General features: G+C 68.2%; 49 protein-coding genes and 1 tRNA gene (2 of these 50 cut by a window edge). 26 read left to right on the top strand and 24 right to left on the bottom strand.

Annotated features, from left to right (window positions below; all coding sequences use genetic code 11):
• The 3 genes in view from KB201_RS15150 to KB201_RS15140 are tightly spaced (at most 1 nt apart) and all read right to left on the bottom strand, a layout consistent with a single transcriptional unit that may run on beyond the window.
• Positions 1-375 carry the beginning of a D-2-hydroxyacid dehydrogenase gene (locus tag KB201_RS15150; RefSeq protein WP_165629632.1) on the bottom strand. Its footprint begins 627 nt before the window's first position, so 375 of the gene's 1,002 nt are visible here — the first part of the coding sequence; its start codon is at positions 373-375; its stop codon lies beyond the left edge, outside the window.
• Entirely contained in the window at positions 372-1,049 is a 678-nt protein-coding gene (locus KB201_RS15145; protein WP_165629631.1) for a YoaK family protein, read from the bottom strand. Before KB201_RS15145 ends, KB201_RS15150 begins: the two co-directional genes overlap by 4 nt.
• Position 1,050: 1 nt before the next feature.
• Positions 1,051-2,037, bottom strand: a complete 987-nt coding sequence (locus KB201_RS15140; RefSeq protein ID WP_165629630.1) for an Lrp/AsnC family transcriptional regulator — start codon at positions 2,035-2,037, stop codon at positions 1,051-1,053.
• 134 nt (positions 2,038-2,171) lie between these two features.
• Here KB201_RS15140 and KB201_RS25185 point away from each other — a divergent pair, with 134 nt between their 5' ends.
• The 11 genes from KB201_RS25185 to KB201_RS15085 all read left to right on the top strand — a co-directional run bounded on the left by KB201_RS25185 (position 2,172) and on the right by KB201_RS15085 (position 16,797).
• A complete protein-coding gene (locus KB201_RS25185) occupies positions 2,172-3,281 on the top strand; it encodes an NAD/NADP-dependent octopine/nopaline dehydrogenase family protein (RefSeq protein WP_165629629.1) in 1,110 nt (369 codons plus the stop codon).
• Complete coding sequence (locus tag KB201_RS15130) at positions 3,278-4,267, top strand: 3-hydroxybutyryl-CoA dehydrogenase (RefSeq protein WP_165629628.1); 990 nt, start codon at positions 3,278-3,280, stop codon at positions 4,265-4,267. Before KB201_RS25185 ends, KB201_RS15130 begins: the two co-directional genes overlap by 4 nt.
• Positions 4,268-4,471: 204 nt before the next feature.
• On the top strand, positions 4,472-5,833 hold the full coding sequence (locus KB201_RS15125) for an MFS transporter (protein ID WP_211539617.1): 1,362 nt from the start codon (positions 4,472-4,474) through the stop codon (positions 5,831-5,833).
• A 74-nt stretch (positions 5,834-5,907) separates the two neighbouring features.
• The gene (locus KB201_RS15120) at positions 5,908-6,513 is read left to right on the top strand and encodes a DJ-1/PfpI family protein (protein WP_165629626.1); all 606 of its coding nucleotides are present in this window, start codon (positions 5,908-5,910) and stop codon (positions 6,511-6,513) included.
• On the top strand, positions 6,510-6,956 hold the full coding sequence (locus KB201_RS15115; protein ID WP_165629625.1) for a MarR family winged helix-turn-helix transcriptional regulator: 447 nt from the start codon (positions 6,510-6,512) through the stop codon (positions 6,954-6,956). Before KB201_RS15120 ends, KB201_RS15115 begins: the two co-directional genes overlap by 4 nt.
• A gap of 45 nt (positions 6,957-7,001) precedes the next feature.
• The gene (locus KB201_RS15110; RefSeq protein ID WP_165629624.1) at positions 7,002-8,324 is read left to right on the top strand and encodes an aspartate aminotransferase family protein; all 1,323 of its coding nucleotides are present in this window, start codon (positions 7,002-7,004) and stop codon (positions 8,322-8,324) included.
• A 20-nt stretch (positions 8,325-8,344) separates the two neighbouring features.
• The gene (locus KB201_RS15105) at positions 8,345-11,335 is read left to right on the top strand and encodes an FAD-binding and (Fe-S)-binding domain-containing protein (protein ID WP_211539616.1); all 2,991 of its coding nucleotides are present in this window, start codon (positions 8,345-8,347) and stop codon (positions 11,333-11,335) included.
• Positions 11,332-12,840, top strand: coding sequence for an NAD-dependent succinate-semialdehyde dehydrogenase (locus KB201_RS15100; protein ID WP_211539615.1), 1,509 nt, complete (start codon positions 11,332-11,334; stop codon positions 12,838-12,840). The genes KB201_RS15105 and KB201_RS15100 overlap by 4 nt, the downstream gene beginning before the upstream one ends.
• 48 nt (positions 12,841-12,888) lie before the next feature.
• Positions 12,889-14,082 carry a M24 family metallopeptidase gene (locus KB201_RS15095; protein WP_211539614.1) on the top strand — a complete coding sequence of 398 codons (1,194 nt, stop codon included), beginning with the start codon at positions 12,889-12,891 and terminating at the stop codon, positions 14,080-14,082.
• A 271-nt stretch (positions 14,083-14,353) separates the two neighbouring features.
• Entirely contained in the window at positions 14,354-15,592 is a 1,239-nt protein-coding gene (locus KB201_RS15090; RefSeq protein ID WP_058249960.1) for a PLP-dependent aminotransferase family protein, read from the top strand.
• A complete protein-coding gene (locus tag KB201_RS15085; protein WP_211539613.1) occupies positions 15,589-16,797 on the top strand; it encodes a M20 family metallopeptidase in 1,209 nt (402 codons plus the stop codon). The genes KB201_RS15090 and KB201_RS15085 overlap by 4 nt, the downstream gene beginning before the upstream one ends.
• On the opposite strand, the gene KB201_RS15080 is transcribed toward KB201_RS15085, so the two are convergent.
• The 4 genes from KB201_RS15080 to KB201_RS15065 all read right to left on the bottom strand — a co-directional run bounded on the left by KB201_RS15080 (position 16,794) and on the right by KB201_RS15065 (position 20,993).
• Positions 16,794-18,179 (bottom strand): MFS transporter, encoded by a 1,386-nt coding sequence (locus tag KB201_RS15080; RefSeq protein ID WP_211539611.1) that lies wholly within the window; start codon positions 18,177-18,179, stop codon positions 16,794-16,796. The two genes, KB201_RS15085 and KB201_RS15080, sit on opposite strands and share 4 nt — an antisense overlap.
• Positions 18,180-18,254: 75 nt before the next feature.
• Positions 18,255-19,043: a GntR family transcriptional regulator gene (locus KB201_RS15075; protein ID WP_249145642.1), complete on the bottom strand. Its 789-nt coding sequence runs from the start codon at positions 19,041-19,043 to the stop codon at positions 18,255-18,257.
• A 10-nt stretch (positions 19,044-19,053) separates the two neighbouring features.
• Positions 19,054-19,590 (bottom strand): DUF3830 family protein, encoded by a 537-nt coding sequence (locus tag KB201_RS15070; protein ID WP_058249836.1) that lies wholly within the window; start codon positions 19,588-19,590, stop codon positions 19,054-19,056.
• Positions 19,587-20,993, bottom strand: a complete 1,407-nt coding sequence (locus KB201_RS15065; RefSeq protein WP_211539609.1) for an amidase — start codon at positions 20,991-20,993, stop codon at positions 19,587-19,589. Before KB201_RS15065 ends, KB201_RS15070 begins: the two co-directional genes overlap by 4 nt.
• A 54-nt stretch (positions 20,994-21,047) precedes the next feature.
• Here KB201_RS15065 and KB201_RS15060 point away from each other — a divergent pair, with 54 nt between their 5' ends.
• Positions 21,048-21,800 carry a maleate cis-trans isomerase gene (locus KB201_RS15060; protein ID WP_211539607.1) on the top strand — a complete coding sequence of 251 codons (753 nt, stop codon included), beginning with the start codon at positions 21,048-21,050 and terminating at the stop codon, positions 21,798-21,800.
• 862 nt (positions 21,801-22,662) lie between these two features.
• Here KB201_RS15060 and KB201_RS15055 read toward each other — a convergent pair.
• The 7 genes from KB201_RS15055 to KB201_RS15025 are packed head-to-tail and all read right to left on the bottom strand — an operon-like array spanning position 22,663 to position 31,532.
• Positions 22,663-23,592, bottom strand: a complete 930-nt coding sequence (locus KB201_RS15055; RefSeq protein ID WP_211539605.1) for an aminoglycoside phosphotransferase family protein — start codon at positions 23,590-23,592, stop codon at positions 22,663-22,665.
• The gene (locus tag KB201_RS15050) at positions 23,589-24,293 is read right to left on the bottom strand and encodes a response regulator (RefSeq protein ID WP_058249833.1); all 705 of its coding nucleotides are present in this window, start codon (positions 24,291-24,293) and stop codon (positions 23,589-23,591) included. The genes KB201_RS15055 and KB201_RS15050 overlap by 4 nt, the downstream gene beginning before the upstream one ends.
• Positions 24,290-26,839, bottom strand: a complete 2,550-nt coding sequence (locus KB201_RS15045) for a sensor histidine kinase KdpD (RefSeq protein WP_211539603.1) — start codon at positions 26,837-26,839, stop codon at positions 24,290-24,292. Before KB201_RS15045 ends, KB201_RS15050 begins: the two co-directional genes overlap by 4 nt.
• A 19-nt stretch (positions 26,840-26,858) precedes the next feature.
• Positions 26,859-27,494: a potassium-transporting ATPase subunit C gene (locus KB201_RS15040; RefSeq protein WP_058249831.1), complete on the bottom strand. Its 636-nt coding sequence runs from the start codon at positions 27,492-27,494 to the stop codon at positions 26,859-26,861.
• A gap of 4 nt (positions 27,495-27,498) precedes the next feature.
• The gene (gene kdpB / locus KB201_RS15035) at positions 27,499-29,625 is read right to left on the bottom strand and encodes a potassium-transporting ATPase subunit KdpB (RefSeq protein ID WP_211539601.1); all 2,127 of its coding nucleotides are present in this window, start codon (positions 29,623-29,625) and stop codon (positions 27,499-27,501) included.
• A complete protein-coding gene (kdpA, locus tag KB201_RS15030) occupies positions 29,622-31,427 on the bottom strand; it encodes a potassium-transporting ATPase subunit KdpA (RefSeq protein WP_211539600.1) in 1,806 nt (601 codons plus the stop codon). Before kdpA ends, kdpB begins: the two co-directional genes overlap by 4 nt.
• Before the next feature lie 6 nt (positions 31,428-31,433).
• Positions 31,434-31,532 (bottom strand): potassium-transporting ATPase subunit F, encoded by a 99-nt coding sequence (locus KB201_RS15025; protein ID WP_211539599.1) that lies wholly within the window; start codon positions 31,530-31,532, stop codon positions 31,434-31,436.
• A 363-nt stretch (positions 31,533-31,895) separates the two neighbouring features.
• On the opposite strand from KB201_RS15025, the gene KB201_RS15020 reads away from it, so the two are divergent.
• Entirely contained in the window at positions 31,896-32,423 is a 528-nt protein-coding gene (locus KB201_RS15020; protein WP_211539598.1) for a DUF6611 family protein, read from the top strand.
• Here the strand turns inward: KB201_RS15020 and KB201_RS15015 are convergent.
• The 3 genes from KB201_RS15015 to KB201_RS15005 are packed head-to-tail and all read right to left on the bottom strand — an operon-like array spanning position 32,407 to position 34,180.
• Positions 32,407-32,802, bottom strand: a complete 396-nt coding sequence (locus tag KB201_RS15015; protein ID WP_211539597.1) for a PPOX class F420-dependent oxidoreductase — start codon at positions 32,800-32,802, stop codon at positions 32,407-32,409. The genes KB201_RS15020 and KB201_RS15015 overlap by 17 nt on opposite strands.
• On the bottom strand, positions 32,799-33,545 hold the full coding sequence (locus KB201_RS15010; RefSeq protein WP_211539596.1) for an Asp/Glu/hydantoin racemase: 747 nt from the start codon (positions 33,543-33,545) through the stop codon (positions 32,799-32,801). The genes KB201_RS15015 and KB201_RS15010 overlap by 4 nt, the downstream gene beginning before the upstream one ends.
• A 29-nt stretch (positions 33,546-33,574) precedes the next feature.
• Positions 33,575-34,180 carry a DNA-3-methyladenine glycosylase I gene (locus tag KB201_RS15005; protein WP_211539595.1) on the bottom strand — a complete coding sequence of 202 codons (606 nt, stop codon included), beginning with the start codon at positions 34,178-34,180 and terminating at the stop codon, positions 33,575-33,577.
• Positions 34,181-34,435: 255 nt separating this feature from the next.
• Here KB201_RS15005 and sigK point away from each other — a divergent pair, with 255 nt between their 5' ends.
• The gene (gene sigK, locus KB201_RS15000) at positions 34,436-34,990 is read left to right on the top strand and encodes an ECF RNA polymerase sigma factor SigK (protein ID WP_058249824.1); all 555 of its coding nucleotides are present in this window, start codon (positions 34,436-34,438) and stop codon (positions 34,988-34,990) included.
• Positions 34,991-35,317: 327 nt separating this feature from the next.
• Complete coding sequence (locus KB201_RS14995; RefSeq protein ID WP_211539593.1) at positions 35,318-37,555, top strand: NADP-dependent isocitrate dehydrogenase; 2,238 nt, start codon at positions 35,318-35,320, stop codon at positions 37,553-37,555.
• Between the two features lie 324 nt (positions 37,556-37,879).
• Here KB201_RS14995 and KB201_RS14990 read toward each other — a convergent pair whose 3' ends face one another.
• The 3 genes from KB201_RS14990 to KB201_RS14980 form a co-directional block, all read right to left on the bottom strand.
• Positions 37,880-38,818, bottom strand: a complete 939-nt coding sequence (locus KB201_RS14990; RefSeq protein ID WP_211539591.1) for an adenylate/guanylate cyclase domain-containing protein — start codon at positions 38,816-38,818, stop codon at positions 37,880-37,882.
• Between the two features lie 472 nt (positions 38,819-39,290).
• Positions 39,291-39,827 (bottom strand): hypothetical protein, encoded by a 537-nt coding sequence (locus KB201_RS14985; RefSeq protein ID WP_307848077.1) that lies wholly within the window; start codon positions 39,825-39,827, stop codon positions 39,291-39,293.
• A gap of 18 nt (positions 39,828-39,845) precedes the next feature.
• A complete protein-coding gene (locus KB201_RS14980) occupies positions 39,846-40,379 on the bottom strand; it encodes a hypothetical protein (RefSeq protein WP_211539588.1) in 534 nt (177 codons plus the stop codon).
• A gap of 431 nt (positions 40,380-40,810) precedes the next feature.
• Between KB201_RS14980 and KB201_RS14975 the strand changes: the two genes are divergently transcribed.
• Positions 40,811-41,485 (top strand): hypothetical protein, encoded by a 675-nt coding sequence (locus KB201_RS14975; RefSeq protein ID WP_211539648.1) that lies wholly within the window; start codon positions 40,811-40,813, stop codon positions 41,483-41,485.
• Between the two features lie 13 nt (positions 41,486-41,498).
• Here KB201_RS14975 and KB201_RS14970 read toward each other — a convergent pair whose 3' ends face one another.
• Complete coding sequence (locus tag KB201_RS14970) at positions 41,499-42,314, bottom strand: SDR family oxidoreductase (RefSeq protein ID WP_211539586.1); 816 nt, start codon at positions 42,312-42,314, stop codon at positions 41,499-41,501.
• A gap of 95 nt (positions 42,315-42,409) precedes the next feature.
• Positions 42,410-43,507, bottom strand: coding sequence for a GIY-YIG nuclease family protein (locus KB201_RS14965; RefSeq protein WP_211539647.1), 1,098 nt, complete (start codon positions 43,505-43,507; stop codon positions 42,410-42,412).
• A 108-nt stretch (positions 43,508-43,615) separates the two neighbouring features.
• Between KB201_RS14965 and KB201_RS14960 the strand changes: the two genes are divergently transcribed.
• Both KB201_RS14960 and KB201_RS14955 read left to right on the top strand, forming a co-directional pair.
• Complete coding sequence (locus KB201_RS14960; RefSeq protein ID WP_211539584.1) at positions 43,616-44,200, top strand: TetR/AcrR family transcriptional regulator; 585 nt, start codon at positions 43,616-43,618, stop codon at positions 44,198-44,200.
• The gene (locus tag KB201_RS14955) at positions 44,197-45,744 is read left to right on the top strand and encodes an MFS transporter (protein WP_211539583.1); all 1,548 of its coding nucleotides are present in this window, start codon (positions 44,197-44,199) and stop codon (positions 45,742-45,744) included. The genes KB201_RS14960 and KB201_RS14955 overlap by 4 nt, the downstream gene beginning before the upstream one ends.
• Positions 45,745-45,758: 14 nt before the next feature.
• Here KB201_RS14955 and KB201_RS14950 read toward each other — a convergent pair whose 3' ends face one another.
• Entirely contained in the window at positions 45,759-46,646 is an 888-nt protein-coding gene (locus tag KB201_RS14950) for an alpha/beta fold hydrolase (RefSeq protein WP_068971115.1), read from the bottom strand.
• Between the two features lie 165 nt (positions 46,647-46,811).
• On the opposite strand from KB201_RS14950, the gene fdh reads away from it, so the two are divergent.
• Genes fdh through nrfD form a run of 3 tightly spaced genes read left to right on the top strand, consistent with a single transcriptional unit; the run spans position 46,812 to position 52,312 of the window.
• A complete protein-coding gene (fdh, locus tag KB201_RS14945) occupies positions 46,812-50,141 on the top strand; it encodes a formate dehydrogenase (RefSeq protein WP_211539582.1) in 3,330 nt (1,109 codons plus the stop codon).
• Positions 50,142-51,191 (top strand): 4Fe-4S dicluster domain-containing protein, encoded by a 1,050-nt coding sequence (locus tag KB201_RS14940; RefSeq protein ID WP_065629531.1) that lies wholly within the window; start codon positions 50,142-50,144, stop codon positions 51,189-51,191. It abuts the gene before it with no gap.
• The gene (gene nrfD, locus KB201_RS14935) at positions 51,188-52,312 is read left to right on the top strand and encodes an NrfD/PsrC family molybdoenzyme membrane anchor subunit (protein ID WP_211539581.1); all 1,125 of its coding nucleotides are present in this window, start codon (positions 51,188-51,190) and stop codon (positions 52,310-52,312) included. Before KB201_RS14940 ends, nrfD begins: the two co-directional genes overlap by 4 nt.
• Positions 52,313-52,613: 301 nt before the next feature.
• On the opposite strand, the gene selD is transcribed toward nrfD, so the two are convergent.
• Positions 52,614-53,609 (bottom strand): selenide, water dikinase SelD, encoded by a 996-nt coding sequence (gene selD / locus KB201_RS14930; RefSeq protein WP_211539580.1) that lies wholly within the window; start codon positions 53,607-53,609, stop codon positions 52,614-52,616.
• Positions 53,610-53,674: 65 nt separating this feature from the next.
• On the opposite strand from selD, the gene KB201_RS14925 reads away from it, so the two are divergent.
• The 5 genes from KB201_RS14925 to KB201_RS14905 all read left to right on the top strand — a co-directional run.
• The gene (locus KB201_RS14925; RefSeq protein WP_078112696.1) at positions 53,675-53,965 is read left to right on the top strand and encodes a hypothetical protein; all 291 of its coding nucleotides are present in this window, start codon (positions 53,675-53,677) and stop codon (positions 53,963-53,965) included.
• Positions 53,966-53,998: 33 nt separating this feature from the next.
• A tRNA-Sec gene (locus KB201_RS14920) sits at positions 53,999-54,093 on the top strand.
• Positions 54,094-54,229: 136 nt separating this feature from the next.
• A complete protein-coding gene (gene selA, locus KB201_RS14915) occupies positions 54,230-55,546 on the top strand; it encodes an L-seryl-tRNA(Sec) selenium transferase (RefSeq protein WP_211539579.1) in 1,317 nt (438 codons plus the stop codon).
• 10 nt (positions 55,547-55,556) lie between these two features.
• The gene (gene selB, locus KB201_RS14910) at positions 55,557-57,350 is read left to right on the top strand and encodes a selenocysteine-specific translation elongation factor (protein WP_211539578.1); all 1,794 of its coding nucleotides are present in this window, start codon (positions 55,557-55,559) and stop codon (positions 57,348-57,350) included.
• Between the two features lie 202 nt (positions 57,351-57,552).
• Positions 57,553-57,671, top strand: the beginning of a protein-coding gene (locus KB201_RS14905; RefSeq protein WP_211539576.1) for an HNH endonuclease signature motif containing protein. The gene runs 1,504 nt beyond the window's last position; the window shows 119 of its 1,623 coding nt (coding positions 1-119); the start codon lies at positions 57,553-57,555; its stop codon lies beyond the right edge, outside the window.

Here is a 57,671-nt window from a genome sequence, read left to right as displayed (position 1 = left end):
CATCGATTCGTGTAAACCCTTGTGCCGCGCGAGGACTGCGGCGAGGACGAACTCCGCGATCGGCCGGTCGAAGACGCCGTGGGCGTTGGTCACCACGACGTCGGAGGCCCGTAGCCCGTCGAAGAGCAACGAGTCGACGCCCGCCGCACACACATGAACCCAGCGCAACGATGCCGTGGCCTCGCCCCAGTGGTCGGCGAGGCCACGGGAGAAGAAGTCCCACAACACGAGAACGTCCGCACCCGGCAGGGCCGCGCCGAGATCGTCGGCCGTGCAGAGCCGTACCGTCGCGAGCTCCTCGAGCTCGGCGAGGTTGCCCGGCGGGGGATCGTCGGGCGAGATCAGCAGGGCGACCACGGGCGCGTGTGGGGTCATGACCCCACCGTAGGTGACGGGTCGGTGCGTTCGTCGATGACGAAGAGCAACAGCGTCACCGCGAGGAAACCCGCCGGCACCCAGGCGGCGCGGCCACCCATCACCTGGGTGCAGACCGCCCCGACGAGTGCGCCGCCGGCGAACACCCCGACCACGCGGCCGTAGACCGTCAGGGCCTTGCGCGCGTCCGGGGCCCGGTCGACGGTGACGCCGTACCCGGCCTCCACGAGGCGCATCAGATTCCCGGTCGTGGCCACCGCGATGTAGTTGAGATCGCCGATGTTGCGGAACAACTCGATCTGCATGGCGGTGATGAACGAGATGGGGATGGTGACGAACGAGTGCGGGACGGAGGTGGGGACGAAGCCGATCACGACGAGGATGCTCACCTGCAGCGCCATCGTCACGCGGATCGGGTACACGAGGAGATGGTCGAAGCGGCCGGCCTTCACGTGCACCGCCAGCACGACGCCGACGAGGAACGCGAGGATCGGCCAGAGATGACCCGAGGCCTGATACCAGTGCTGCTCCGACAGATTCAACGCGAGCAGGATGACGTTCCCGGTCTGGGCGTTGGCGAACACCCCGCCCCGGGACAGATACGTGTAGCTGTCGAGGAAGCCACAGGCCACGGTGATCAGCAGGGCGAAGCGCAGCGAGGTCGACGTGGTCATCTCACAGCACCACCGGAACCGAGCCCGTGCGACAGCCCGACCGGTCCAGCAGTGAGCCGAGGCGCTTCGGGGTCTCCAGGGTGACCGACCGGTCGGCGACGACGAGTCCCGGCACCCGGCTCTCGAGCTGCTGCTCGAACTCGGACAGTTCGCCGACGGTGTGCAACCAGACAGCCATCACGATGTTCGCGGTACCGGTGACCTCACAGCAGACCCGTACCTGGGGCAGTTCGTCGAGCGCGTCGACGAGCGCCGCGATCGACCTCGACGACGCCCGCGCCCACACGTTCGCCGTGACGGGCCATCCGCTGATCACGTGCGACACCTCGCATCTGATCGACAGGACGCGTTCGGCGACGAGTGCGGTCAGCCGACGCCGAACGGTCGGCGCGCTCAGACCACTCGCGGTCGCCAGATCGACCGCCGAACGCCGGCCGTCCTGCGCCAGGGCGGCGATGAGTCGCAGATCCATCTCATCGGGTTCGTGCGCCAGCGGGCGGTGCTCGGGTCGGTGCTCGGCGAGTACCGACTCGTCGGCGTCGGACAGTGTGTGCACCCGCCAGCGTTCGCTCTCGCCGAAGACTCGCATCACCACCCTCGTCCGGGTCCGGGCGACCCCCTCGACGTCGGCGAGTCGCTGCACCCAGTCGCCGAGGAAGCCGAGATCCGGGACCATCACGGTCAGCAGCAGGTCGCCGTCGCCCGCGGTGCGCTGGATGGTGGCCACGTGCCGGTCCGCCGACAACCGCTCGACGAGCGCCGCACGCCGTGACGAGGTCTGGACCTCGACGAACGCGCTGCAGCGGGTGTTCAGGTACGCGGCCCCGGGATAGGTCACGATCCAGGCGAGACCGCTGTCGACGAGCCGCTCCCAGCGTCGGGCCGCGGTCGCCGCGCTCACGCCCACGACGTCGCCGACGACGCCCCACGGCGCCCTCGGCGCGACCTGCAGAGCGTGAACGATCTGATAATCGAGGTCGTCCGGCACGCAACAATCCTGCATCACGAGGTGAACTTTTTTCGGTTTCGGCAGACGCCGGGACAGTCCGCGGCAGCGCTCCTACGTTTCCTCCCAACACCCCAGTGGCCGCTCGAGCGGCCCGAGATCGAGGAGGACGGTTCGTGAAGGTCTGCGTCATCGGCGGAGGTCACGGCTCTTATGCGGCCGCGGCCGAGCTCAGCGAGAAGGACCACCATGTCACCTGGTGGCGACGGGACGGCGCAGCGTTCTCGTCCCTGGTCGAGCGCGGCACGCTCGAGATCGACGACCACCGCGGCCGGCGGCAGATCGGCGTCGACGGCGGAGCGGGCGGCGGGATCTCGATCGTCGCCGACCTCGCCGAGGCGGTGTCCAACGCCGAGGTCATCGTCGCGCCGGTCCCGGCGTTCGCCCACGAGTCGCTCGCGCGGCAGGTCGCCCCGCACCTGCGCGACGGCCAGGTCGTCTACCTGCCGCCGGGCAGCTTCGGGTCGTTCGTGTTCGCGCGGGCGGTGCGCGTGGCCGGCAATCCCGCGGACGTCGCGTTCGCCGAGACCGGGACCCTGCCCTACCTCGCACGCAAGCACGGCGACACCCGGGTCGTCGTCAGCGGGTACGCCACCCGTCTGCCCACCGGAGTGTTCCCGGCCCGGCACACCGATCGGGCGCTGGCGGTCCTCGGTGAGGTCTATCCCGCCGTCGAACGCAGCGAGGACGCCCTCAGCGGCGCGCTCATGAACGCCGGCCCGATCATCCACCCGCCGCTGATCCTGATGAATGCCGGTCCGCTGGAACACTTCCCGTCGTGGGACATCCACAACGAGGGCACCCAGGACGCCATCCGGCGGGTCACCTCCGCGCTCGACGCCGAGCGCATCGCGGTCCGGGAGGCGCTCGGCTACGGCGCACCGCACTTCCCGCTCGCCGACCACTACACCGCCGACGGCGACGAGTGGATGTACGGCAACGCCGCCCACGAGAAGCTCACCGACAGCGGCGACTGGCGCGAGAACATCGACCTGCACACCCACCGCTACATGACCGAGGACGTCGAGATCGGGCTGGCGCTGCTGAGCTCGGTGGGGCGGTGGGCGGCGGTACCGACGCCGGTGGCCGACGGCCTGCTCGCCCTCGCCGGCGCGGTCACCGGCCGTCCGGCCGCAACCGGCGGCCGGACCCTGGAGAATCTGGGACTGGCCGACCTCGACCGGTCCGGCATGCAGGCACTGCTCCACGACGGACCGGCGCAGTGACGGGTCGCCACGTCGCCGTCGTCGGCGCCGGCCGGATGGGTCAGGGCATCGCCGCCGCGCTGGCCTTCGGGAACGTGTCGGTGACGGTCGTCGACCTCCGCGACCGCGGTGCCGACGCCGCGGCCTACCTCGACGGGGTTCGCACCGCGGTCCGTCAGGCACTGGCGCACAAGGTCACGCTCGGCCTGCTGGCGGTCGAGGACCTCGACGACGTCGCGGCGCTGGTCACCGTCGTCGGCGAGGTCGACGCCCTGGGTCCGATGGCCGGCGCCGATCTGGTGTTCGAGGCGGTACCCGAGGTCGCCGAGATCAAGCGCGACGCGCTCACGTGGATCGAGGCGATGGTCGGCGACACCGTCCCCATCGCGTCGACCACCTCGAGCTTCCTCGTCGACGAGCTCGCCGGGGCGTTGTCGGCCCCGGAGCGATTCCTCAACGCGCACTGGCTGAATCCGGCTGACCTCATGCCGCTCGTCGAGGTCGCGCCGGGCACCGCCACCGGCCGCGGGGTCGTCGACGCCACCCGCGACCTGCTCGTCGCGGTCGGCAAAGTACCCGTGGTGTGCGCCCCGTCGCCCGGGTACATCGTGCCCCGGCTGCAGGCGCTCGTGATGAACGAGGCGGCCCGGATGGTCGACGAGGGGGTGGCCAGCGCCGAGGACATCGACACCGCGGTGCGCATCGGATTCGGCTCGCGCTTCGCGGTTCTCGGCCTGCTCGAGTTCATCGACTGGGGCGGCTGCGACACCTTGTTCCACGCATCGAATTACCTGCGTGGTGAACTCGGCGAGCGGTTCGCGCCCGCCCCGCTGGTCGAGTCCAACATGACCTCCGGACGTCGTGGGATATCCGACGGCGCAGGCTTTTACGAGTTCGACCCGGCCACCGTGGCCGACTACCGCGCCCAGCGGATCGCCGACTTCGCCCGCGTACTCGACGCGGTCGGGCGTCTCGCCCGCCACGAGGAGTTCAGCACGGCCGACTGACGGATCGGGCGACGACCTCACCCGCCACCGGACCCGGTTCCGGTGGCGCGGTGAAGCGTGCCCGAACGCGGCCAATAGCTCGGCGCGGTAAAGCTTTTCCCGATTCCCCCCGCCTCGCGGGTTCGACACAATCGATCCATCCACGAGTACAGCCAACGAACGACGGCCTCGAGGGTCCGTTCGCCCACCGATGAGGAGTGATCCGTGGTAACTCTCGACAATTCTGCACCACCCGACCCCGCGGCCACCGGCACCGGCCGGCCGCGCCGGGAACGGACCACCCGCGTCGCCGTCGCGTCCGGTGTCGGCACGATCATGGAGTTCTACGACTTCGCGATCTACGGCACCGCGACGGCACTGGTCTTCAACAAGATCTTCTTCAACGTCGACGATCCCTGGTTCGGCACCTTCCTGGGCTTCGCGACCTTCGCGGTCGGTTTCGTGATGGCGCCGATCGGCGCCCTGATCTTCGGACACTTCGGGGACAAATTCGGTCGACGCAAGGCGCTGACCGCCGCCTTCCTGCTCATGGGCGGATCGACCCTGGCCATGGGCGTCCTCCCCGACTACCAGGCCATCGGGATCGTGGCACCGATCATCCTGGTCTTCCTGCGCATGGTGCACGGCATCTCGCGCGGCGGTGAGATCGGCGGCGCCGCCCTGCTCGCCGCCGAACACGCGCCGACGCACCGGCGCGGTCTGTACGGCTGCTTCGTCACCCTCGGTTCGCCGGTCGGCGGCATCTTGGCCAACCTGTCGTTCGCCCTCGTCCTGCTGATGCCGATGGAACAGGTCCTGGCCTGGGGCTGGCGGATCCCGTTCCTCATCGGCGGTGTCGTGCTGGCGATCGGGGTGTGGACCCGGTCCCGCGTCAGCGAGACTCCGGACTTCGTCGAGTCCAAGCAGGCCGAGGAGAAGTCGCCGCCGGCCTTCGCCGTGCTCCGCCAGAACTGGCGTCGCGTCGCGCTGGCCGCCGGTATCAACGTCGGACAGAACTGTTACGCCTTCCTGCTGTTCACGTTCATGCTCTCCTTCCTGACCGAGACCGATCCGGGACGCGGCTTCGACCGGTCCCCGGTGGTCTTCGGCAGCACGCTGGCGCTCGCCTGCCACGCCGCGACGGTCGTGCTGGGTAGCTACCTGTCCGACCGACTGGGCCGCAAGACGGTGATCGGCTTCGGGATGATCACGTCGCTGCTGTTCGCTCCGATCGTGTTCTCCGTCACCGCATCCGGGTCGTTGGCCGCCTGCATCACGGTCATCTCCATCGGCTTCGCACTGACCGGGTTCGTCTATGGTCCGATGCTCACCACCTTCGCCGAGCTGTTCCCGATCACGCAGCGCTACAGCGGCATCGGGATCGGTTTCCAGGTCGGCGCGGTGCTGGGCGGCGGCCTGGCGCCGATGATCGCGAACCGGATCGTCAGCGCCACCGGCAGCGTGATCCCCGTCGGCTTCTATGCGGCGGCCCTGATGGCGATCAGCCTCTGCTGCCTGATGGTCATCCGCGAGACGGCTCCCGCGCTCGCCGGGCGACCCACGTTGCGACAACGTCTGCGCAGCTGACCTCGCGGGCCAACCATTGACAGCATCCTGTCATTAATGACAGGATGCTGTCATAGTCGTCCGAAGGAGGCACCATGAAGACCGTCCATCTCGCCCTGTACCCGACGCTCGCCGATTGGGAGTTCGGGTACGTCGCGTCCGGCATCAACAATCCCGAGTACCAGGCCGAGCCGGGAACGTTCCGGATCGTGACCGTCGGCGCGACGACCGAGCCGGTCCGCACCATCGGCGGGGTCACGATGGTGCCCGACACGACGCTCGACGCGATCACGCCTGAGGACAGCGCGATGCTCGTCCTGCCCGGCGCCCAGATCTGGGAGACCAACGACGCCTTCGTCGACGCCGCGCGGCGCTGGTCCGAAGCCGGCACCCCGGTTGCCGGGATCTGTGGCGCGACAATGGGTCTCGCGCGGGCCGGACTACTCGACGACCGACGCCACACCAGCAACGCGCCGGAGCAGTTGTCGCCCACCGGTTATGCCGGGGCCGCCCACTACGTCGACGCCCCCGCCGTCACCGATCGCGGTGTCATCACCGCAGCGGCGATCGCCCCGGTCGACTTCGCACGGGAGGTCTTCGCGTTGCTCGGCGTCTACACGCCGCCGGTGCTCGACGCCTGGTATCAGCTCTACGGCCACCAGGATCCCAGCGGCTTCTACGCGCTGGCCGGCGAGCAGTGAGAGACCCGCAGGACCTGCTGTCAGCCTCCGCGCTGACAGCGTTCCGGCTGAACGGGCAGTTCCTCAGCCTCGCCGAGCGTCTCGCCGAACCCGCCGGGCTGACCGCCACGCGGTGGCAGGTGCTCGGCGCGGTGCTCGACGAACCGCTGCCGGTCGCGGGCATCGCACGGGCGATGGGGATCACGCGCCAGAGCGTGCAGCGCACCGCCGACCTCCTCGTCGCCGACGGACTGGCCGAGTACCGCGACAATCCGGCCCACCGTCGCGCCAAGCTCGTCGCCCCCACCGCGGCCGGCCTCGCGGCCGTCCGGGCGATCAACCCGGGCCATCGCACGGCGGCCATCCGGTTGGCGGCCGCACTCGACCCGGCCCGGTGGGAGCACGCCTTGACCGCACTCCGCGATCTCAGCGCCGCCCTCGACGAACTCGACGACCAGCGTTGATGTCTAATTGTTGACAATCGTACGATCGAGCGTCACCGTGTAGCCATGACTGCCGGCGTCGAGTCCCAGATCCACAGTTCCCAGGTCCGCACCGACCGGACCGCGTCGTTGAGCCCCGCCCTGAAACAGGCGACTCCCGTCGTCGTCGACACTGCGGCCGGTTCGTGGATTCGGGGCACCGACGGTCGCGACTACCTCGACTTCACCACCGGTATCGGCGTGACCAGTACCGGCCATTGCCACCCGCACGTCGTCGCGGCCGCGCAGGCGCAGTGCGCCAGGATCATCCACGCGCAGTACACCACCGTGATGCACACCCCGCTCCTCGAGCTCACCGCCCGACTCGGGGCGGTACTGCCCACGGGCCTCGACTCCGTCTTCTACGCGAACTCCGGTTCCGAAGCCGTGGAGGCCGCCGTCCGTCTCGCCCGGATGGCCACCGCGAAGCCCAACATCATCGTGTTCCAGGGCGGCTTCCACGGCCGGACCGTCGCCGCGGCCAGCCTGACGACGGCCGGCACCCGCTTCTCCGCCGGCTTCTCGCCCCTGATGAGCGGCGTGCACATGGCTCCGTTCCCCTATGCCTACCGCTACGGCTGGGACACCGACACCGCGGTCGACTTCGCACTCCGTGAACTCGACTACCTGCTGCAGTCGCGCGTCGCCCCCAACGACACCGCGGCCTTCCTCATCGAGCCGGTCCTGGGCGACGGCGGATACCTACCCACCCCGCCGCGCTTCCTGCATGGTCTGCGCGAGCGCGCCGACCGCCACGGCATCCTCCTCGTCCTCGACGAGGTACAGGCGGGATTCGGTCGCACCGGCAGGTTCTGGGGTCACCAGCACGCGGCGGACCTGACCCCCGACATCCTCATCACCGCCAAGGGCCTGGCGTCGGGATTCCCGATCTCGGCGATCGCGGCGCCGACGGAACTGATGAGCAAGGCGTGGCCGGGGTCGCAGGGGGGCACGTACGGCGGCAACGCCGTCGCGGCCGCCGCCGCGATCGCGACCCTCGATGTGATCGAGTCAGAGGGCCTCGTCGAGAACGCGCGCGTCCGCGGTGAGCAGCTGCTCGCCGGTCTGCGGCAGGTGTGTGCACCGTTCCCGGGCGTCGGCGACGTCCGCGGGCTGGGGCTGATGGCCGGCATCGAGTTCATCACGACCGATGCCGCCGGGAACACGACGCCCGACGCGGCGGCCGCGCTCGCCGTTCAGCAGGCCAGCACCACCCAGGGGTTGCTCTCGCTCACGTGCGGGCCGTCGGCCAACGTCGTGCGCCTCATCCCCGCCCTGGTCGTCACCGCCGAGGAGATCGACCTCGGCGTCGCCCGCTTCGGTGCCGCGCTCGCCGCGGCCCTGGGCTAGACCTGACAGCCCGGTCTCACATGCCACGGGTGGACATCGCAGCCGAACTCACCGCTCTCGGTGTCGATGCGGACGCCTCGACACGTCGCCTGGCCGAATACTCCTACGACGCCTCCAATTACCGTGTCCCGCCCCTGGCGGTCACCTTCCCGCGCAGCGCCCGCGACGTCGCGACGGTGGTCGGGTGGTGTCATGACCACCGCGTCCCGGTGGTTCCCCGCGGCGGTGGGACCTCCATGGGCGGCAACGCGATCGGGCCCGGCGTCGTGCTCGACCTGTCCCGGCATCTCGACCACGTCCTGTCCGTCGACGCCGAATCCGCGACCGCGGTCGCGGGCGCCGGGATCGTCCTGACCACACTGGCCGCCGACGCACGAGCCGCCACCGGCGGCAGGCTCACCTTTGCGCCGGACCCGTCCTCGGCCTCGCGCGCGACCCTCGGCGGCGCGATCGGCAACGACGCCTGCGGCAATCACTCGGTTCGGTACGGCCGTACCAGCGACCACATCGTCGAACTGCACCTCGTCACCGCCGACGGCCTGATGCTCACCGCAACGCGTGACGGGCTCCGCGCCACCGAGGCCGCCGATGCCGCGGCAGCGGAGCGCGCGGCCGAGATCACCGCGTCGCTGCGGGAGCTGACCACCGCGAACCTCGCGATCCTGCGCACCCAGCTCGAGACCATCCCGCGGCAGGTCTCCGGCTACCATCTCGCGAAGCTGCTGCCGGAGAACGGTTTCGACGTGGCTCGCGCACTCGTCGGCAGCGAGGGGACCTGCGCGATCGTCGTGTCGGCACGCGTCACGCTGGTACCGGTCCCGACGTCTCAGCTCCTGCTGTGCGTCGGCTACCACTCCCCCGCCGACGCCGCCCGGGACGTACCGGCGATCCTTCCGTTCGCACCGTCGGCCATCGAGGGCATCGACCGCAAGATCGTCTCCACGATGGCGGCGCGGCGTGGCCACGACGCCGTCGCCGGCCTGCCCGACGGATCCGCGTGGTTGTTCATCGACGTCGACGAGGACAGCGCTGCCGCGCAATCCGAGTCGGATGTGCCGGCGACCGCCAAGCGGTTGCTCGACCACCTGCGCGCACAGGGACGGATGACCGACGCCACGGTGGTCGACGACCCCGCCCGCCGCCGGGCGCTGTGGCGGGTCCGCGAGGACGGCGCCGGTCTGTCGTCGCGCCTCGCCGACCCCGACGACGAGAGCATCGGCGCGGGCTACGAGTCGTGGCCCGGATGGGAGGACGCGGCCGTCGCACCCGAGCGCCTCGCCGACTACCTCGACGACTTCGCCGACCTACTCGACCGGCACGGCCTCACCGGCGTCATGTACGGCCACTTCGGCGCCGGGTGCATGCACGTGCGCATCACGTTCGACCTGCGCTCTCCCGAGGGGCGCGCGGTGATGGCACGCTTCTGCACCGAGGCCGCCGAACTCGTGGTGCGACACGGCGGTTCACTGTCCGGTGAACACGGCGACGGGCGGGCCCGGTCGGCGCTGCTGCCGCTCATGTACAGCCCGGCGATGATGTCGGCCTTCACCCGCTTCAAGGCGATCTGGGACCCACGCGGAATCCTCAACCCGGGCAGCATCGTCGATCCGCCCCCGATCACCGCCGACCTCGCCCTCGCCGACGTGCCGCGTCGCCACTGGCCCACCACCTTCGATCTGGGGCACGAACTCCCGCTCGTCGACCCGTTCGTCCACGCGGTGCAGGGATGCATCGGCGTCGGACGGTGCCGGGCGGATTCCGGCGGGGTGATGTGTCCGAGCTACAAGGCCACCCGCGACGAGAAGGACTCCACCCGCGGGCGGGCCCGTGTGCTGCAGGACATGGTCCGCACCGCGCCGAGCGTCGACGTGGGGTGGCGGTCCACCGACGTCGCGGAGGCGCTCGAACTCTGCCTGTCGTGCAAGGCGTGTTCCACCGACTGCCCGACCGGCGTCGACATGGCCACCTACAAGTCGGAGTTCCTCGGCCACCACTATCGACGTCGGCTCCGCCCGCTGTCGCACTACTCCCTCGGCTGGATGCCCGCGTGGCTGTCGGCGGCGGGGCTCGCGGCACCGGTCCTCAACCGCGCACTGCGATCCAGGCTGAGCGGTCTCGCCGCGCGCGCCGGCGGACTCGACCCCCGGCGCACGATGCCCGCCTTTGCGACACAGCGTGCGCGGCGCACCCATCTCGGGCCACTCTCCCCGGTCGACGCGTCGTCCACGGTCGTGCTGTTCGTCGACTCCTTCACCCGCGCCTTCCGGCCGCAGGTGGCCACCGCGGTCGCCGAGATCCTCCGAGCCGCCCACTCCGTCGACCGAGCGTCAGATCCCGTCGACCGTGCATCAGCTTCCGTCGGCTGTGCGGCCGACAACTGCTGCGGTCTCACGTGGATCTCGACGGGACAGCTCGATCGTGCCCGAAAGGTGCTGCGCCGTACCGTCGCCGACCTCGACGACGGTACGGACCGGCCGATCGTCGTTGTCGAACCCAGTTGCGCCGCGGCGCTCGCGAAGGACCTGCCCGAACTCGTGCCGACCGACGCCGCCCGTCGCGTGGCTGCACGCGTGCGAAGTTTCGCCGCATATGTGCCCACTCTGCTCGATGCCGGCTGGCGACCACCACCACTGCCCGACGAGGTGACGTTGCAGACCCATTGCCACGAGTACGCGGTGTTCGGCGCCCGGGTCGGCATCACCGCCCTGGAGGCCCTGGGGGTCACCGTGCACACCGCGGACGGTTGTTGTGGCGTGGCAGGCAACTTCGGTTTCGAGAAGGGTCACTACGAGGTGAGCATGGCCGTCGCCGAGAACGGACTCGCACCGGCGCTGCGGAACGCGCCGCAGCGGGCCGTCGTCACCGACGGGTTCAGCTGCGCGATGGCCGTCGAACACCTCGCCGCCGTCGACGACGCCCTCGCCCCCGCGCGGGTACGCGGACTCCATCTCGCCGAACTGCTCAGGGCATCACCCGATACCGATACCGATACTCCAGGAGTACAACCATGACGACCATCGCGCCCCAGACCGCTCCCGAAGCAGTGTCCCGCGTCCACACCGACCTGTTCGTCGACGGCGAGTGGGCTCCGGCCGCGTCGGGCAAGCGCTTCGACGTCGTGAACCCGGCCACGGAAGAGGTACTCGCCCAGGTGGCCGACGCCGACGCCGTCGACGCTCGGCGCGCGCTCGAGACCGCGGCCGCGCACCAGGCCGAGTGGGCCACGACCTCACCGCGGTTCCGCAGTGAGATCCTCTATCGCGCACATCAACTCATCATGACGCGCGCGGACGAGATCGCCGCGGTGATGACCGCGGAGATGGGCAAGCCCCTCGCTGAGGCCAAGGGCGAGGTCGCCTACGGCGCCGAGTTCTTCCGCTGGTTCGCCGAGGAAGCCGTGCGCATCGGTGGCGACTCCACCACCACCGGCGACGGATCGCACCGGGTCGTGGTGACCAGGCAGCCCGTCGGCCCGTGCATCCTCATCACGCCGTGGAACTTCCCGCTGGCCATGGCGACCCGCAAGATCGGGCCGGCCGTCGCAGCCGGTTGCACCATGGTCTTCAAGCCCGCCGAACTCACCCCGCTCACCTCCCTGCTGCTGGCCGACATCCTCGTCGAGGCCGGTCTGCCCGCGGGGGTGCTGAACATCGTCACGACCAGCGACCCGTCGACCGTCGTCACCGAGTGGATGGAGAGCGGACTCGCCCGCAAGGTCAGCTTCACCGGGTCGACCGAGGTCGGGAAACTACTCCTGCGTCAGGCGGCGGGCACGGTCATGCGGACGTCGATGGAGCTGGGCGGCAACGCGCCGTTCATCGTCTGCGCCGACGCGGACATCCCGCGGGCCGTCGACGGCCTGATGTTCGCCAAGATGCGCAACATCGGTCAGGCCTGCACGGCCGCCAATCGAGTCTTCGTGCACCGCAGCGTGATCGACGAATTCACCGACGCCTTCGCCGCGAGAATGTCCAGTTTGCGCGTCGGTGACGGTGCGGCCGAGGGCGTCCAGGTCGGGCCCCTCGTCGAACGCAAGGCCGTCGAGAAGGTCTCGGCGCTCGTCTCCGACGCCGTGGCCAAAGGCGCGACGGTGATCTGCGGCGGCGAGAAGACCAGCGGCCCAGGCTTTTTCTACCCGCCGACAGTGTTGTCCGGCGTCGGGCTCGACGCAGACCTCATGCGCACCGAGATATTCGGGCCCGTCGCCGCGATCATCCCGTTCGGGAATGCTGACAGGCCAGACGATCCTGCCGCCGACGACGAAGTGCTCGCGCTGGCCAACGACACTCCCTGGGGCCTGGTCGGTTACCTCTTCAGTCAGGATGTCGACCGCTGCGCCAGGCTGTCGGCCGCGCTGGAAACCGGTATGGTCGGGGTCAACACCGGCGCCGTGTCCAATCCGGCGGCTCCCTTCGGGGGTGTCAAGGAATCCGGGCTCGGCCGCGAGGGTGGACGCGTGGGCATCGAGGAGTTCCTCGACATGAAGTACACGGCGACGCCGATTCATCGTCGCTGACAGCGGTTTTCCGGAACACATCAGCGTTCAGACAGGAGCGAGGAGACCATGTACCTGGGTGCTCAGCTGTTCAGTGACAGCGAGTACGAGCAGCGCCTGAGACGTGTCCGTGAGCTCATGGACCGTCAGGGTCTGTCGGCGATCATCGTCACCGATCCGGCCAACATCTTCTATCTGATCGGTTACAACGCCTGGTCGTTCTACACCCCGCAGATGCTGTTCGTGCCGATCGACGGAGAGATGGTCTTCTACGCTCGCGAGATGGATGCGCATGGCGCACATCGCACGACGTGGTTGCCCGCCGATCAGATCGTCGGTTACCCGGAGAGTTATGTGCACCGCCCGCACCTCCATCCGTTCGACTGGGTCGCGTGGTCGCTGCGTCAGCGCCACCTCATCGCCCCGGCGTCGAACACCGGGTCCGTGGGCCTGGAGATGGACTCGCACTTCTTCTCGCCGAAGGCGTATCGCGCGCTGTTCAACGCGATCCCGGAGTGGAAGCTCGTCGACAGCTTCGAGCTCGTCAACTGGGTGCGCTCGGTCAAGTCCGACGCCGAGGTGCAACTGATGCGCCAGGCCGGCATGGTGTGCTCGAAGGCGATGCGCGCCGCGATCGACACCATCGACATCGGGGTGCGGCAATGCGATGCGGCCGCGGCCATCTCGCAGGCGCAGATCACCGGCACCCCGGAGTACGGCGGCGACTACCCGGCGATCGTCCCGATGATGCCCACCGGCGCGGCAGCCGACACCCCGCACCTCACGTGGCACCAGGGCACTTTCGTCGAGGACGAGGCGGTCGTCATCGAATTGACCGGGGCACACAACCGATATCACTCTCCGCTTGCCCGGACGGTGTCCCTCGGCACCCCGAGCAAGGACCTCGACTACGTCGCCAAGGCAACCGCCGAGGGCCTGAACAACGTGCTGGAGGCCATCAAGCCGGGCGTGGCCACGCGCGAACTCGCCTCGACGTGGAACTGGACACTAGCGAAGTACGGACTCGAGAAGCCCTCGCGCCTGGGCTATTCGATCGGCATCGGCTACCCGCCCGACTGGGGCGAGCGCACGATCAGCATCCGCAGCGAGGACGAGTCGGTGCTGGAGACCAACATGACCTTCCACATCGTCTGCGGCATGTGGATGGACAACTACGGTTTCGAGCTGTCCGAGTCGGTCCGGGTCAGCCCGACCGGCGTCGAGTGCTTCACGTCGTTTCCGCGGGAACTGATCCAGAAGTAGCCACACAACCTGATCGACACCAGCACGACGACCACACAATCTGATCCCTGAGGTCCGAAACCAGCACGACGACCACACCACCTGATCCCTGAGGTCCGAAACCAACACGACGACCACACCACCTGATCCCTGAGGTCCGAAACCAACACGACGACCACACCACCTGATCCCTGAGGTGCGAAACCAACACGACGACCACACGATCTGATCCCTGAGGTGCGAGGAGCGCAAGCGACGAGCCACGAAGGGCTGCCGAGACGAGGTGAAGAAAGTGACCACAACCGAAACCGCCTACCAGAACCGACATTCGGCACCAACACTGCCGTTGGCGGGCCGCGCCAAGGACCTCGTCGGTTCGATGATCGACTCGTCGACCTCGCTGCTCGCCGCGCAGTCCCACGACATCGTGCGGTTCGCGATGGGCTCCCCCGCGGACGAGGCCGTACCGGCCGACGAGTTCCGTCAGATCGCCGGTGAGATCCTCGATCACACCTCGTTCACCTACGGGGCCACGGAAGGCGAGCCCCGGCTGCTGCAACTGCTCGTCGACTATCTCGCCACGACCCCCGACCCGTCGTCCCTCGACCGGTTGGTCATCACCACCGGCGGGATGCAGGGACTCGACCTCGCCTGCAAGCTGTTCGTCGATCCCGGGGATCTGGTCATCGTCGAGTCCCCCACGTACACCAATGGCAGTGCGACCGCACTGTCCTACGGCGCGCAGTTGCTCGAGGTTCCCGTCGACGACGACGGCATGCAGGTCGATCAGCTCGAGGCACTCGTCGCACGCACCCGTCAGACGCCGAAGGCGATCTACACGATCCCGACATTCCAGAATCCCTCCGGCGTCACCATGTCCGAGGAGCGCCGCCGCGAACTGCTGCGGCTGGCGCACACCTGGGGGTCGGTCATCATCGACGACGACCCGTACGGGCTGTTGCGGTTCGCCGGCACCGACATCCCGACCTTCCAGACGCTCAGCCCCGGCGACCCGCTGATCTTCTCAGTCCGTACGTTCTCCAAGATCCTCGCGCCGGGCTGGCGTGTCGGCTGGGTCGACGCCGATCCCTCCCTACGCCAGCTGCTGATCAACGGCAAGCAGGCGATGGACACCTGCACCAACGTGCCCAACCAGCACATTGTCGCCGAGTACATCGCCCGCGGCGGACTCGAGGACCATCTCGCCGGGATTCGCCTGCTGTACCGCGAGCGCAAAGAGGCCATGCTCGACGCCATCAGACGTCATCTCGGCGATCGGGTGGTGACCACGGACCCCGAGGGCGGCTTCTTCCTGTGGGTCACGTTGCGCGACGAGTTCGCCGAGATCGACACGCGAGAACTCTTCGAGGTCGCGCTCGCGGACGGGGTGGCGTTCATTCCCGGCCCCGCGCTGTCGCCCGGTGGACGCTTCCGCAACTCGATGCGTCTCTGCTTCGCGTCGAGCACCCCGGAACGGATCGACGAGGGTGTCCGACGTCTCACGGCCAGTCTTGAGAAGATGGCCGGGTGAGTCGTGAACCAGACCTGACCGCCGCCGAGACCGCGGTGCTCGGCTTCATCGACGAGGCCGCGATCATCTCGCTCACCTCGGCACTGGTCGAGGCGCCCAGCGAGAACCCGGGCGGTACCGAGGAAGCCGCGGTCGAAGTGCTCGAGAGTGCCTGCCGCGCGCTCGGTTTCGACGTCGTGACCCACGAAGTGGCACCGGGGCGGCCCAATCTCGTCGCCACCGTGCCTGCCGGCACCGGACCGGGACTGATGTTCCTCGGACATTCGGACGTGGTCCCGGCCGGTCCCGGCTGGTCAGCGGACCCGTACACGGTCCGCATCCGCGACGGCCGCATCTACGGCCGCGGTGCCACCGACATGAAAGGCGGCCTCGCCGCCGTCGTCGCGGCGATGACCGCGCTACGCCGGGCCGCCGAGGTCGGGGTCGAACTCTCCGGACCGGTCCGCCTGGTGTGCACCGTCGACGAGGAGGAACACGGGACCGGGGTGCGGGACTTCGTGGGCCGCCCCGCCGACCTCGAGTTCCGCGGCTGCGTGGTCGCCGAACCCACCGACATGCAGGTGGTCCGGGGTTGCCGCGGTGCGTCGTACATCGAGGTCGAGGTGACCGGTCGCGCGGCTCATTCCGGACGTCCCACCGATGGTCGCAGCGCCATCGACGCCGCGGCGGCCATCGTCGACATCATCCGCGCCGACGGTGAACGGCTGGCCGAGACGGCCGACGACCTGCTCGGTCACGGCACCTGGAATGTCGGCACCATCACAGGCGGACAGGGCATCTCGGTGGTGGCACCGGGTTGTTCGCTCGGCATCGACCGGCGCCTGATGCCCGATGAGGACCCGCACCGGATCGCCGACGATCTGCGAAGAGCGATCAGCGACAGAGGAATCGACACCGACGGCATCAGCGTCGACGTCCGGGTGACCATGGAGATGCCCGGTTTCGCGACGGAAGCCACGCACCCGCTCGTCACCACAGCGGTCGGTGCGGTCACCGATGCCGGGGCGGACACCTCGGTCGGCGGCTGGACTGCCGCCTGCGACGGTGGCTTCGTCAGCCGCGACCTCGGTGTCCCGTCGATCGTCCTCGGTCCGGGAAACATCAACACCGACGCCCACCAACCGGACGAGTCGGTGGCCATCGCCGACCTGGCCACCGCGGCGAGAGCCTACGCCCTCGCCGCGATGCGGCTGCTGGGCCCCTAGTTCACCTTCTGCTTCTGCAGACTCGTGAAATCGTTTTCCAGACTCGGGATCTCGGTACCGCGCAGCGAGGCGCCCGCGGTCTCCTTCAGGAAGACCAGGGCGACCATGCCGATGGCGCAGGCACCCATCATGTAGACCGCGGGGAACAGGTTCCAGTCGGTGCTCTCGACCACTGCATCGTTGACCAGCGGCGCGGTTCCGCCGAATGCCGCGGTCGCGACGTTGTAGGAGATCGCGAAACCGGCATAGCGGACCTGGGTCGGGAACATCGCTGGGAAGGTGGCCGAGATGGTCGCCAGCTGAGGGATGTACAGCACACCCAGGATGACGAATGCCACGATGGCCCAGGCGAATCCCTGACCCATCAGCCAGTAGAGCGGCAGCGCGAGGACGAACAGGCCGATCAGCGAACCCCACCACATGGGTTTGCGGCCCGTCGAGTCCGACCACCATCCGAAGAACGGGATCAGCAGCATCATCACGAGCTGGCCGATGAGGTTGACGACGCTGGCCGAGGTCTCGGACAGATCGATGGTGTTCTGTAGGTAGGTCGGCTGGTAGGCCAGCAGGGTGTAGTTGGCCACGTTGAGCGCGATCACCAGACCGAACATGGTGATGATCGGACGCCGGTAGTTGACCAGCAGATCCTTGAACCGGGTCCAGGCCGAGCCCTTGATCTCGTTGTCCTGCTCCAGTTCCTGGAACACCGGCGTGTCCTCCATCTGCGACCGCAGGTACAGCCCGATCAGGCCCATCGGCAGTGCGAGCAGGAACGGGATGCGCCAACCCCACTGATCCATCTGGCTGTCAGACAACGCCAATTGCAGCAGGAGGACGAAGAGTGTCCCGCCGCAGAAACCGGCCAGGGTGCCGAATTCGAGGAACGAACCGTACTTTCCGCGCTTGTTGTCGGGCGCGTACTCGGCCATGAACGTTGCGGCACCGCCGTATTCGCCGCCGGTCGAGAATCCCTGGATGACACGGAGCAGGATGAGCAGGACGGGCGCCCAGAACCCGATCGACGCATGCGTGGGCAGCAGACCGATCAGTGCGGTCGCGCCGGAGATGAGCAGGATCGTCATCGCCAGAACCGATTTGCGGCCGATGCGGTCGCCGATCGGTCCCCAGACCATACCGCCGAGGGGCCTCAGGACGAAGGAGATCGCGAAACCCAGCATGGTGCCGACGGTTCCGAACTCCCCCGGGAAGAACGCCTGCGTCAGGTAGACCGAGGCCGCGGCGTAGACGCCGTAGTCATACCACTCGGTCGCGTTGCCGATCGCCGAGGCGCCGATGGCCTTGCGGAGAAGTCTCTTGCCCTCTGGTGAGTTCGGGTCTGGTGCGAGCTGCTCGTAACTGTCTGCTGTCGTCGTGTCGCTCATCTGCGCTTCCTGAGTCGTGGGGCCGCTGAGGGTCGATCTCGTAGCTGCGATCGGTGGACCCGGGGCCGCGGGCAATCAGCCCCTCGCCACCTGCAGGTTCGCGGCGTCCTCGCCGTCCCCGAGCAGGCGACGCAACCCGTCGGCCATGTGCTCGATCATCAGAGCATCGGCCGCCGCGGCGTCTCCCGCGGCAATGGCGTCCACCAACGCCTGGTGTTCGTCGATCCGGTCCTTTCCCGAGGAGTACGTCCCTCGCATGGCTCGCAGACACATTCGCGTCTCCACGAGGATCGTCTCGTGCAACCGCGAAAGTCGTTGACTTCCAGCATATTCCACCAAGGTCTGGTGAAAGGCCATGTCGGCCTCGGCCATCCCCGCACCGTTCGGCTCGTCGACGAAGACGCGCATCGCGTCGACCGCGCCGCCCAGTGCCTCCACCGCCTCCCGCTCGCGGTGCGCGATCACCTGTTGCACAGCAGCGCGTTCCACCGCAGTGCGCGCGACGTACATGTCCCGGATGTCGTCCTCTTCCATCGAGACGACGAACAAGCCGCGGTTACGGTGGCTGACCAGCAGTCCTTCCGCGGTCAGGCGCTGCATGGCCTCGCGCAGCGGACCACGACTGACGCCCAGATCGGCCGCCAGCCCCGACTCCGTCAACTGCGAGCCGGGCGCGAAGTCCCCGTTTGCGATCGCATCGTGCAACTTACGCGCGATGATCGCCGGTGTCGATTCCTGAACCAGCGGCGACAGCACCCGCCGACGTGGCGATTTGTCCTGTTTCGCCTGGTCGACGACGGTTCGATTCGTCCCCGGGTCCTGTGGACCCGGCGTCTTCGCCCCCACCTTCATGGTCACCGTCATTCCCTCTTTCTTACCGTGAATGGCGCGCGTAAGTCAGTGTTTCCCCGCGCGCGCCGCCCATCCAGACGTCATTGCAGGCTGCGGCGAAGTCGTCCAGACCCTCGATGATCGTGGCGAACACATTGCCCGGCACCCATCCGACGTCACCGTTGACCAGCAGATTGTTGCGGCCGTAGAACACTGCGAGGTCGATGAGGAGCCGGTGCTCGGCGGGGGCCGAGCCGAGCTCGTAGCCATACGCCGGGTTCTCGAGCACCCCGTCGAAGGTGAAGTAACACAGGTCGCCCGGGATGGGCGTGATGGTGGTGTTCTCCATGCCCGGCTCGGTCGCGGAGAAGGCCGGCAGTAGGGTGTAGATCTCGTTGCGGGCGAACTTTCCGTGAAACACCTGACCGCCCAGCGGCAATGCGTCCCAGACCGCAGCCGCGGTGCGAGGCGCCTCGGCATCGAGCATCCGGGCGACCGCCGTGACCCCGCGCTTTTCCAATGTCACGGTGATGAACCGGTCAAGTCGGGCCGCGGGGCCGGTTCGCTGTTCGTCGGTCACGCGCGGTCTCCCAACATCGTGAAGCCGGCGGCCGCCTCGTACGCTGCCGCGACGCGCAACACCGTCGCGTCGTGATGCCGAGCACCGACGAACTGCGCGCCGGTCGGCAGACCATCGGCGAATCCACTCGGCACGGTGATCGCCGGCTGACCGGTGAGATTGAACGGGTAGCTGTAGGGAGTCCAGGATGTCCAGTCGGGCGACCCCGCCCCGTCCGGGACGATACGACCGGCCTCGAATGCCACCGTCGGCATCGACGGCGTCAGCAGGACGTCGAATTCCTCATGGAGCAGGCTCATCTGGGTACCCATCTCCATCCGTAGCGCGGTTGCGCTGACGAAATCGGTCGCAGTGAAACCGGAATGCCGTTCCACCGCGTCGATCAGCAGCGGGTCCACGTGTTCGGCCGCGTGCGGTCCGAGCCCGCGGACGACGACGTCGGCACCCGCGAACCAGATGACGTGGTAGGCCCAGGCCGGGTCCTCCCATCCGAGATCGACCTTCTCCACGGTCGCCCCGAGCTGTTCCAGTACCGACGCCACCCGGTCGGTGTTGGCCTGTACGCCTGGGTCGTTGGTGCCGAAGCCGAGATCGGCGCTGTAGCCGACACGCAGATCGGCGAGGTCGCGAACGTCGGCGACCGCGGTGACCGCACTGGTTGTCGGCGACGGCAGTGCGGACCAGTCACGGGGATCGAACCCGCTCAGGACATCCAGCAGCGCAGCGCAATCCGACACCGTCCGCGTCATCGGACCGACGTGGGCCACCGGCGCGAACGGGCTCGGCGGATACATGGGCACCCGGCCGAGTGTCGGCTTGAACCCGACGACGCCGCAGTAGGCGGCCGGTATCCGGATGGAACCGCCACCATCGGTGCCGACCGACAGCGGACCCAAGCCGGCCGCGAGCGCCGCGGCACTGCCTCCGCTCGACCCGCCCGACGTACGCGAGGTGTCCCACGGATTGCGGGTGACGCCCGTGCGCGGACTGTCGGTGACGCCTTTCCATCCGAATTCCGGTGTGGTGACCTTTCCGAGCAGGACCGCACCAGCCTCACGCAGACGTGCCACCGCGGGAGCGTCGATGTCCCACACCATCTGATCGGGCTCGATCATCAGCGAGCCGCGCAACGTCGGCCATCCGGCGGTCAGCAACAGGTCCTTGATCGAGACCGGAACGCCGTCGAGCGGGCCACGGGGTGTCCCGGCGGCGAATCGCTCAGTGGACTCCCGGGCCTCGGCGCACGTGCGTTCGCGGTCGATGAGGCAGAACGCATTGATGGACGGATCGACGTCATCGATGGCGTCGAGCAGTTCCGCCGCCACCGAATCCGGCGTCAGCTCGCCGGTACGGTAGGCCTCGGCCAGTTCCGTGGCGCTGAGCCACCGCGTGGCGTCCGTCATGCGCCCCCTCGAAAGATTGGTAGATTGTTGACAATCTACCTTGGAGGTGTGGGCGTGACAACCACCGTCGCGATGCTCTACCCCGGCCACGCGGCCGAGGACGACTTCGCACTGATCGAGGCCGCGATCGGCGCTGTCGAGCCCCACTCCGAGGTCCGATTGCCGGTCGTGATCACCGAGGTGGACTCCGACGACCACACCGTCCAAGCCATGACTGCGGTCGGCGAGCAGGACCGCCTCTTCGACGGCGTGCGGCGAGCGCAGGCCCACCACCCATCGGCGCTGATGTGGGCGTGCACCTCGGGCAGCTTCGTCTACGGTTTCGACGGTGCCCGACGCCAGGCCGCCGATGTCGCCGGAAAGTCCGGCCGTCCGGCGTCGTCGACGTCACTGGCCTTCGCCGCGGCCTGCCGGCATCTCGGTCTGTCACAGGTCGCGATCGCCGCCACCTATCCGGAACCACTGGCGAGTCGCTTCACCGGGTTTCTCGCCGACGCGGGTGTCGAGGTGGTGGCCCTGCGCGCCAACGACATCGGGACGGCGACCGAGGCAGGCATGTTCGACGGCGACGGACTGTTCGACATGCTGTCGGCCGCCGATTCCGGCTCGGCACAAGCAATCCTGGTCCCCGACACCGCATTGCACACCGCGATGTGGGTCGTCGACCTCGAGGCCAAGTTCGGCAAACCCGTGCTGACCGCGAATCAGGTCACCGCGTGGGAGGGGCTCCGACTCACCGGGCTCACGGTCGACGCTCCCGGACTCGGGAGCTTGTTCACCTCTCCGCCCGGCCCACCCCCTGGTTGAGGGGTGTCCCCAACCGCTGGTTGAGGGGTGTCCCCACCCGCTGGTTGAAAGGCGTCCCCACCCGCTGGTTGAGCCGGCCCCGAGCGGAGCGAGGCGCCGTGTCGAAACCACTCACCAGTCTCGTCAGAGTGTGTCCCCCACCTGCTGGTCGAGGGGCGTCCCCACCCGCTGGTTGAGGGGCGTCCCCACCCGCTGGTTGAGGGGCGTCCCCACCCGCTGGTTGAGGGACGTCCCCACCCGCTGGTTGAGGGGTGTTCCCACCCGCTGGTTGAGCCGGCTCCGAGCGGAGCGAGGCGCCGTGTCGAAACCACCTGGTAACCAGACAAACCCGTAAAGACCTCGGCCGCTATTCGACCAACCCGAAAGCGCCGCAAATGTGTACGTCGAGTCAATGTCGTTGCGGAGGCGAGCCAGGCAGGCTGGCGTGTCACGCCGGCAAGCCGAAATCCAGAGACAGTCCGGAATGACGCCGGCCTGATTGTCGGCAGTTGAGTTTGTCGGGTCGCCAGGTGGTTTCGACACGGCGACTCGCCTAGCGGCTCGTTGCCGGCTCAACCAGCGGAGGGGGTGCCGGCTCAACCAGCGGAGGGAGGTGCCGGCTCAACCAGCGGAGGAGGGTGCCGCCTCAACCAGCGGAGCGGGGTGCCGCCTCAACCAGCGGAGCGGGGTGCCGCCTCAACCAGCGGAGGGGGGTGCCGCCTCAACCAGCGGGACGTTCCGGCTCAACCAGCGGAGGGGGTGCCGGCTCAACCAGCGGAGGGAGGTGCCGGCTCAACCAGCGGGACGTTCCGGCTCAACCAGCGGGGGGGAGGGCTGCTCGACCTCGACGCGCTGTCAACGAGATTCGCGCACGGACGACGAATCAGTCGATCACCGCTTTCGCGACGGTGATGCAGGTGGTGATCCACTCCCGGTCGGCCGGCCGGAGCGGCCGCGACGCGCGGTCGGCGTCCTCGATCGCCCAGTGCGCGTTGAGGATCATCCGGACGATGACCCAGTCGCGGGCCCGGTCCGGATCGAGGTCCGCCGCATCGGTGATGGTGTAGAAGCGGCGGCGGATGTCGTACCGGACGTCGGATACGCGCGGGCCGAGGCGATTCCACAGCATGGGGGCGAGTTCGTAGTGCGCATCCCCCGACATCGGGCTGGGGTCGATGGCGACCCATCGGCCGTCGGCATCGGCGAGGACGTTCTCGTGGTGCAGGTCGCCGTGCACGATGACACCCACCGTGGCCGTGTCGGCCAGGAAGTCCCGGCCGACGGACAGCGCCTGCTCGACGAACCGTCGCGGTACCGGGGCGTCCCGCGGGATGCCGGCCAGGCTGTCGAGCCAGCGCTCGAGGTGGGTGGTGAGGAGCGCCAGCCGCCCCGGCGCGGGGACGTGCAACCGGCCGTAGAGCCCGGCGACCACCCGGCATGCTTCGTCATCGTCGACGGTGGTCAGATCGCGTCGCGTCAGTCGTTCGAGGAGGATTGCGCGACGACGCGGATCGGCGCGCAACATGCTTACCGCTCCGCGACCGTGCCAATGTTGCAGTCCCAGTGCCTCTTGCGCGCCTTCGTCGTCACCGTCGAAGGCCACCTTGAGGACCGCCCGCGCACCCTGCCGGTCGAGCACGGGAACGACGAGTGACTCGAACCCGTGCCACAACTCGTCGCCGTCACGACGCAATCCCCACTCGTCCAGGAGCGCCGAGACCGCGCCCGGTAGACGCGACAGCCAGTCCACCCACAGCGGACCGAGCGAGGCCTGCTCCGACAGACCGACCGGGATCTCCGACGCCGTGATCACGGTGCGCCACGGACGAACCGGTAGCCCATTCCGGCCTCGGTCAGGAGGTGCCGCGGGTGCGCCGGGTCCTCCTCGAGTTTGCGTCGAAGACTCGCCAGGTAGACGCGCAGGTAGTTGCTCTGCCCCAGGTACCCCGGGCCCCACACCGTGGTCAGGATGTCACTCTGCGACACCAGTTTTCCCTCGTGACGCACCAGCATCTCCAGGATGCCCCACTCGGTCGGCGTCAGGTGGACCGGAACCTCCCCGCGCGTCACCTGTTTGGCGGCCAGATCCACGACGAAGGCACCCGCGTCCACGACCGGTGCTTTCGACGTCGCGTTCGACACGGCTCCGCGCCGTAGCGCAGCTCGCAGCCGGGCCAGGAACTCCTCCATGCCAAAAGGTTTGGTGACGTAGTCGTCGGCCCCCGAGTCCAGCGCGACGACCTTGTCGGCAGCGTCGGTGCGCGCCGACAAGACGATGACGGGCACCGTCGTCCATCCGCGCAGTCCCTCGAGAACCGTCAGACCGTCGATGTCGGGCAGGCCGAGATCGAGCACCACGACGTGCGGGTTCTCCCGCGCGGCCGCCGTCAGCGCCGCGGCCCCGGTGGCCGCGGTCGTCACCGCGAAGCCACGCGCGTTGAGGTTGATCCGTAAGGCTCGCAACAACTGCGGTTCGTCGTCGACGACCAGGACCCGCGTCTTCTCGGCGCTCATCGAGTCGGCCCTTCGATCTCGGTGTGCGTATCCTCGTCGGTCGCGGGCAGGTCGACGACCATGGTGGCGCCACCGCCCGGCGTGTCCTCGACGCTCAGCACGCCCCCGATTGCCGTGACGAATCCCCGCGCCACCGACAGCCCCAGGCCCACCCCCAACGACGCGCCGCTGGTGTCGCCATTCTGATGGAAGGGTACGAAGATCTGGTCTCGATCCACCATCGGGAGACCGGTTCCGTGGTCAACGACCCGGATCTCGCATCGGGGCGGGTCGGCGGGGGTCAACCGGGCGGTGATCTCGACCTGCCCGCCGCCGTGTCGGCGCGCGTTGTCGATGAGGTTCGCCAGCGCACGCTCGAGCAGTCCGGGATCGGTGTACGCCCAGGCATGTTCGAGATCGAAGACCGGGCCCGGTGGCCGGTCGGGACGGCCCGCCGTCACCGCGGCGCGATGCACGACCTCGGGCAGGAAGGTCCGCTGCCGCTGCGGCCGGACCGCCCCTGCCGCGAGCCGCGAGGAGTCCAGCAGGTTCCCCACCAGCGAGGTGAGGTGATCGACCGACTCGTCGACGGTCGCCAGCAGTTCCGCGGTGTCCTCGTCACTGAAGGTGACGTCGTCACTGCGCAGGCTCGACACCGCCGCCTTCGCCGCGGCCAACGGCGTCCGCAGGTCGTGTCCGACCGCCGACAGCAGGGCCCGCCGTAGCTCGTCGGTGCGCGCGAGCGCGTCGGCCGTCGCCGCCTCGGCTTCGAGGGCGTGACGCTGCACGGCGCCCGCCGCCTGCCCGGCCACGGCCGACAGGACGCGACGATCCCGCGCCCCGAGCTTCGGCCCGCGCAGGAGCAGTTCGAACTCGTCACCCGGCACGACGCAGACGGTGTCGGCGTCCTCCGGGGTCGTCGGCGGTGAGTCGCCCACCGCGGCCTCGACCGTCCGGCCGGCCCGCGAGGTCCGCCGTACCACCGACACGGCCGACTGATCGTAGGTCTCCCGGAACCGGTCCAGCAGGACCGGGACGTCGGCACCGCCGAGCACGACGCTGGAGAACAGCGCGAGCAGTTCGGCCTCGCGGGCGGCGTCCTGCGCCTGTGCACGTCGAACGGTCGCCGAATCCACCAGCGCGGCAACCGCGATCGCGATCAACAACATCACCAGGATGGTGATCAGATTGTCGGGCTGGCTGATCGTGAACGTGAACCTGGGATCGGTGAAGAAGTAGTTCAGCAGCAGGCCGGAGATGACCGCCGACAACGCGGCCGGCAGGATGCCACCGAGCATCGACACCGCCAGCACCGCAACGAAGTACAGCGCCGATTGGCTGGCGAAACCGAGCCACGGGTCGAGCAGCTGGAGCACCCCGGTGACGACGGCCGGGACCAGCACCGCGAAGACCCAGCTCAGCGGCCGGTGGAAGCGGGTGTCCCGGATGTCTAGTCGGGACCGCCGGGTCGTCTCGTCGTGGGTCACCATGTGCACGTCGATGCGGCCGCTCTCGCTCACCACGGCGGCGCCGACGCCTTCGTCGAAGATCCGCTGCCATCGCGGTCGGCGCGAGGTGCCGAGTACGAGCTGGGTGGCGTTGACGCCACGTGCGAAGTCCAGCAGCGTGTCCGGGATGTCGTCGCCGACGACGGTGTGGATTCGCGCCCCGAATCCCGTCGCGAGCTCTTTGAGCGCGGCGAGATCGACACCGGCACCGGTGAGTCCGTCACCTCGGACCACATGCACCGCGAGCAGTTCGGCGCTCGACCGCGATGCGATCCGGCTCGCGCGTCGGAGCAGGGTCGGCGATTCGGCGCCACCGGTGACGGCCACCACGACCCGTTCACGCGCTTCCCAGGTCTCGGTGATGGAGTGCGCCGCACGATAATCCGCGAGCTTGTCGTCGACCTGGTCGGCGAGCCACAACAGCGCGAGCTCGCGCAGCGCGGTGAGATTGCCCTGCCGGAAGTAGTTGGCCAGGGCACCGTCGACCCGCCCGTTCGGATAGACCTTGCCCGCGGACAGGCGCTGGCGCAACGCTTGCGGATCGATGTCGACGAGTTCGATCTCATCGGCACCGCGCACGATGTCGTCGGGCACGGTCTCCCGTTGCACCACTCCGGTGATCTGGGCGACGACGTCGTTCAGACTCTCCAGATGCTGGATGTTGATCGTCGAGTAGACGTCGAACCCCGCGGCGAGCAACTCCTCGATGTCCTCCCACCGCTTGCGGTTTCGGAGCCCGGGGACATTCGTGTGTGCGAGCTCGTCGACCAGCACCACCTGCGGCCGGCGAGCCAGCACCGCCTCGAGATCCATGTCCTCCAGCGGTGTCCCGCGGTAGGGCCGTCTGGTGCGCGGGACGACCTCCACACCTTCCGCGAGAGCGGCAGTCGCGACCCGACCGTGGGATTCGACGACCCCGATCACGACGTCCACACCCTCGTCGACAAGGGTTCTGGCCTGCGCGAGCATCTCGTAGGTCTTGCCGACGCCGGGCGCACAACCGAGGAACACCCGCAGCTTGCCGCGACCATCGTGGTGCCCGGTCACCGCTGATGTCATCGACCGAGTCTAACCGCGCTCACGGGGCGCGACAGCCGGGCGGCGCGTGCCCCAACGCGAGGTTCACCTCGAGGACGTTCACGCGGGGCTCACCGAGGAATCCGAACTGTCTGCCCTCGGTGTGCGCGTCGATGACCGCCTCGATCTCCGCGGGTGACCGACGGTTCTCGCGCGCGAGCCGGGCGACCTGTAGCCCGGCATAGGCGGGACTGATGTGCGGGTCGAGACCCGACCCCGACCCGGTCACCGCGTCGGCGGGCACCTGAGCGGGGGTCACTCCCTCCCGTTCGGCGATCAGCGCACGACGCGCGGTGACGTTGGTCAGCAGGACCTCGCTGTTGGGCCCCTGATTGGTCGCCGCGGACGCCGACGGATCGCCGGTCGCCATCGGCTCACCCGGGGCGCCCACGACCCGCGCATGCAGGTACGGATCGGGCGCACCCGCTTCGACCTGCGGGTCGACACCGACCAGCGTCGAGCCGACCGCACATCCCGCGGTATCGAACACCCGCGAGCCCTCCGCCCCGTCGGTGTTCACCCGCGAGATCGCCCACACGGCAGCGGGATAGACGAGACCGAGGATGATCGTGAGACCGAGGATCATGCCCGCGGCGGCGACGCATTGCCGGACGAAGCCGGACCAGACTGTGTTCATGACGTCATCCCATTCCCGGAAGAAGACGAACGAGGAGATCGATCAGCCAGATACCGATGAACGGCGTGACCACCCCACCGATTCCATAGACGAGTAGGTTGCGGCCCAACAACTTCGACGCCGAGTCCGGCCGGTAGCGCACGCCGCGCAACGACAGCGGGATGAGCGCCACGATGATCAGTGCGTTGAAGATCACCGCGGACACGATCGCCGACTGCGCCGAATGCAGGCCCATGATGTTCAGGGCGTCGAGTTGCGGATAGACGGCGGTGAACATCGCGGGCAGGATCGCGAAGTACTTCGCGAGGTCGTTGGCGAGCGAGAACGTCGCCAGGGCACCTCGGGTGATCAGCAACTGCTTGCCGATGCCGACGACCTCGATGAGTTTCGTCGGGTCGGAGTCGAGATCCACCATGTTGCCGGCTTCCTTGGCCGCCGATGTCCCGGTGTTCATCGCGAGGCCCACGTCGGCCTGCGCCAGAGCGGGTGCGTCGTTGGTGCCGTCGCCGGTCATCGCGACGAGGCGCCCGGCGGCCTGCTCGGAGCGGATGAGATCCAGCTTCTGCTCGGGTGTGGCCTCGGCGACGAAGTCGTCGACACCGGCCTCGTCGGCGATCGCCCGTGCGGTGAGCGGATTGTCTCCGGTGACCATCACGGTGCGGATGCCCATCGCGCGGAGCTGCGCGAACCGCGCTGTCATGCCGGGCTTCACCACATCGGACAGCGCGATCACGCCCATGACCCGGGCCGGTTGCCCGTGGGCACGGACGCCGACCACCAGGGGTGTGCCACCCGCCGACGAGATCCGTTCCACGTCGGCGGCGACCGTGTCGTCGACGACGCCTTTCCCGGCCGTGACCCACCGGGTGACCGCATCGGCGGCGCCCTTGCGGTATTCGACCGGGGCCCCGCCGCTTGTCACACCATCGGCCCGGGAGTCCACTCCACTCATCCGGGTCTGCGCGGTGAACGGGATGATCGTGTCGGTCCCCTGGTAAGCGGCGGCCACCCCGTACGCGGTCCGGCAGAGGTCGACGATGCTTCGTCCCTCTGGGGTGTCGTCGGCGAGGCTGCACCGGTGGGCGACCCGTGCCAGTTCCTCGACGGACACTCCCGGTGCCGGGAACAGGTCGGTGGCACGACGATTGCCGTAGGTGATCGTCCCGGTCTTGTCCATCAGCAGGGTGTCGATGTCGCCGGCCGCCTCGACCGCGCGCCCCGACATGGCCAGGACGTTGCGCTGCACCAGCCGATCCATGCCGGCGATGCCGATCGAGCTCAGCAGCGCCCCGATCGTGGTGGGGATGAGGCAGACCAGGAGCGCGATCAGCTTCACCGGGTCGGGCGACTGTCCGGCATATTCCTGCATCGGCCCCACGGCCACCACGGCGAGCACGAAGAGAACCGTGAGACTGGTCAGCAGGATGTCGAGCGCGATCTCGTTGGGGGTCTTCTTACGGGCGGCACCTTCGACCAACGCGATCATCCGGTCGACGAAGGTCTCCCCGGGGGCCGTGGTGATCCGGACGACGATGCGGTCGGAGAGCACCACGGTTCCGCCGGTCACCGCCGAGCGATCGCCGCCGGATTCGCGGACGACCGGCGCCGACTCACCGGTGATCGCCGACTCGTCCACGGTGGCGATCCCATCGACGACATCGCCGTCGCCGGCGATCGTCTCACCTGCCTCGACGACCACGAGGTCGCCGATGGCCAACGTGCTGCCCGACACCTCCTCGATCGAGCCGTCCTGCCGCATTCGACGAGCGATCGTGTCGCGCTTGACCTTTCGCAAGCTGTCTGCCTGCGCGCGTCCGCGACCCTCGGCCACGGCCTCGGCCAGGTTGGCGAACAGCACGGTGAACCACAGCCAGGCCGCCACCGTCGCGGTGAACCACGACGGTTGTGCCACAGCGAGAACCGTGGTCACGACCGCACCGAGGAACACCACGAACATCACCGGGTTGCGCGCCTGATCACGCGGGTCGAGCTTGCGGAGCGCGAGCGGCAGGGAGGTCACGAGCGAGCGGGCGTCGAACGCACCGCTCGACACCAGTGCCGGAGTGGCGTCGCGATCCGGGGCGTCCCGAGTGTCCGCGGGATCGTCGGTTTCAGAGAGTTGCGTTGTCACAGAAGGGCCTCGGCTATCGGTCCCAGCGCCATCGCCGGGAAGAAGGTGAGTCCCGCGACGAGCAGGATCGTCGCCGCGAGCAGGAATCCGAACAGCAGTCCGTGGGTGGGCAGGGTGGCAAGGGCCGACTCCTCGGCCTCGGCCGGGGCGGACAGCACTGCGGTGCGCGCCCCATTCGATCCTCCCGCTGGCATCTCGGCGGCCGGCATCGCATCTGCGCTGACCCCGTCACCACCCGACATCTCGATGCCGCGGGGACGTTGCCGCGCCAGCAGACCGGCCAGAGCGAGCACGAGCACGATAGGCAGGAACCGTCCGAGCAACATCGCCACTCCGAGCGAGGCCTGGAACCAATCGCTGGTGACGGTGAGCCCACCGAATGCACTGCCATTGTTGTTGGCGGCCGAGGCATAGGCGTAGAGCACTTCGCCGAAGCCGTGGATCGAGCCCGGCGTTCCCGGATCTCCGCTGTTGCCTTGCGCATCGGTGGTCGAGCCCAGGATCATCGAGATGCCCACACCCGCCAGCACTAGTGCCGGCATGACCAGCACATACAGAGCCGCCATGGTGATCTCGTGCTGGCCGATCCGCTTGCCGAGGAAGGTCGGTGACCGCCCGACCAGGAGCCCCCCGATGAACACGGTGATCACCGCCATCACCAGGATGCCGTAGAGCCCCGATCCCACCCCGCCTGGCGCGACCTCCCCGAGGAGCATGTTCCAGATCAGCGCTCCCCCGCCGGCGGCGGAGAAACTGTCGTGCATGGAGTTGACGGCACCGGTCGAGGTCCCGGTGGTCGACACGGCGAACAAGGCCGAGGCCGGCACCCCGAGCCGTACCTCCTTGCCCTCCATCATGGCCCCCGCAGCAGCGGATGCCGCTCCGGCCGTGCGGCTCTCGAACGTCCAGACGACCGTGAGCATGATTGCCCAGATGGCCGCCATGACGCCGAGGATGGTCATCCCCTGCCGCCGGTCACGGACCAGCGTTCCGTAGGTGCGCGTCAGGCACACCGGGATCAGCAGGAGCGCGAGGTTCTCGATGATGTTCGACAACGGGGTCGGGTTGGAGAACGGGTGCGCGGAGTTCGCCGACAACGTACCGCCGCCATTGGTACCGAGCTCCTTGATCGCTTCCTGGGAGGCGAATGGACCGATCACACTGCGTGCGTCGGTGCCGTCGAGCGCGGTCCACCCGAAGCCGGAGTGCCATGACTGCACCACACCTTGTGTCAGTAGCAACGTCGCGACGATCAGACTGAGTGGCAACAGGATTCGGATTACACCTCGCACCAGGTCAACCCAGAAGTTGCCGAGTTGGCCGCTGGCACGACGGTCGATGATGCCGCGGATCACCGCGATCGCCACGGCCATCCCCACGGCCGCGGATGCGAAGTTCTGGACCGCCAACCCGACCATCTGGGTGAGGTTGCTCATCACGACCTCGGGTGAGTACGACTGCCAGTTGGTGTTGCTGACGAACGAGATCGCCGTGTTGAAGGCCATCGACGGATCCACTCCCGGCTTACCGTCCGACCACGGCAGGACCCCTTGCATGCGCTGGATGAGAAACAATGCGAGAAACGACATCAGCGAGAAGCCGAGAACCGCCAACGTATAGCCCAGCCAGGTCTGTCGACTCCGCGGATCGATACGGGCCACGCGGTAGAAGACGCGCTCGGCGAAGAGGTCCCGGTCGCTGGTGTAGACGCGCGCCATGTAGTCGCCGAGGGGAACGTACACCGCGGCAAGCACCAGTACGAGTGCGGTGAGTTGCAGCAGGCCTGAAACGGTTGTGCTCATCTGGGATCAGAACCTCTCCGGAAACACCAGCGCCACCAACAGAAAGGCGACCACCGCCGTCGCCAGGGCGAGCAGGACGACGTTGGTCACCCCATCCACGGTCACTTCTTGATCCTGAGGTCGATTCCGCGCAATGCAAGCACGAGCAGGGCGAACCCTCCCACGGCGAGCACGACGTACAACACATCCGCCACGATCACTCACTCCCTTTCGCACAGCCCACCGATCTGTGGGCTCATGACAGGATGGTGCGCATCGACGTCGTCTGCGGCAGTCCTTAACGCGTTCCATACGCGCCGGGGAGCGAAATTGACGAGGCGTTGGCAGAGCCGGTGATCCGGGCCGCGAATCGTACGGACGCACCGAGTCGACGGGAGTGTCAAGATCGCGTACGGATCGCCCGCTGCGACGTTCAGATCGCGTTCAGACGGTCTGTGTGAGGCGCCGGCGCGAGTAGACATCGGTGCCATGACCGGGATCATCACGCGAGTATTCGACGCCGGACCCCTCTGGGGCTTCGCCACGACGGACCATGCGCATCACGACACCTGTCACCGAATCACCGTCTTCCCGCCCGGGGCGACCGTACGAGAGCGTCGTTGGCTGCGGGCGTGGCATCACAGTGCAGCGATCACGGGGGTGCTGCTCCTGGTCACCATCATCCTGGCGGCCGCGGTGGGTACCTCCGGTGCGGTGGCGGTCGTCGGCGCGGTGATCCTGACACCGATTCCGGCGGTGGCCGCGTGGCTCGCCACCCGCGAGACCCGGCCACGCCAGGCGATGATGGAGGTGTGGATCGAGGACACCAGGATGCGCCCAAGATGCGAGACCGAGCGGCGAGATGCACTTCGAATGGTCGCCGCACGGCTGCGCCGAGCCGACGACCAGCTTCGATCCGGCCAGATCGACGCGGTCGCCCACGAGCAGATCTGGACCGAATGCCACTCCCACATCCGTGGACTGTGCACCCAGCAGCGCGTCAGACCGCAGGCGTGATGACGATCCCCACGCTGCCGTGGTCGCCCCGGCGGAGCTTGCTGCCGAGCATGGTGATCTTGCCGAGGAGTCCGTACTTGTCGGCGATCGCCTTCTTGACGCGGCCGCTGTCCGCGGCGTCGAGCACCTCGGCGGTGCCGCTGACGGGTGCACCGAAAGTCTTGTGGCCCCGGACGTCACAGGCCTGCACGACGACGCGCGGATCGCGTCGCAGACGCTTGATCTTCCACGAATCCGCGACGGTCCACATGACGAGTTGGTCGCCGTCGAGCGCCGCCCACAGCGGCGAGGTCACCGCAGTGCCGTCCTTGCGGTAGGTCGTCAGATTCACGTACTTGGCGGTGCCTGCTTCGCCGAATGTCGCCGCGCTCGAGGTCATGCGGCAATGCTACGGGCAAACAGTGTCTGCGCATGGCCGTCCGACGAGCCGGCGGGCCCGTTGATCTCACCGAGAACCCCGGCGTCGCACAGGGTCGCCCAGGCGGTGACCTGGTTCGCCGACAGGACCGGCTTGCCGAGTTCGGCTTCGAGGCCGGCGAGGATGTCGTAGGTCCACAGGTTGGTGCAGGACACGAAGATCGCGTCGGCGTCGGGGTGGTCCGCGGCGCGGATGAGGTCCGCGGTCACGTGGTACGGAATGGTCCAGATCTCGGAGTTCCGCCCGAGTCCCGCCTGGGCGACGACGCTCCGGCCGGACTCGGCGAGGAAATCGCACAGCAGGCCGGTGAGGGACGCGGTGTACGGCGTGGCGACCGAGAGCGTACCGACGTTCAGCGCATCGAGGGCGCGGATCAGGGCCTCGGACGTCGTCACCGCCCGGTCGGCGCCGGCCGCGAGCATGCAGTTCGAGATCTCGAGCGCGCCCGCCATTCCGTAAACGAAGCTGCCCGACGCGCAGGCGTAACCGAAGGAACGCGGACCGACCGACGAGACGGCGCGCACGGCGGCGGCGATCTCGGCGTGGTTGTTGAGGTCGCGGCACAGTTCCACGTCCACCGGCGCGTCGATGAAACCGGTGCGGGTGAAGTACAGCGACACCGAATCCGGCATCCACCGCCACAGCTCACGATCGAGAGCCATGTCGAACGGGCACACCATCCCGATGCCGATTTGGGCCGTCATGCAGGGATGATGGCACATTGTCGGATTGTCTACAATTCGTGCGGGCTCGCCTTGCGCAGCGCCGCTTCCACGTCCTCGCGGATCACGCAGCCGTAGGCGTGGTCGTTGACCATTCCCGTCGCCTGCATGAGGGCGAACATCGTGGTCGGACCGACGAACCGCCAGCCGCGCTTCTTCAGGTCCTTGGACAGAGCGAGCGACTCGGGCGAGGTCGTCATCGAACCCGGCACGTGGTCCCCGGCGGGGGCATATCGCCAGAAATAGGACTCCAGCGACCCCTGCTCGTCGATCAGTTCGACGGCCCGGCGCGCATTGTTGATCGATGCCTCGATCTTGCCGCGGTGTCGGATGATGCCGGCGTCGGCGAGCAACCTGGCGACGTCGGCGTCGGTGTAGCGTGCCACGCGCTCGATGTCGAATCCGGCGAACGCGGCCCGGAAATTCTCCCGCTTGATCAGAATCGTCCGCCAGCTCAGCCCGGACTGGAAACCCTCGAGGCAGACGCGCTCGAACAGCGCCATGTCGCCGGCGATCGGGAATCCCCACTCCGTGTCGTGGTAGGTGGTCTCCGGCTCACGCGCCGCCCACAGGCAACGCGCTCGACCGTCGGCGATCGTTATGGTGTCGTCAGGCATGCACGCCCCTCTCGTCGCGAGGAGGCTACTCCGCGCCACCGACATCCCAGCTCACCGGCAATTCGGAGGGCGCGAGCGCCGCCGTTATCTCCCCGTTACCAAGTATTGCGAAAGCGTCCCGTTGTGTGTCGCGATGATCACTTTGCGCAGCGCGGGGCCTAGCGTTGGACACATCGCAACTCGGCCACCCGGCGCAGTGCCGCCCGACGTGAGCCCCGAGAGCGGGACAATCCATCTGCGGCAAGGAGCTTCGTGATGAAAGACACCGAACTGAGCACTCTCCTCGCCCGGGTGGCCACCGGCGACATGGACGCGTTCGCGCAGTTCTACGACGCTACGTGCGACCGGGTCTACGGCATGACGCTGCGGGTCCTCCGCGATCCGGGTTACAGCGAGGAGGCCACCCAGGAGACGTTCCTGGCGGTCTGGCGCAATGCCGACGCCTACGATCCCGCGTCCGGCTCCGCACTGTCGTGGATTCTCACTCTCGCGCATCGTCGCGCGGTCGATCGCGTGCGCTCCGAGTCGGCGGCGACCCGCCGGACCGTCGCCTACGGCATCGCCGACACCGGTCGCGAGGTCGACGAGGTCAGCGAATCGGTGGAGCGACGCGAGATCGCCCGCCTGATCCACACCGGCCTGGAAACCCTCACCCCGCTGCAGCGCCAGGCGATCGAGCTCGCCTACTTCCATGGGCTCACCTACCGCGAGGTCGCCGAGCATCTCGACGTCGCCCTGCCGACCGTCAAGTCCCGCATCCGGGACGGCCTGATCAGACTCCGGCAGACCGTGCCGGTTCGCGTCGCCTGACACCACCCGCGCCAAGCCCCACCGTCCCGACCGACCCCGCTCGACGGCGATCACCCGCCAACCGAGTGGGGTCGACTCATGTCGGCACCCCGGACGAACCGGCTGTGGCGTCGACCACACAAATTTTGGGACGCAGGCCAGGTCACAGCCGTTACCACCTGGCGTTCGACGCGAATCCACCGACCACGTCTCCCGCCGCCCGGCCCGGACAGGCAAAATCATGGGTGGATGTCACGCGAGTCCATCCCCGTCGTGATATCGGTAAACCGGACCCACAAGGCCGCACACACAAACGCGTCGACCAAGACAGAATCGAGAACACATCGCATGAGTGCCGAACAGCCGACCATCATCTATACGCTGACCGACGAGGCACCCATGCTCGCCACTCACGCGTTTCTGCCGGTCGTGCGCACGTTCGCCGGGGCGGCCGGGATCGCCGTCGAGACCAGCGACATCTCCGTCGCGGCTCGCATCCTCGCCGAGTTCTCCGACCTCCTGCCCGATGACCAGAAGGTCACCGACAACCTGGGCGAGCTCGGCAAGCTGACCCAGGAGTCCGACACCAACATCATCAAGCTCCCCAACATCTCCGCGTCGGTCCCCCAGCTGCTCGCCGCCATCAAGGAGCTCCAGGGCAAGGGTTACGACCTGCCCGACTTCCCGGGCAACCCGAAGACCGACGAGGAGCGCGCGATTCGCGACCGGTACACCAAGTGCCTCGGTAGCGCCGTGAACCCCGTTCTGCGCGAAGGCAACTCGGACCGTCGAGCACCGAAGGCGGTCAAGGAGTACGCGAAGAAGCACCCGCACAGCATGGGTGAGTGGTCGATGGCATCGCGCACCCACGTCGCCCATATGCGCGAAGGCGACTTCTACCACGGCGAGAAGTCGATGACCGTCTCCGGCGACCGCAAGGTCAAGATGGAGCTGATCACCGACTCCGGCGAGACCCTCGTGCTCAAGCCCGAGGTGTCGCTGACCGACGGTGACGTCATCGACAGCATGTTCATGAGCAAGAAGGCCCTGATCAAGTTCTACGAGGAACAGATCGACGACGCCTACAAGACCGGCGTGATGTTCTCGCTGCACGTCAAGGCCACCATGATGCGGGTCTCGCACCCCATCGTCTTCGGGCACGCGGTCAAGGTCTTCTACCGCGAGGCCTTCGAGAAGCACGGCGAACTCTTCGACGAGCTCGGCGTCAACGTCAACAACGGGCTGTCGGATCTCTACAGCAAGATCGAGTCGCTGCCCAGCGCGCAGCGCGAGGAGATCATCGACGACCTGCACAAGTGCCACGAGCATCGCCCCGAGCTGGCGATGGTCGACTCGGCCCGCGGCATCACCAACTTCCACTCCCCCAGTGACGTCATCGTCGACGCCTCGATGCCGGCCATGATCCGCGCGGGCGGCAAGATGTACGGCGCCGACGGCCGGCTCAAGGACACCAAGGCCGTCAACCCGGAGTCGACCTTCTCCCGCATCTACCAGGAGATGATCAACTTCTGTAAGACCAACGGGCAGTTCGATCCCACGACGATGGGCACGGTGCCCAACGTCGGTCTGATGGCGCAGAAGGCCGAGGAGTACGGCTCGCACGACAAGACCTTCGAGGTCCCTGCGGGCGGCACCGCCAACATCACCGATCTGGAGACCGGCGAGGTGCTGCTCACCCAGACCGTCGAAGAGGGCGACATCTGGCGTCTGTGCATCGTCAAGGACGCGCCCATCCAGGACTGGATCAAGCTGGCCGTGAACCGGTGCCGCGATTCCGGGATGCCGGTGCTCTTCTGGCTCGACCCGTACCGCCCGCATGAGAACGAGCTGATCAAGAAGGTCCACAAGTACCTGCCGGATCACGACACCGAGGGCCTCGACATCCAGATCATGTCGCAGGTCCGCGCCATGCGGTACACCCTCGAGCGCGTCGTCCGCGGCCTGGACACCATCTCGGCCACGGGCAACATCCTGCGCGACTACCTGACCGACCTGTTCCCGATCCTGGAACTCGGCACCAGCGCCAAGATGCTGTCGATCGTCCCGCTGATGGCCGGCGGCGGACTCTACGAGACCGGCGCGGGCGGTTCAGCGCCGAAGCACGTCAAGCAGCTCATCGAGGAGAACCACCTCCGCTGGGACTCGCTCGGCGAGTTCCTCGCGCTCGCGGTGAGCCTCGAGGACGTGGGCAAGAAGTTCGACGACAAGCGCGCCGTTCTCCTCGCGAAGGCCCTCGACACCGCCACCGGCAAGCTGCTCGAGAACGACAAGGGACCGTCGCGCAAGACCGGCGAACTCGACAACCGCGGCAGCCAGTTCTACCTGGCGCTCTACTGGGCGCAGGAACTCGCCGCGCAGACCGAGGACGACGAGCTCGCGAAGCACTTCTCGTCGCTGGCCGAAACCCTCGCGGCCAACGAGGACAAGATCGTCGAGGAGCTCAACGCGGTGCAGGGCGAGCAGGTCGACATCGGCGGCTACTACTACCCCGACTGGGACAAGACCGCCGCCGTCATGCGTCCGAGCACGACGTTCAACGAGGCACTCGCCGCCGCGCAGCGCTGACTGGAAGCCGGCGTGGGTCTCGAGTGAGACCCACGCCGACTCGTCAGACCCATTCGAACTGGTTCAGACGCTGGCCCGAACTATTCGTCGCGACAACGACATCCGGACTGCGGAGTAGTGCATGCGATCGACAACATCCTCGAGGATTGGAACCGCAGCCGGGGTTGACCAGTCGTGCGGTGTCACGGCCCGTCGTGCGCCCATCGTGCGTGTCGGCGGGCACAGGCAACGCGTCTATCGCCCCGTGAAGCTCGGCGCGGCCGCACGTAGTCCTCTCGATCTCTTCGGCGTACACACGCTGCTAGCAAACAGGCCGGGGATCGGTCAGTCGGAGTAGCGGGGCACGACGGCGAACACCTCGATGTCGCGCGGTACCCCCTTGGCGCGGAATCGCCGACGACGAGTGGCGTACCGATCGGCGCCGGCGGCCTCGACGGTCGCTCCGCTGGCCAACAGCTCACCGGCTCCCGCCGCTGCCGCGACCCGAGCGGCGACGTTCACATCGACACCGAGGAAATCGTCACCGACCGCCCGCGGTTCGCCGGTGTGGAGACCGGCTCGCAGCTGTGGCCGGTAGTCCCCGACCGTCAGGGCACTCACGGCGACGATCACCTCGTGACCGGCCTCGATCGCTTCGACACCGTCGATGAACACGGCCATCGTCCCGTCGCCGAGATGTTTGACGATGCGTCCGCCGCGGCTGCGCACGATGTTCTCGGTGACGCCGTTGACGTCGCGCAGGAGTTGGAGGACCTGGTCGTCTCCGGCATGCAGGGCCCACGTCGAGAATCCGACGAGATCGGTGAACAAGATGGTGGCGGGGACTGGGGTGCGTTCGGATCGACGACGTCGTGTGGTCACCAACGCCTGCCACACCTGGATCGATGCGAGGCCGAGCTCTCGTATGGCACTGGGTTTTTCGGGCCGGGACTCGCTGATGAGGCGTGCCACGCGGTCGGATGCACGCGGCCCGGTGATCGGGCTCTCGTCGTGCGGGATCAGATCTCGTGCGGCGCGAGCCGCCTTGACGACCCCGGCGCTGGAGTCGGTGCGGGCCAGCAGGTCGGCCATCCGGCGCCCGGGTCCGGGACGGTCGGGATCGTCGCGTCGGACGGGAAGCCGGTCGCCCCGACGACGGGTCGACCCACCGGTTCTATCGTTCGCTGCGGAGGGTTCGTCCGCGTCGGATGTCGCATCGTCGTCAGTCGGACCGGGATCCGGGAGACCGTCGCGGTCACGTGTCGAATCGTCGGCTCCGGTCACGCCTTGAGTCTAGTGGCCCCGCTCATCGCGAGACCGACACCGCCGCGGCCTCGGTGACACCGTTCCAAACGCTGAACAAGCCACACAACGCCGACCCACGTCGCACTGCGACGGGGCCCGATGTGACGACTGATGACGTCGACAGTCGCGAACATCGACAAGGTGATCCAGACGCAGAACAACACAAACAACGCGAAACCGATATAGAACGGCCAGTTGTCCGCGCGGCAATCAGCAGCGCATTCGGATAGTCCGGCCGTGGCCATCAGCACATCCACAATCTAATCGCCGCGGGAAGCCCTACCCGACGGCCTTGTCGAGGAGGACGACCGTGTCGACGAGCGCACCGCCTGCACACGGATCATGCCATCGAAATTCACTCATCCATCATTACGGTCGGCCCTCACAGGCGGGTCGTCATTAGTTCGAGTGGCGCTGTACGAACTACGCGAAGCGTGCTGCACCCGTTCGATCAGAATGGGGCGGCGGAAATGTAGAGCCATGTGCTGCGGTCACCCGCCTGGGGGTCGAACCACACGGTGAGATGACCGCCCCACTCCCCCGCTGACGCCGGGTCGTTGTAGTCGCCAGCCGGCCGACCACATGCCATCAGAGTCGGTGAGCGCGGCGGACCGTGCCTCGACGGTGAGCGCATCGACGCCATATTCGGCGGATCGGTGGTCGCACAGCGCAGCCGTGACTGCCGAATGATCCTGTCGCGCAGCATCGCACTGTCCGCTTTCACGACGAGGTAAGCACTCGGTTTGCCTTGCAACTGCGATGTCACTTCCCCGTAGTCGATGGCACTGTCGTTCAGGTGAACACCCATGGCTTCGGCGATCCGTTCAGCCCCGTCGGCGTCTTCTGTGACCGACACCTTGGACAAGCTGTCCTCGAACCACGACGAGCGAAGAGTGAGCCAACCAGCGGCACCGATGAGCACGATCGCGGCGGCGAAGGCGGTGATGATTCCACCGAGCACCCAGAAAAACAACACCTTGGTACGCACTCATCAACTGTGGCACGCCTACATCTGCCCGCCATCACCTGCACGCGCTGGCCGCGGCGGCGCACCGCGTCTGAGCAGGTCGGGATTGACGACTCGGATGGCCTGGACGAAGGCAACGACGAGCGCTCCGTAGCTGCACACCGAGTACGGCCAGGGGCTGTGGGTGCTCATTGTGATGCGGGGGTCGTCTCGAATCCAGTAGGTGCAGCGCACGCCGAGGGGAAGGAGCTCGAATCGGTGAGACCAGTCGAGGCTGGGATGGAATGTGCTCACCACGTCTCGAGGCGGCGGTGGTAGTTGCTCAGGCGGAAAGCCGACGGGTACAAACCCATCACGCACCGAACACGTGTGACCGGGGTAGTCGTTGTAATCGTCGAGACTGGTCAACGCGAGGAAAGCAATTGCCCCGCAGATCGCCAGCACCGCAGAAACTGCGGCCGAAGATCGTCGGATGTTTCGGCCAGCGGCTCTGAAGGATAGCCAGATGGTCCACGCCCAGAACATGAGCGCGAGGGCGACCGGTGGCGTGAGCAGCACGAAGAACCCTTCCACCGTCACTCCTTCTCTCGCAGACCGCTACTACTCCGCAATCGTTCCACCTGACCCGGACTCCGATTGACCTCGATATCCGCGTCGGCTCCGGTCCTGCCGGAGGTGAACGAATGAGATTGGTCTCGCAGTGGTCCGCCTGAACCATTCTTCTTCAGCTTCGGCTTCGCCCACCCCGGCTGATTACGGGGCGTGTATGACTGGGCACCCGAGCTCTACACCGGTCCACTCGATCAGCCGTCACTCGCTACTGTGCAGCACCTCCTCCATCCCAACGAGCCCGTCATAGGCTCACCTGTCACTCAGTCGAGCGGTACCGGTTAGGCGACCAGTTGTTCGCGGCTTCTGCCGACACCTAGGACTGTCCCGTCGTCTACCGTCGAATCGTGGCCGACGTCAACTTCTACTTCGATCCCGTCTGTCCGTTCGCCTGGATGACGAGCAAATGGGTGCGAAAGGTACAGGCCCAGCGGGACTACACGGTGGAATGGCGGTTCATCTCGCTACGTCTGCTGAACGCACACGTCGATTACGACGCGCAGTTCCCGCCGGAGTACGAGGCCGGGCACACCGCCGGGCTCCGTCTTCTGCGCGTGGCGGCGAGCATCCGCCGCGAACACGGACCGGCCGCCATCGGTCCGCTCTACGAGGCCCTGGGTACACGAATCTTCGACGCGCACACCGGTTCCTACACCGTGGACGCCACCGACTTCCGCGGTACCGCGGAGTTCCTCGGGCCCGTGCTGGATGAGCTCGGGCTACCCGCGCACCACCTGGACGCCCTCGACGACGCCGAGTTCGACGCGGAGATCCAAACCGAGACCGACGAGGCCCTGTCGCTGACGGGTCGCGACGTGGGTACGCCGATCATCCACTTCCAGCCGCCGGAGGGAGTTGCCTTCTTCGGGCCCGTCATCAGCCGTCTACCAGGTGACGACGACGCGGTCGTCCTGTGGGACCACGTGATCGGCCTGGCGAGTTTCCCGGGTTTCGCCGAGCTCAAGCGGAGCCTGCGGGAGAAGCCACAACTGCGGGCCTTCGGAGTGACCGACGGCGAGGCGGGTGTCGAGGAGGACTGGCACGGCGGGAGTCGGCGCACCAAGAAGTGAAACCGCCCGGCGCCTACTTGAACGGATTGAGCGTCCGGCCGAGGAAGTACTGGATACCCGGCGGAATGGGACGCACGGCCGTCGTGACCAGCTTGTTCACCATGCCGGTCACGCACACCGCGTCGCCCTTCATCACCGCGTTCCACCCCTCGCGCACGACGTCCTCCGGCTCCTGCCACAGCACGCCGGGCAGGCGATCGGCGGTCTCGCGGGTCTCCGCACCCATCGCATCGTGGAACTCACTCCTGGTGAAACCGGGACAGAGCGCCGTCACGTGGATGCCGTGCGATTTCAGTTCCATGTCCAGGGACTGGGACATCAGCAGCACATACGACTTGATCGCGGAGTAGAGCAGGCCCTCCGCCGGAGGCAGCAGCGCCGTGATGGACGAGACGTTCACGATCCGCCCCCACCGGCGCTTCTTCATCCCCGGGAGCACGCGGTGGGACAGCTCGGTCAGCGAGGTCAGCATCAATTGCAGCTGCCCTCCGACCTCCTCCCACGGCGTCTCGGCGAACTTGGTGCTCAGCGACATCCCGGCGTTGTTGATCAGCACGTCGATGTCCAGCCCGAGTTCATCGGCGCGCTCGATGATCGCGGCCGGCGTGCCGGGTTCGGACAGATCCCCGGCGAACACCTCACAACGAACGCCGTGCTCGCGATGTAGTCGCTCGGACAACTCGTCGAGCCGTTCGGCCCGACGGGCGACCAGCAGTAGGTCGTACCCTTCCGCGGCGAGATGTTCCGCGAACGTCTTGCCGATCCCGGCGGAGGCGCCGGTGATCAGGGCGGTGCGGTGGTCGAATGAACTGCGTCGATCCGAGGACATGCGCCGGCTTTCTGTCGATGGACGATGCCGCGAGTAGAACAGACCGCGCGTCCGTCGTCGGATCACGACAGGCGAATTTGTTCCAACGAACAGGCTCAGGGAACGTGCCCGTACGGGTGCCAGCCGGAGGAATTCCACTTGCCGCCGCGTTCCTGCCGGACCTCGCGCAGGCTGGTACCCACATACCGGGCCTCGAGTTCGGCGTCGGGTTTCCCGGTGTACACCCACCGCTTCGGATCCAGGTTTCCCTCGGCGTCGCGGTAGGACTCCCAATAGTCGACGCGATGGACGGCCCGGACGAGATCGTCGGCGAACACCAGCACCGGTAGATCGGGGACGGTGCGGTGCGGCCCAGCACGCCAAGCGCTGCGAGCGGATTCGTAGATCACCTCGGCATTGGCGTCGCTGCGGGCGGACTCGTCGACCTTCACCAGCACGCACACGTCGGGCAACGGCGGCGACACCGGCGCCGCATGTCGCAGGATCAGCTCCTCGATGCGCCACGGCCCTTGTGCATCCGGCGTCTCCGGAAGTTCCGATCCGGCCAGAGCGACGACGGCGACTACCGTGCGTCGTAGCGAAAGCGCGTGCGCTGCAGCCGAATCGACAGAATCTACGTCGTACCGCAGAATCCAGTGTTCGACGCCGAACCCGTCGGCGTCGATGTCGCGGATGCGCTCGGAGATGGCGGCCGCGACCTCGGCCGGATCGTCGTCGCCGACGATGTCGGCAGGGTCGGGTGCGTCGCCCGCCAGCGCGGCGGCGGTATGGCGGTATACGCGGTTCCCGCGGCCGGCGTCGACGTGGAACACCGTGGCGTCACGCGGATCGACCAGTGCATAGACGTAACTACCGAGCACCGTTTGCGCCTCGTAGGGAACAGGTTTCGGGGCACCAGGCGCGGGGACCCCGACCGGCCGCACCAGGGCGAGGACCTCGTCGACCACCGAAGGACGGACCCCGAGCCCCCCGGCGGTGATTCCGCCGAAGACGACCTCGCCGGCGCGCTCCCGGTCGACGAATCGTCGGCCGGCGAAACGGTCGACGGCGCGCACCACGTCGGCGACCTCGGCGCGTCGGGCCGCCGCACTGCGGGAGGACGTGCGCTCGTCGTCCGGGTCGAGCATCTCCGCGAACGCCGACGACGACAAGAAGTCGCCGAGCGCCGTCCGGGGCAGCTCGACCGCATCGATCCTGTGCACCGCCATGGTCGCATGATGCCAGCAGTCGACACGCAAACCCGCGAAGCGCTAGTGTACGTTTGTACATGTACATTCGTACATTAACTTGGAAGGGTAGTGATGACCGAGGCAGCGCCCCGCCGCCGACGAGATCCCGAGGAACGGCGACGCACCATTGTCGAGGCCGCCGCCACGCTCATCACCGAGGTGGGCTCCGAGGGGCTCACCCACCGGCTCGTCGCGAAACGTGCCGGTGTGCCGCTCGGTTCGACGACGCAGTACTTCGCCACGCTCGACGATCTGCGCGAGGCAGCGCTCGCCCGCCTGGCCGACGACATCGACTCCGGCCTGGCCGAGGTGGCCGAGACCCTCGCCGAACACGGCCCGGCCGCGGCGGTCTTCGCCGAGACGCTCCACGACTATCTGTCCGACGAGCGGTTGATCCGCGCCGACCTCGCGCTCGTGTCGGCCGCCGTCCTCGATCCCGCGCTGCGCCCGCTCGCGATTCGCTGGCCCGACGGGCTGGTCGAGATCCTCATCCCGCACGCCGGGCAGACGGCCGCTCGCGCGATCGCCGCGTACACCGACGGCGTGGCCATGCACGCACTCCTCTACGGGACGCCGCTGTCCCTCGACGACCTGACCGCCACCCTGACGGCCCTGACCGGGCTGCCCTCCCCCGAGCACGACCGGAGCCGACGATGACCCAGCGATCCGCCACCGAGACCACCAGCGCAGACGGCCTGTCCTTCCGGCGCCGATGGGCGTCGGCCGCCGTGTTGTCGGCCAGCCTGCTGGTCATCACCGTCGACCTCACGATCCTCAACGTCGCACTCCCCGACCTGGCCGGCGACCTGCGCCCGACCGCCGATCAGCAGCTGTGGATCATCGACGCCTACTCGCTCGTCCTGGCCGGCCTGCTGCTCTCCATGAGTTCACTGGCCGACCGGTGGGGCCGAAAACGGATGCTGGTCACCGGCTTCGCGGTGTTCGGCGGAGCCTCGGCACTGGTCCTGCTGGCCGAGTCACCCGAGGCGGTGATCGCGGTCCGGGTGCTGCTGGGCGTCGGCGGCGCGATGATCATGCCGACCACGCTCTCCCTGCTGCGCAGCATCTTCACCGACCCCGCCGAGCGTGCGACCGCCCTCGGGCTCTGGGCCGCGGTGTCGGGCCTCGGTGCGGCCGTCGGCCCGATCGTCGGCGGAGTTCTGCTCGAGTACTTCTCGTGGCGCGCCGCGTTCCTCGTCAACGTCCCGCTGATGGCGGTCGCCATCGTCGCCGCCGTGCTGATCCTGCCGGAGTCGAAGCACCCGCAACCGGGCCGGTGGGACGCCGTCGGTGCGCTGATGTCGATCGCCGGCATGGTCGCCCTGGTCTGGGCCATCAAACGGTTCGCCAAGGAGGAGAGCCTCCTCGCACCGGCCGCCTGGGTGGCCCTGATCGGCGCGGTCCTCATCCTGGCCCTGTTCGTCCGACGCTGCATGCGACGCACCGAGCCGCTTCTCGACGTCTCGTTGTTCCGCAGCCGGCCGTTCAGTGCGGGCGTTCTCGCCGCGCTCGGCTCAATGTTCGGACTCGCGGCGGCACTGTTGCTGCTGGCCCAGTGGCTCCAGCTGGTCGAGGGCCACTCCCCGATCGCGGCCGGTGTGCGGCTGTTGCCGGTGGCGGGAGCGGCGATCGTGTCCTCGATGATCGCCGCCCCGCTGTCCCGGATGATCGGAGCCCGAGCCGTCGTGGCCGGCGGTATCGGCATCGCCGGCGTCGGGATGGCGTTGATGTTCCTCGGTTCCGACGGCCTCGACTACGGCACCGTCGCCACCGCCCAGGTGTTCGTCGGATTCGGCATCGGATCACTGGCCATCGCATCGGCGATGATCATGGCCGGCACCCCGGATGCCAAGGCGGGCAACGCCGCCGCGCTGGAAGAGACCGCCTACGACCTGGGCAATGTGCTCGGGGTCGCGATCCTCGGCAGCGTGGCGTCGATCCTCTACCGGACCACGCTGACGGCCGAGCCCGTCCCCGGCGTACCCGCCGAGGTGACCGACGCGGCCGGCGAATCCCTCGGCGCCGCCATGGGTCTCGCCGAAGCCGCCGGGGCACCGGGCCTCGCGGAGCGGGCGGCGGCCGCGTTCACCGACGCCATGCAGCAGACGAGCCTGGTCGGCGGGGTCACGCTCGTCGCCGTCGCCGTGGCCGTCTTCGCGCTCGTGCCGCGCGGCACGGATGTCACGGCCGCGCAGCACTGACGTAGTCGTGCCTGTCATCCGGGCGGGGTGACGAGCTCCCGGTTGAGACGGTCGAGAAGTTCTGCGATCCGCTTCGGCTGATCGTGCGGAGCCAGGTGGCCGCAGTCGTCCAGGACTTTCAGCTCGACGTCGAGCCGCGCATGTACCACCTCAGCCAGCCGCAGTGTCGGCAAGAAGACGTCATGGTCGCCGGAGACCACCATCAAGGGGCGGTCCGTCGGCAATTCATCAGACGGCCCCGGCGCCAGACTCGTACGGCAGTGTCCGGCAACCAGATCCATCCATGCGATCAGCGCGGGATCGACGTTTCTGTCCGGCGCCGTCATCATTCGCAGCAGATCATACGAGCGTTCCGGCCGAGGCGAGGCCAGCCATGAGACGGTTGTGCGCAATGTCCGAGGCGAGACCGCCAAACGGGTGATGCCCGCAGGTGACACGAGTAGGCGTCCGGCGATCAGCGATGAGGCACCGGCCAACGCGATCGCAGCCCCGAGCGAGTGACCCAGCACGATCACCGGATGGGCGACCGTCGCGCCGAGCACCTCGTCGAGCCACCGCCCGTAGGCAGGGATCCGACCGCGTCGCCGCGGACGTTCCGGTGCACTTGTCCCCGGCTGGCCGGGCACGTCCAGACTGATGACGTCGTTGTTCCGCGCGAGTTCGGACAGCAGCGGGATCATCGTCGCCGAGTTCATGTTCGTACCCGGCACCACGACGACAGTGCGCCGGTCGGCGGGTGCCGCCGTCCCGGGGTCGGGAGACCGGGATGCAACGATCCTGGTCCGCCCCGCCGACGTCTGGACTTCCCATTGCGCGGCAACACAATCTGCTGCCGACAACCGGATCTCGCACCATCGTCGGATTACGTCGCGGCCGGATTCGGTCTTGTATGCGGTGATCATCAGGAAATCCCATCGGCGCGTCTTCACGGCACACGGCATCGATGATCAGCCCGACAAGGGATGACAACGACACACGTGCAGCCGACCAGACTTCCCGGCACTCCACCCGCCACGATAGCAACGGTCGAGACGCAACCGCAGACGATGAGGTCTAGACTCGGACGGGTGCCAGCCTTCAGCCCCCTCGAATGGCCGGTGTTCCGCCAGTTGCGGTCGGGCGACGTCTTCGGACGCGGACCGGCGGTCACCTCGGCGAGGACACGCGGCATCCAACCGCGCACCGCCACCGCGGACCGTGTGGTCCAGAGCGTGTGCCCGTTCTGCGCGGTGGGCTGCGGGCAGAAGGTGTACGTCAAGGACGAGCGGGTGGTCCAGATCGAGGGCGACCCGGACTCCCCGATCTCCCGCGGGCGCCTCTGTCCCAAGGGCGCGTCGAGCGAGCAGTTGGTCAACAACCCGATGCGGCAGACCTCCATCCGCTATCGGGCCCCATACGCGACCGAATGGCAGGACCTGGATCGCGACACCGCGATCGACATGATCGCCGACCGTTTCCTCGAGGCCCGACGCCGTGGCTGGCAGGACCGCGACGACGAGGGCCGGCTGCTCCGGCGGACCACCGGTGTCGCCTCGCTCGGCGGTGCCACCCTCGACAACGAAGAGAACTATCTGATCAAGAAGCTCTTCACCGCGGCGGGCGCGATCCAGATCGAGAACCAGGCCCGCATATGACACTCCGCCACGGTTCCCGGTCTGGGGGCCTCGTTCGGACGCGGCGGCGCCACGCAATCACTGCAGGACATGGCCAACGCCGATTGCATCGTTCTCATGGGCGGCAACATGGCCGAGGCGCACCCGGTGGGTTTCCAGTGGGTGTCGGAGGCGAAGGCCAAGGGCGCGACGATCATTCACGTCGATCCGCGTTTCACCCGTACCTCTGCGGTGGCCGACCGGCACATCTCCATCCGGGCCGGCTCTGACGTCGTCCTGCTCGGTGCGCTCATCAACTACGCCATCACGCACGAGAAGTACTTCCGCGAGTACGTCGTCGCCTACACGAACGCCGCCACCCTGATCGCCGCGGACTTCCGCGACACCGAGGATCTCGACGGCCTGTTCTCCGGCTTCGACCCGGAGACCGGCGAATACGACGCCACCAGTTGGGCTTACGAGGAACCGTCCGCCCACTCCGACGACGGTGGCCGCGACAGCGAGGACGGCAAGGTCGAGTCGCCCGGCCACCCGGACGACGGGCCGCGCGTGACGGACCGCGCGGTGGGGCACGAGCACGGCTCCGGCGGGCCGCCGCTGGAGCACGGGACGACCCTGCGCGACGACACCCTGGAACACCCGCGCAGCGTGTTCCAGATCGTCAAGCGTCACTACTCGCGCTACACACCCGAGATGGTGCGCGACATGTGCGGGATCTCGGTGCGCGACTTCGAGTATCTGGCCCGGGCCGTCACCGACAACTCCGGCCGCGAGCGCACCACGTGCTTCGGGTACGCGACCGGCTGGACCCAGCACACTTTCGGCGCCCAGTTCATCCGCGCCGCGTCGGTCCTGCAACTCCTGCTCGGCAACGTCGGGCGCCCCGGCGGCGGCATCATGGCCCTCCGCGGACACGCGAGCATCCAGGGGTCCACCGACATCCCGACGCTGTTCAACCTGCTGCCCGGCTACCTGCCGATGCCCTCGGCGGGCAAGCACGACACCTTCGCCGACTACGTCGACGCGATGACGTCGAAGGCCGAGAAGGGTTTCTGGGCCAACGCCGAGGACTACATGGTGAGTCTTCTCAAGGCGTGGTTCGGCGACGCCGCGACCGCCGAGAACGACTGGTGTTACGACTACCTGCCCCGGCTCACCGGGCCCGCCGGGACCTTCCAGACGACGGTCGACATGCTCGCCGACAAGGTCGACGGTTACTTCGTCCTCGGCCAGAATCCGGCGGTCGGATCGGCCAACGGGCGCCAGGCGCGGATGGCGATGTCGCACCTCAAATGGCTCGTCGTCCGCGACCTCAACATGATCGAGACGGCCACCTGGTGGAAGGAGGGCCCGGAGATCGAGTCCGGCGAGCTGCGCACCGAGGACATCGCCACCGAGGTGTTCTTCCTCCCCGCGGCCACGCATGTGGAGAAGGCCGGCTCGTTCACGCAGACCCAGCGCATGGTGCAGTGGCGCCACCAGGCGGTCGAGCCACCGGGTCAGTGCCAGAGCGAGATGGACTTCTTCTACGAACTCGGGAGGCGCATCCGCGAACGCCTCGCCGGATCGACCGACGAACGTGACCGCCCACTGCTCGACGTCACCTGGGACTATCCCCTCGACGAACACGGCAACCCCGACCCCGAAGCGGTGCTGTCGGAGATCAACGGCTACCACGTGACCGGCGAAGACGCCGGCACGAACCTCACGTCCTACACCCAGATGAGACGCGACGGCTCGACTGCGGGCGGATGCTGGATCTACACCGGGGTCTACACCGGCGCGGACACCGACGGGCCGTCGAACCTGGCCGCACGCCGGGTCCCACAGGGCGGCGGCGGGGTCACCCAGCACGAGTGGGGCTGGGTGTGGCCGGCGGATCGTCGAATCCTCTACAACCGCGCGTCGGCCGACCCCGACGGCCGGCCGTGGAGCGAGCGCAAGCGGTACATGGAATGGGACGCCGACGCCGGGCGGTGGGTCGGTCCCGACGTGCCCGACTTCCCGGTCGACCTGGCTCCCGATGCCCGCCCCGACCCGTCGGTCGGCGGCGTCGAAGCCCTCTGCGGCGACGACCCGTTCGTCATGCAGGCCGACGGGAAGGGCTGGCTCTACGCCCCGCGCGGGCTGGTCGACGGCCCGTTGCCGACGCACTACGAACCGCAGGAATCCCCGGTGGTCAACGCGCTGTACCCCCAACAGCAGTCGCCATCGCGAGTCCTGTTCCCCCGCACGGACAATCTCGACGCACCCAGCGGCGAGAGCCCCGGTTCCGAGGTGTACCCGTTCGTGTTCACGACGTACCGACTCACCGAGCACCACACCGCGGGTGGCATGAGCCGATGGACGCCGTACCTGTCGGAACTGCAGCCGGAGATGTTCTGCGAGATCTCACCCGAACTCGCCGAAGAGCGGGGCCTCACCAACGAGGGCTGGGCGACGATCGTGTCGCCGCGCGCCGCGATCGAGGCGCGGGTGCTGGTGACCGACCGCATGATGCCGCTGACCATCAACGGCCGGCAGGTGCATCAGGTGGGTCTCCCCTATCACTGGGGCGTGGGTTCCGACGCCGTGGTCAGCGGCGACGCCGCCAACGATCTGATCGGGGTCACACTGGATCCGAACGTGCAGATCCAGGAGTCCAAGGTGGGCTCGTGCGACGTCATCGCCGGGCGCCGGCCGCAAGGCCGGGCACTGCTCGACCTGGTGCGCGCCTACCAGGAGCGGGCCGGGGTCACCGTCGAGACCGACAACCAGCACATCACCGGGAAGGCGGAGGAGTAGATGGGACAGCTGTCCGGGCCATCCGATCCCAGCGCCGACGCGCACTGGAGCACCCACGAGAAGCGCAAGGGGTTCTTCACCGACACCTCGATCTGCATCGGCTGCAAGGCCTGCGAGGTGGCGTGCAAGGAATGGAACGGCAACCCGCGCGACGGCGACCTCGCCCTCACCGGGATGTCGTACGACAACACCGTCGCCCTCGGCGCGAGCACCTGGCGCCACGTCGCCTTCATCGAGCAGAATTCCGACCGCATCGCCGAGGCCCGCGAGTCCGGGCGTGCGCTCGTCGGACTGGGCATGCCCGCGATGCCCGGCTCCTCGCCTGAAGATCGTTCGTCTCTGCCGACCAGGCCCTCTCCCCTGCCGGCTGAGCCGGCGAGGAGCGAAGCGACGAGCCGAGTCGAAGTCCCCGACACCCCCGAGTTCCGCTGGCTGATGTCGTCCGACGTCTGCAAGCACTGCACGCACGCCGGGTGCCTCGACGTCTGTCCGACCGGCGCGCTGTTCCGCACCGAGTTCGGCACCGTCGTGATCCAGGACGACGTCTGCAACGGCTGCGGGACGTGCGTGGCCGGGTGCCCGTTCGGCGTCGTCGAGCGCCGGGCCGATGGCACCGCCGCGCCGACGACCCGCTCCGGCGAACGCAAGGGCGAGCAGCCCGAAGTGCCCAAACGCGGTGTCGCGCAGAAGTGCACGCTCTGCTACGACCGGTTGCTCGACGACGAGACACCGGCTTGCGCGAAGACCTGCCCGACCACGTCGATCAAGTTCGGCGACCACGACGACCTCGTCGACGACGCGCACGCCCGCGTCCGCGCGCTGCACGAGCAGGGCATGACCGAGGCGCGGCTCTACGGCGCCAACCCGAACGACGGTGTCGGCGGCACCGGATCGGTGTTCCTGCTGCTCGACGAGCCCGAGGTCTACGGGCTGCCGCCGGACCCGCGGGTGTGCACCGCGGACCTGCCGGCCATGTACAAGCGAGCCGGGATCGCGGCGGCCGGAATGCTGGCCGCCGCCGCACTCTCGTTCCTGCGGGGCGGCCGATGACCTCGTCGGAGTTCGACTCCTTCCGTCCGCCGGAGCCGGCCCGGCGGCGCGGCCGGGGTTTCGGCCGTGGCGGAAAACGAAGGCCGGGTATAGGTTTCGGTCAGGGCGACGGCAACCGCGAGATGTCGATGGTGCCCGATGCCGAATTCACCTCGTATTACGGGCATCCCGTCGTCAAGCCACCACCCTGGGACGAGAAGGTGGCCGCCTACCTGTTTCTCGGCGGTGTCGCCGGCGGCTCCGGCGTCCTGGCCGCCGGGGCCCAGCTCACCGGGCGGGACGCGTTGCGCCGCAACGCCCGTCTCGGCGGTCTGGGTGCCGTGGGTCTGGGCGGGATCGCGCTCGTCGCCGACCTCGGACGGCCGGACCGGTTCTACAACATGTTGCGCACGTTCAAGGTGACGTCGCCGATGAGCGTCGGTTCCTGGATCCTGTCGGCGTTCAGCGGGGCACTCGGTGTCGCGGCGGTCGCCGAGGTCGACCGGATGACCGGTGCGCGGCTGCCGCTCGGGCCGCTTCGTGCGGTGTTGCGCGCCGTCGAGGCCCCCGCCGGGCTGGCCGCCGGGCTGGCGGGTCCGCCGCTCGCGGTGTACACCGCGGTCCTGCTCTCCGATACCGCCGTGCCGACCTGGAACGCCATGCACCGGGACCTGCCGTTCGTGTTCGTCAGTTCCGCGAGTCTGGCGTCGAGCGGGCTGGCGCTGGTCACCACGCCGGTCGGTCAGGCCGGGCCGGCACGGACGCTCGCGGCGCTGGGCGTGGTCGGCGACCTCGCGGCGATGCGACTCACGGAGCGACGGATGGACCCGGTCGCCGCGGAACCGCTCCACCACGGCAAGGCCGGCACCCTGCTGCGCTGGAGCGAGCGACTCGCCGTCGCCGGCGGAGTGGGCGCGTTGCTCGGCGGTCGCTCCCGCGCCCTGGCGGTCGTCTCGGGACTCGCACTGCTCGCCGCGTCGGCCTGCACGCGATTCGGCGTCTTCGACGCCGGCATCGAGTCGGCCAAGAACCCCCGCTACACGATCGAGCCACAGAAGCGCCGCCTCGCGGCCCGTCGTGCCGCCGGAATCACCGACGACTCGATCACCACCGGGCCGCCCGCGCCCCCCATTGCTCCCTGAGGTGCGAGGGGCGCAAGCCGCCGGGCCGAGCAAGCGACGAAGGAGCGCGTCGAGGTCGACGAGCCACGAAGGGCCTGGTGAGACACGTTGCGTGACCCTTCGTGGCTCGCTTCGCTCGCACCTCAGGGAGCATGTTTTTCGGACGTTCACGAGTGTTCTTTCGTGGTCCACAACGGCCGCCAGGCCCCCGCTCCCTGAGGAGCGCCCGGAGCTTGCGGAGGGCAAAGGCCCACCCCCCCCGCTCCCTGAGGAGCGCCCGGAGCTTGCGGAGGGCGCGTCACGAAGGGTCCTGGCGACCGAGTCAGCGAACCCGGATACCCGTCCCCGCCACCGTCTCGCCGATCACCGGGTAGCCCGGGACCTCGCCGACCACGAGCAGCCCGCCCGAGGTCTGTGCGTCCGCGAGGAACAGCAGGTCGTCGTCGGAGACACCGGAATCGACCGTGAGGTGCGGCTGCACCCAGTCGAGGTTGCGGCGGGTACCCCCCGACACGAACCCGTCGCGCAGCGCCTCGTCCGCGCCGCTCACGGCTGGCACCGAAGCGCGGTCGACTACCGCGCCGACGCCCGACGCGCGGCACAGTTTGTGCAGATGCCCGAGTAGACCGAAGCCGGTCACGTCGGTCGCCGCACGGACGCCGGCCGCGACCGCAGCGATCGACGCATCGCGATTGAGCGTCGTCATCAGGGCGATCGCCTCCTCGAACACCTCGCCCGTCTGCTTGTGCCGGTTGTTCAGCAGTCCGACGCCGATCGGCTTGGTCAGGGTGATGGGCAACCCCGGCTCGGCCGCGTCGTTGCGCAACAACCGGCCGGGTTCGGCCACTCCGGTCACCGCCATGCCGTACTTGGGTTCCGGATCGTCGATGGTGTGCCCGCCGATCACCGGACAGGCGGCCTGCGCCCCGACGTCGAGACCGCCGCGCAGCACCTCGGTCATCAGCTCCATCGGCAGCACCTCCCGCGGCCACCCGACCAGGTTGATCGCGACGACGGGGGTGCCGCCCATGGCGTAGATGTCCGACAGCGCGTTGGCCGCGGCGATGCGGCCCCAGTCGTACGGATCGTCGACGACCGGGGTGAAGAAGTCGGCGGTGGACAGCACCGCGAGGTCGTCGCGGATGCGCACCGCCGCGGCGTCGTCCCCGTCGTCGAGCCCGACGATGATGTCGTCACCGACCTGGCCGGTGAGTCCCGCGACCGCCTGCTCGAGCTCACCCGGCGGGATCTTGCACGCGCATCCACCGCCGTGGGCGTAGCCGGTCAGTCGGATGGGTGTCTCGCTTCGCACGGTCACCGTGTCGAGGGTAGCCCTCCGGCAATCAGTGATACGGCCCTCCGGCGATCGCTACCATCGGGCACATGAGGCAAGCAGACGGCGAGTACTACGTCACGGCCGGCGAGCTGCAGGCGTTCTGGGAATCCGGTCACGACTACTGGTACATGCGAGAGGACGGGTCGACCGACCTCTACGCCGACGAACTCGACATCACCCACGGCTGGCCGATCTTCCTGATGAAGCGCGACGAGGAGTGGTTCGCGAAGTGGGACGGCGATTTTGAGCGCGCCGTCGACGACGATCTCAACCCGAAGTTGATCCGCCACTTCGAGGAACTCATCACCGAGGGCAACTGGCCACACCGGCAGGACTGACCCGGCCGCACGTCGGATAGGTTGGGACCGCATGGAGGCGTATGGGTCCTGGTGGGCTCCCCGGTCTTCAAAACCGAGGAGGTCGAGTATCTCGGCCTGGCGGGTTCGATTCCCGTCCGCCTCCGCCAGAGGGTCGACCGTGACCCCGCCGGCTGAGCCGGTGACGAGCGAAGCGAGAGCCACCTACCGCCGGCTGAGCCGGTGACGAGCGAAGCGAGAGCCCACCCCCGCCGGCTGAGCCGGTGACGAGCGAAGCGAGGAGCCGTGTCGAAGCCCCCCGTCACCGATCCGCGCCGCCGGATCCCGCGGACCGACGCACTGTTGACCCTGCCCGCGGTGTCCGAGGCGCGAGAACGACTGGGTGACACCGTGATCCGCGACATCATTCGCCAGGCCCAGGACGCGGCCCGCCGCGGTGAGTGGCCACCGGATGACGTCGAACGGCTCGTCGTCGAGTCGGTGAGCGCGTCGTATGCGTCGTCGGTCCGCCCCGTACTCAACGCCACGGGGGTCGTCGTGCACACGAACCTCGGGCGGGCACCGCTGTCACCCGCGGCGCTCGACGCCGTCGGCGCGGCGTCGGGTTACGTCGATGTGGAACTCGATCTCGAGTCCGGCACCCGGTCGAAGCGCGGGGCGGCCACCCGCAGCGCTCTCCTACGAGCCTGTCCCGCAGCGGAAGACGCGCTGATGGTCAACAACGGTGCGGCCGCACTGGTACTGGCGACGACCGCGCTGGCGGCCGGGCGTGCAGTCGTCATCAGTCGTGGCGAGATGATCGAGATCGGCGCAGGTTTCCGGCTCACCGAACTGATCGCGTCGACAGGCGCCCGGTTACACGAGGTCGGCACCACCAACCGCACCCACGCGCGCGACTACGCCGACGCCCTCACCGACGACGACGTCGGAGCGATCCTCAAGGTGCATCCGAGCAACTTCCGGGTCGAGGGTTTCACCAGCGAGACCTCGCTCTCCGAGCTACGCGGCCTCGGCCGGGCGCACGGCGTGCCCGTCGTCGCCGACATCGGCAGCGGACTCCTGCAGCCAGACCCGCTGCTGCCCGACGAACCCGACGCCACCACGACACTCGAATCCGGCGCCGACCTCGTCATCGCCAGCGGCGACAAAATTCTGGGCGGACCGCAGGCCGGACTCCTCCTCGGCGATGCGGCGCTCGTTCAGCGCCTCGCGAAACACCCACTGGCACGGGCAGTTCGCGCGGACAAGCTGGCACTGGCTGCGATGGAGGCGACCGTCGGCGGGCCACGACCCCCCGTCTGGGAGTACCTTCACGCCGATCCCGACAGACTTCGCGTGCGCACCGAGCGCCTCGGTACGGCAGTCGGATTCCCGATCGTCGCCCATGACGGACGGGTGGGTGGCGGTGGCGCACCCGGCGTGCCGCTGCCGGGGTGGGCGGTGCGGCTTCCGGTCGCAACGGCCGCCCGCCTACGCGTCGGCGATCCGGTAGTCCTACCCCGCGTTCACGACGACGCGTGTCTGGTGGACCTGCGCTGCGTTCCCGAAGCCGACGACGTGCGGGTACTCGCCGCGATCCGACAGGCTCTGGGCGCGTCGTGAAGTCGCGCTCGTGAAGTACGTGGTGGCCACCGCCGGACACGTGGACCACGGGAAGTCCACACTGGTGCGTGCTCTGACCGGGATCGAGCCGGACCGATGGGAGGAGGAACGACGCCGAGGGCTGACTATCGACCTCGGTTTCGCCTGGACCACACTGCCTTCCGGTGCCGACGTGGCCTTCGTCGACGTCCCCGGCCACGAGCGGTTCATCCCGAACATGCTGGCCGGCCTGGGCCCGGCGCCCGTCGTCCTGTTCGTCGTCGCCGCGGACGAAGGATGGAGCGCCCAGTCCGACGACCACCGTGATGCCGTCGCCGCCCTCGGCATCGAGTACGGGCTGCTGGTCATCACCCGAGCCGACCGGGCCTCGCCCGACCGCGTTCGTGAAGTGATCGATCTGTCGCGTGATCGCCTCAGCCGCACCGGCCTTTCCGATGCGCCGGCGGTCGTGGTGTCGGCGCCCGATCGCGTCGGAATCGACGAACTGCGCACACGGCTCGACGCCGTCTTGGCCGGGACATCACCGCCGTCGACCTCGGGGCGTGTCCGGTTCTGGATCGACCGGGTCTTCACCCGCACCGGCGCCGGCACCGTCGTCACCGGCACCCTGGCCGCCGGGACGATCGCGGTCGGCGACACCCTGGACCTGCTCACCGTTGACGACCGCCGACGACTCGATGTCCGTGGATTGCAGAGCGAGGGTGCAACTCTCACCACCGCGGCCCCGGTCAGCCGAGTCGCGATCAATCTGCGCGGCGTCGGCGTCGACGACGTCTCTCGTGGCGACGCACTCGTGACGCCCGGAGCCTGGCACACCTCTGCTGTCGCTGATGTCCGGCGCGTGAGCGGAATGTCCTTCGAGGAGGCACCGGAACACCTCGTCGCGCACATCGGCACAGCGGCGCTACCGGTCCGGTTGCGCCCCTTCGACGGCGACCACGCGCGTGTGACCCTCGCGCGCGCCGTGCCGATGTCGCGGGGCGATCGGCTGGTCCTGCGCGATCCCGGCCAGCGTATCGTCGGCGGCGGCGTCGTGCTGCACCCCGATCCCCCGGCGCTGACCCGACGGGGCGACGCGACGCGACGCGCGGCCTCGCTGGCGGCCATGTCCGACGACGCCGGGGCCGCCGAAGAAGTGCATCGGCGTGGCGCGATGCGCGTCACCGATCTGACGCGACTCGGTCTGGTCGACGACGCCGAGCCCACACCCCACGGCGTACGAGTGATCGGCGAGTGGTGGGTCGCCGAAACCTCCCTCACCGCCTGGGCCGAGCGACTCCGCGCCGCCGTTGTCGATCTACATGACCGAGATCCGTTGTCGGCGGGGCTGTCCGCGTCCGGCGCACCTGCCCTGCTCGGGCTTCCGGACACGACGCTGCTGGCGACCGTCATCTCGGAAGCCGAGCTGTCGTCGTCCGACGGACACCTGGCGGTCCCGGATCACAAGCCCTCCCTGGGCGATGCCGACGACGCGGTCAGCGCACTGGAGCGCCGGCTCGCCGACCATCCGTTCCGTGCACCCGAGGCCGATGACCTCGCCGCACTCGGCCTGGGCGCCCGAGAACTCGCCGCCGCCGAGCGCACGGGCCGAATTCTCCGTTTGCGCGACGGCGTCGTGCTGTTGCCGACCGCCCCCGCCCTGGCGATGCGCACCCTCGCCTCGCTCGATCAGCCGTTCACCACCAGCGCCGCTCGTCAGGCGCTCGAAACCACTCGGCGCGTGGTGATTCCGCTACTGGAGTACCTGGATGCCCGTGGTTGGACCCGCCGGCTCGACGCCGGGCACCGCGAGGTCGTGCGCTGAGCCGCGGGCGGTGGTCCTGTCGGACAGGTCGCCGCGTGCATCGCGGGAAGAGCTTCCGTCCGAGGCCCCTACCACACGACACCGACAAGTCGACATCAACGAATAGCATTGCACAGCAGTATGTTTGGCCTTGCCACACGTCTGGATTGGTGTACACTCGAACCTACATTCGCAGCAACGGTTCTCGGGGGAGGTGACCGTCATGTCCGACACCACACACGTCGGTGGCGATTCGACAGCGCCGCAACCGCGTGCCGTTGAGTTGGTGGCTGATCTCCACCGCACCATCGACAAGTTGCAGACCGTAGACCTGTCGCCGTG

Origin of the sequence: Gordonia sp. SCSIO 19800 (genome assembly GCF_018132775.1) — a bacterium.
Classification (GTDB): domain Bacteria; phylum Actinomycetota; class Actinomycetes; order Mycobacteriales; family Mycobacteriaceae; genus Gordonia; species Gordonia hongkongensis.
This window is presented reverse-complemented; position numbering and strand designations above follow the sequence as displayed.

Coding starts and splice junctions, on each gene's coding strand:
- KB201_RS15145 (WP_165629631.1), bottom strand. CDS start 1,049: ATGACCACGTCGACCTCGCTGCGCTTCGCCCTGCTGATCACCGTGGCC.
- KB201_RS15120 (WP_165629626.1), top strand. CDS start 5,908: ATGAAGACCGTCCATCTCGCCCTGTACCCGACGCTCGCCGATTGGGAG.
- KB201_RS15110 (WP_165629624.1), top strand. CDS start 7,002: ATGACTGCCGGCGTCGAGTCCCAGATCCACAGTTCCCAGGTCCGCACC.
- KB201_RS15105 (WP_211539616.1), top strand. CDS start 8,345: ATGCCACGGGTGGACATCGCAGCCGAACTCACCGCTCTCGGTGTCGAT.
- KB201_RS15100 (WP_211539615.1), top strand. CDS start 11,332: ATGACGACCATCGCGCCCCAGACCGCTCCCGAAGCAGTGTCCCGCGTC.
- KB201_RS15095 (WP_211539614.1), top strand. CDS start 12,889: ATGTACCTGGGTGCTCAGCTGTTCAGTGACAGCGAGTACGAGCAGCGC.
- KB201_RS15080 (WP_211539611.1), bottom strand. CDS start 18,179: ATGAGCGACACGACGACAGCAGACAGTTACGAGCAGCTCGCACCAGAC.
- KB201_RS15075 (WP_249145642.1), bottom strand. CDS start 19,043: ATGACGGTGACCATGAAGGTGGGGGCGAAGACGCCGGGTCCACAGGAC.
- KB201_RS15065 (WP_211539609.1), bottom strand. CDS start 20,993: ATGACGGACGCCACGCGGTGGCTCAGCGCCACGGAACTGGCCGAGGCC.
- KB201_RS15050 (WP_058249833.1), bottom strand. CDS start 24,293: ATGAGCGCCGAGAAGACGCGGGTCCTGGTCGTCGACGACGAACCGCAG.
- KB201_RS15045 (WP_211539603.1), bottom strand. CDS start 26,839: ATGACATCAGCGGTGACCGGGCACCACGATGGTCGCGGCAAGCTGCGG.
- KB201_RS15040 (WP_058249831.1), bottom strand. CDS start 27,494: ATGAACACAGTCTGGTCCGGCTTCGTCCGGCAATGCGTCGCCGCCGCG.
- kdpA (WP_211539600.1), bottom strand. CDS start 31,427: ATGAGCACAACCGTTTCAGGCCTGCTGCAACTCACCGCACTCGTACTG.
- KB201_RS15020 (WP_211539598.1), top strand. CDS start 31,896: ATGACCGGGATCATCACGCGAGTATTCGACGCCGGACCCCTCTGGGGC.
- KB201_RS15015 (WP_211539597.1), bottom strand. CDS start 32,802: ATGACCTCGAGCGCGGCGACATTCGGCGAAGCAGGCACCGCCAAGTAC.
- KB201_RS15010 (WP_211539596.1), bottom strand. CDS start 33,545: ATGACGGCCCAAATCGGCATCGGGATGGTGTGCCCGTTCGACATGGCT.
- KB201_RS15005 (WP_211539595.1), bottom strand. CDS start 34,180: ATGCCTGACGACACCATAACGATCGCCGACGGTCGAGCGCGTTGCCTG.
- sigK (WP_058249824.1), top strand. CDS start 34,436: ATGAAAGACACCGAACTGAGCACTCTCCTCGCCCGGGTGGCCACCGGC.
- KB201_RS14995 (WP_211539593.1), top strand. CDS start 35,318: ATGAGTGCCGAACAGCCGACCATCATCTATACGCTGACCGACGAGGCA.
- KB201_RS14975 (WP_211539648.1), top strand. CDS start 40,811: ATGACGAGCAAATGGGTGCGAAAGGTACAGGCCCAGCGGGACTACACG.
- KB201_RS14970 (WP_211539586.1), bottom strand. CDS start 42,314: ATGTCCTCGGATCGACGCAGTTCATTCGACCACCGCACCGCCCTGATC.
- KB201_RS14960 (WP_211539584.1), top strand. CDS start 43,616: ATGACCGAGGCAGCGCCCCGCCGCCGACGAGATCCCGAGGAACGGCGA.
- KB201_RS14955 (WP_211539583.1), top strand. CDS start 44,197: ATGACCCAGCGATCCGCCACCGAGACCACCAGCGCAGACGGCCTGTCC.
- KB201_RS14950 (WP_068971115.1), bottom strand. CDS start 46,646: ATGATCACCGCATACAAGACCGAATCCGGCCGCGACGTAATCCGACGA.
- KB201_RS14940 (WP_065629531.1), top strand. CDS start 50,142: ATGGGACAGCTGTCCGGGCCATCCGATCCCAGCGCCGACGCGCACTGG.
- nrfD (WP_211539581.1), top strand. CDS start 51,188: ATGACCTCGTCGGAGTTCGACTCCTTCCGTCCGCCGGAGCCGGCCCGG.
- KB201_RS14925 (WP_078112696.1), top strand. CDS start 53,675: ATGAGGCAAGCAGACGGCGAGTACTACGTCACGGCCGGCGAGCTGCAG.